The organism is Pelagibius sp. (assembly GCF_028281305.1).
Taxonomy (GTDB): Bacteria; Pseudomonadota; Alphaproteobacteria; order Kiloniellales; family Kiloniellaceae; genus Pelagibius.
In genome coordinates this window covers 1-56,790 of sequence record NZ_JANQKD010000016.1, presented here as the reverse complement: position 1 = coordinate 56,790, position 56,790 = coordinate 1, and the positions used below count along the sequence as shown (strand labels likewise).

The window sequence follows — 56,790 nt, the reverse complement described above, 5'->3', positions numbered from 1 at the left end:
ACTTCATTGTGCTGGACGGTTCGGGCCGTCCGCGCTGCACCATCAGAACCACCGAGACACGTCGCGGTCCCCTGATGTCGGTCGACGAGGCCTTTGCCTGGGACGAGGGCGAGGGCGACCGCACGCTTGCCTGGTGGCTTGATGGGCATCGGCGCTATTTCGCCCGGCGTTCGCAAGTCATCGGTCTGCCCTTTGACGAGAATGAAAGCGAACTGCTGTTTGAGCGCTTCGAGGTGGTCCATCGGGCGGTCTAGCGGGTGGGCCCAAGAGACGGGGCGGCAGGCCCGTTGCGCGCAACGGCCCGCCGCCATGCCGGTCCGTCAGTCCTCCAGCTTCGAGGCGTAGTCGTAGCTGCCTTCGCTCCAGCGATAGACCACGTAGCCGGGAACCGAGACGTCGCCCTTTCGGTCGAAGACAATCTCGCCGAGAACACTGGCGAAGTCGTGGGCTCGCAGCGCCGCTGCGACCGCCTCCGGATCGACGCTTCCGGCCTTCTCCGCAGCCTGCGCCCAGACTTGCACCGCCGCGTAGGCATAGAGGGTGTAGCCCGCCGGCTCGACGCCGTCGGCTTCGAAGCGCTCGACCACCGCACGGGCGGCCGTGTTCTTGCGCGGGTCTGCCGAGAATGTCATCAGCGTGCCTTCGGCCTCGCCGCCTGAGACGCCCCAGAAGTCGGGACTCATCAATCCGTCGCCCGCCATGAAGGTCGCCTCCAGGCCGGCTGTCTTGGCCTGGCGCAGCATGAGGCCGATCTCGGTGTGGTAGCCGCCGACGAAGACGAGATCGATGTCGGCCTGCTTCAGCTTGCTCACCACGGCTCTGTAGTCCTTCTCGCCGGCGGTGTAGGCCTCATCGAGCGCGATGGTCTGGCCGAGCGCGGCGAGCTTGCGGCGGGTCTCCGTGGCCAGACCCTTGCCGTAGGCGGACTTGTCGTGCAGCACCGCCACCCGCGCCTCGGGCATGGTGCGGTGGATGTAGTCCGCTGCTACCTCAGCCTGCTGATCGTCGCGGCCGCAGACGCGGAACACCAGGTCGCTGCCGTCCTCGGTCAGCTCCGGGGCGGTGGAGGCGGGGGAGATCATGAGGAGGCCTTCCTCCTCATAGACCTTCGAGGCCGCGATCGAACTGCCGGAACAGGCATGCCCGGCGACGAAGACGACACCCTTGCCCACCAGGCGGTTGGCCACCGCCACCGCCTGCTTGGGATCGCAGACATCGTCTTCGATTGTGAGTGTCAGTTCTTCCCCGAGGACGCCGCCGCGGGCGTTGATGTCGCGCACGGCCAAGGTGGCCCCATGGCGGAATTGTTCGCCGAAACCAGCCAGGGATCCGGTCATGGGACCGGCGGTGGCTATGGGGATGTCGGCCAGGGCCGGGCCGGCGGCTGCAATCAGCAGCCCCGCCGCGGCCAGAGTCCGGCAGAGAGCGCGGGGAAAGGGAGTTCGGGAAAGGGGAGATGACCACGTCATGGCACGTCGCTCCTATGGCAGGTTCACGAAATTGCGGCGCGGCACCCGTTCCCGGCGCCGGCCGCAATTCGGCCGGACGACGGAAAAGCGCGGTCACGGTGGCCGTGATTCGTTTCAGCGGAATGTCTGAACGGTAACGCCCGGGTCTTCGGCCGGCATGGCACCCAGACCCAGGCTGCATGGCTGCGGCTTGGCCGAGCACGGCGGATGCGCGCCGCGGCGCAAGCCGGTAAGCTGGCGGTTCAGTCGAATCCCTGCCGGCACCCCGGAGGCCCAATGCCATGGCTCTCGCCAGACTCGATCACGTCAATATCAGGACCGCAAACCTGGCGAAGATGGTCGCCTTTTATGAAGAGGTGCTCGGCTTTGTCAGCGGCGACAGGCCGCCTTTCGGCTTTCCCGGGGCCTGGCTTTATTGCGGCCAGGCCGCGGTGGTCCACCTGATCGGCGTGCCTGAGCAACCGGCGCCCGAAGGCGAGCTGCGCCTGGAGCATTTCGCCTTCTCGGCCAGCGGGCTCGCCGGCTTTCTGACGGTCCTGCGGGACCGCGGCGAGGACTACCGGATCAGCGTGGTGCCCGGCTTTCAGATCATCCAGGTCAACATCCATGATCCGGACGGCAATCACATCCACGTCGACTTCCAGCCGGCCGAGGCCGCGGCGGTGTCGGACGAGCCGGCCCTCGAAGCCGTTTGACAGAGGCTGTCTGAACGGGGCTGTCTGGAGGGGGGCTGGGCCCCTCATCAAAGGCATTGCGCCGGTTCGGGCAGAAGCTATCATGCGCCCGGTTTGCGGGCGGCTCGGCCGGTGCTGCCGCCCCTTCATGATCGAAAGCGCTTCGTCTATGCAGGTACGGATCTATCAGCCACCGAAGACGGCCATGCAGTCCGGCCGGGCTCGGACGAACGTCTGGATGATGGAGTTCGAGCCGACCGCGGCACGCCAGGTCGAGCCTCTGATGGGCTGGACCTCCTCGGCGGATACCCGGTCCCAGCTCCGTCTCAGCTTCGACAGCCTGGAGGAGGCGATTGCCTACGCCAAGGCCGAGGGCCTGATGTATAGCGTCGAGAAGCCGAGAGAAAGATCAATTAAACCAAAAGCTTATTCTGATAATTTCAAGTATGATCGCAAGGGTCGCTGGACCCACTAGCGCGGCACTCTGCTCCGGCACCCTGCTCCGGGGGCCGCGCAGGCCCACCTTTGAGCGCCCGTAGCTCAGCTGGATAGAGCAACGGACTTCTAATCCGTAGGTCGCAGGTTCGAATCCTGCCGGGCGCGCCATCCCTTCCGGAAGGGTCGCACCACAATCGGCGCGCCGCATCAGGCTAGCGGTCGCGCTGATCGTTGCGTTCCCAGAACGGGCCGGCGCGCAGGGAATCGGGGTGTCCGAAGGAAGATCCCGACGGCGCGCTGCAGGCCGCCAAGACTGCACACATCAATGCTGCCACGGTTACGGTCACCAGGCGTTTCCGGGGAGTGGGGGCGGCGGGCAGGCAGATCATTGCGGCAGGGTCTCCAGGCAGCGTTTCGGCGGTAGGGGCAGCGATGCGTCGCCTTCACCACCGCCGCCGATGTGTTCTCTTTCCTATATAGGACAGCTGGGCCGCCGACCCAAGGCACGCCTTCGCGAGCCCGGTGCGGGACTGATCTGCTCCCGCGCCGGAATCGATCCCCCGACCGGATTGGTGCCCCTGCAACTCCGCCTTAGGGCTGGCCCGGCTGGTCGAAGTCCCGGAGCGGCGCCAGGCCGCCGGTGATCTTCGTCATCACCTTGCGGGTCAGGCGATCTTTGAGGGAAAAGTGCAGAACCAGCTTTGCCGGCAGACGGAAGAGGCCGAGAAACTGACCCAGTTCCTCGTCGATGGCGATCCCGCCGAGGGCGGCGATGCGCTCGCGGACCTGCAGTTCGATCCGCTCCAGCGCGACGCGCTGCGGCTGTGGCCGGTCCTGCTCGGGGATCGGCTCCTCCTCCGCCAGCTCGGCGGTCATGGGAATGACGGGGAGGGCCGCATGGAGCTCTCCCTTGGAGTCCGGCACTCTGCGAACCTCGCCGTTGCGGTCGCGCACATGCCAGGCGGTCTTCTGCTCTGCCGTCATGGCATCGAACAGCCTGTTGGTCTGGGGCAGCGCCAGATAGCGCCGCAGAAAGGAGCGGCAGTTCTTGCGCCCCAGCAGGTAGTCATGGCGGCGGAACGACTCCTGGAAGAAGCCGCCGAACCCGCCCAGCGTCGAGGAGGCGATGGCATGACGGGTCTGGCGCCCGCCGGCGGTACGGCGCGACGGTGAGATGATGAAGCGGGAGTAGTTGTCCGAGCTTTCGGCAAGGGCGAGCTCTTCCGGCTTGAAGCGGGCCTGGTTGACGAGGGCATCGAACATCTTGAGAAGCACCGGCAGCAGAAGGTCGCTGTTCTCGGCGTCGGGGTCGAAGTCGATCCGGTTGGGAAAGGGGTCGATCATCACCACCGCGCGCTGGGCGCTTTCTCCACCGCTGTCATCGGGCAGTTCGTTGTCGCCGAAGAGATGGCGCCGCGCCAGCTCCAGGGGCTCATTGTTCATCAGGCCGCCGTCCACGGAGACGAATTCGTAGGGGTCCGGGCCCGCAGAGCCAAAGTCCGGGTCGCGCCGGTCCGGGCGGTCGAAGTAATCGGCGAGGGGGCGTGACAGCACCTGGGGACTGAGACCGACGGGAAAGGCGCCGGTCGCAAGCGCGGCCCGTGCCAGGTCCGGCCAGTGGCCGTTCGGACAGTCATCAGGCAGAAGGGGCCGGAAACCGTCCGGCGCCGCGGCATTCCATGTGACCGCAAAGCGCATGGCGTCCATGTGGTTGGTCATGCCATAGGAATCTGCGCTGCCGGTGCCGAACAGCTTGAAGCCGTAGGGGACGCCGCGCAGGTTGGCCACCGTCAGAAAGATGGCCAGAGGATCCGCGACCCAGGGTCTTTTGAAACGTTCGCCGGCCATGTCCAGAGAGCCGCTGGCGATCTCCCAGAGCGCAGTGGAATCGAGCGCCGAGACAAGCGCACGGCGCCGCGCGAGGTCCCGCCGTCCGAGCAGCTTGTCGATATCGATCTGGCGCACCCAGGAATCGTAAAGCCGGTTGCGCTCGGGGCTCGTCGCATCGCTCCCGGGGCGCTGATGATCCATCCTGTGCATGAAATGCACGGCGGAGATCGCCGAGGTCATGCCGCCGGCCGAAGCGCCCGCCAGGACCGGCACCTTCACGTTGTGACGGGGGCCGTTCCAGTCCGCGTGTTCGCGCGCGGCGTAATACCCATCCAGGGCTTCGATCAGAAAGTCCATCACGCCTGCCGTATAGGCGCCGGCGGAAATCGCCCCCGCCATGACAAGACCCAGCTGAAACTCAGCATTGTTTGCCATCGCTGTCTCTCCTGCGGTGAACGATGATGGACCCGAAAGCGCTGCGCACCGCGCAGCAGCGCGCTCTCCTGCGGCAACCGATCTTCGGGCCGGCTGCGGCTAGATCAAGGGCGCCGCAAACTTTACGGCCTTCTTCAGAAGCTTATCGAGCAATCCAAAGACCCTTGTCGCCTTTTCGACGATCTTGACCGCATCTTCCAGATCCTTGGTTGCCCGGCGCAGGTCTGTGACGGACTCCAGGATCTTCGTTTGCGCCGCTGAGATGCCGGCGGCTGCGTTGTTGAAGCGGGCGGCCTCGAGCTCGACCCACTGCGTCCGCAATTCCTGCGCGCGGTTCAGCAGCGCCTGGCGCTGCGGAATTGGAATGTCCGGCATCATGGCCTTCTGGACCATTTCCTCGAAGCACTTGTAGAGCCCGTCCCGCAGGGCCTTGTTCGCTTTCACATCCGGCATCGTTCTCTTCCCTCTGCGATGGCGGGTGGTATCAGGTGCCGGGCGCTCTCTCCTTCGCCCGGCCCCGGAACCCGCAAGGTCGCGGCGCCCTCTGTCAACTTCTTGCTTCAGCCACCTTTCTGAAGGACTCGAAGACTTCGTCGGCGGAGTCCGCATAGCTGCGCACGATAGAGATCAGGTCGGACAGCTCCTGCGGGCTCTTGTCAGACGTCGCATAGCGCACCAGCGCATCATGTGCGGCATCGAACTGGTCGAGGGTCTGCACGAGCCCCTGAAGGGTCGAGAGGCTTTGCGTGCGTGCCTGCAGGGCCTGGTCGATCTTGGTCAGGGTGTTCAAGCGCGCCGCGTTGTTGTTTGTCTCCTGCGCTTGCGCATAGCGGATCGTGAGCTCGGCAATCTCCAACTGCTTTACGGAGTCGCGCTGGCGGACCACGAAGGCCAAATCGTCGCGCAGCGTGGCCGAGATATCCTGTATTGCGGGCGCAGCCTTGCCGATAGCCGCGTCAAGTGCGGCCGCGCGCCGGGCGTTGATGATCTCGGTCGCAATCGTATCCGAGATGGTCTTCAGCGGACTCGTGACGTCGGCGATCGGCAGGTCGCCCAAGAGGCCGCTGTTGGCGTTGAGGTCTGTCAGCAGCGTATCCGCCGATGCCTTGGCGCGCTCGCTGGCCGCTTTCCAGCGCTCGCTGGCATCGCTGGCGGCAAGGGAAGCCAGCATCTGCGTGTATTGCTTGAGGACGCCGAAAACGCGGTCGCGCGCGGAGATCGCCTGCGGCGAAAGGATCGGCTCCGAGAGCTTCGAGATGATGAGCGGGCGTTCGGGGTCCTCGCGCAGCAGCTTCAGTTCGAAGCCGCGCTCGAAGGTGTTGATCCCCTTCACATAGTCCAGAGCGACCGATGCCGTTCTGTCGGTCGCGGTCTGAAACTCGCCGATGGTTTCCTGATAGATGGTGAAGTCGCGGGGCGCGCTGCAGGCGGCAAGAACGGCAGCAAGGGCGGCGGCGCTGAGACACTGAAAGAAACGTTTCATCGCAGCTCTCCCGCAGCCCCACATCCGCCGGCGCCAGAGACGCCATCGGACACATCAGAAGAAGAGCATTCGGCACAAGTCATCTGTCGCCCCCCGCGATCCTGCCCCGAGATAGAGTCTTTCGTTGGGACTCCGTAATCAATCTTTGGCCGAACGCCAAGCCGCCGCAACCGCGAATTCCGGACTAAGCCGGGAGGGTTAGGTGCGGGCCGCCCCAAGGAGCCGATCGGACCAGCGGCTTGGCGCCAGCGGCCTGGAGCCAGCGGACCGTGACCAATGGCGTGATCGCCGGAACCTGACCGGAAAGGGACGGGATAGAGAGAGGCAGGATTTCGCAGGGTGGTCGGGCGCAGCCTCGCGCGGCGGCGCCGCAGGCTGAAGGGGACGGGCTGACCCGGGAGCGGGTGAGGTCGGCGCTGTTTACCGCAGTCCGCGGACCACGGCCGGCTTGGAACGGGGCTTCAGGACCTTCGCCGACTCGCTGGGCCCGGACTGCCAGTTCAGATCGATGCCCTGTTCCTTCAGATAGGCTTCCGCCGCGGCGCGTGCTTCGGCGTGGGAGTCTGCAAAACCCTGTGCGTAGAAGCGTCCGTCCTTCTCATAGGAAACGGTCCAGCGGAACTCGGTCGTGCCGCGGCGCGCCTTCGATTCGGTGTCGCCGCGCCAGGGTTCGATCAGGATATCATGCTTTTTCATCGCCCTTACGTGGATTGCTTGAGAAGAGTCGTCAACCTTATTCTAGCGAATCACCGCGGGAAGTGTAGCCCCCGGTGGTGCTGCGGTGGTGCTGCGGTGGTGCTGCGGTGGTCTTGCAGGGGCTGCGCCGACTGTTGCCGGGCTGGTGGCGCCGGCGGCTCGTCGGGGACGCCTGGGGGAACTCCTGGCGGCCAGCCGGGCGGCGGCTCGACATCCGGCGGCTCGACATCCGGCGGCTCGACATCCGGTGGCTCTCCGGGGGTTGGACTTGGGGGATAGGGGCTGGGCGGTGGCGGCACCGGAGCCGGGGGGTCCGGTGGGGGTTTCGGAACCTGCAGGAAGAACACGACCACGCGCTGACTGTGGGCCTCGACCGCTCCCAGCTCGACCGTGGCGCCGGAATGCCTCCTGTTGCTTCGGGCCTCTTAGTGCCTGAGGACCTGCAGTGCGCCCTCGATCAGTTTCACGACATTGGGGCAGCCGTCGATCGCGGCGAGATCCCGTGCCAGTTCCAGCTTCGCGATCCCTTCGTCGGGCGTGTTGGCGGGGCGGGAGATGATCTCCTCGTCCAGCTCCGAAACGCTGGCCTCCGCCTCCGTACGGCTGAGCTGGTCCAACTCGCGAAGCACCCGCGCGCGATGGATCGTCAGTTCGTTCAATGTATGCATGGACATGATTAAAGCGTGCTCCCTGCCGTCGGAACTGTGACAAATGGCGGGCACCTGCAGATCGTGTTAACCATGTTAGCAAAATCCGCGAGGGTTGTCGCGCAAATCATTGGTCTTCGGCCAGGAAGCGCTCGGCCCTGTCGCGCCGTCCCAGGCTCTGGCGGTCGATCGCAACGCTCTTGATCAGGGCGAAGACCTTGAGGCCGGGGCGCAGGTCCAAGGCGCGGCAGGAGCGGGCCGTGATGCGGGCCCAGATCGCTGCACCACCGGCGTCGAGTTGCAGGTCGACCTGGGGGCTTCTTTCTTCGCCTATCGCCTGCACCGTGCACTCTATCATATTGAGAATGCTTGTATTTTCCGGCTTCGATAGGGCGATTGAGACATCCCGGGCGCGGATCCTGACGCGCAGGCTCTGGCCGAGGGGCAGGTTCAGGTGCGGCACCCGCAGGCGGCCCCCTGCAAAGCGCAGTTCGGTCAGTCCGAAGGCCTTGTCCTGCCCCGCTACCGCCGTCGTCAGCACGGCGCCTGCTTCGTAGCGCCCGGTCAATGGCCGCAGGTCCAGACGGCTTGTGAGATCCTCGACGGTCCCGACGGCCTCGACCTTGCCCTTCGATATGAGAACCAGGGTGTCGGCGAGGCGGACGATCTCCTGCATGGAGTGGCTGACATAGACGATCGGCATCGCCATCTCGTCGCGCAGCCGCTCGATGAAGGGCAGGATCTCGTCCTTGCGCGGCTGGTCGAGGGCCGCCAGCGGTTCATCCATCAGCAGCAGCTTGGGGTTAGCCAGAAGCGCACGGCCCAAAGCGACGCGCTGCTTCTCACCGCCCGAGAGAGCGCTGGGCCGGCGTTCGAGAAGGTCTTCGATGTCCATCAGCGCGACGACCTCGTCGAGCTGGATGCGGCGTTCGTTTTTCGGTACGCGCTTGAAGCCGTAGGCCAGGTTGCCGCGCACGGAGAGGTGCGGGAAGAGGCGTCCTTCCTGAAACACGTACCCCAGGCGTCGGCGCTCCATGGGCACATTGATACCGGCCTGGGAGTCGAAAAGGGTTTCACCGTTGAGGGTGATGCGGCCCCGCTCGGGCTTCAGCAGACCGGCGAGCATGTTGACCAGCGAGGTCTTGCCCGCGCCGGAACGCCCGAACACCGCGGTGATCCCCGCGGCGGCGCAGGAAAACCGGGCCTGGAGTTGCAACTCGCCCAGGCGGCGCTCGACATCGACATCAAGGCGCCTGGTTTCCGGGTGCTGGCTCTCCTTCTGTTGAGTCATCCTGCCGAGGCCCCTATCCGGCCAACCGGCTGCGCAGGCGCCGCGCGATGAGTTCCGAGGCGCCGAGGGCCGCCAGCGACAAGAGCACCGAGAGAAGGGCAAGCCGCAGCGCCCCGGCTTCGCCCTCGGGAGTCTGGATCAGACTGTAGAGGGCAAGGGGCAGCGTCCGCGTCTCGCCGGGAATGTTGGAGACGAAGGTGATGGTCGCGCCGAACTCGCCGAGGCTGCGCGCGAAGGCGAGAACGCAGCCGGTGAGAATACCCGGAGCGATCAGTGGCAGGGTGATTGTGAAGAATACCGCGCTGCGCGAGGCGCCCAGGGTGCGCCCGGCGGTCTCCAGGTTCTGGTCGACGCTCTCGATGGACAGGCGGATGGCCCGGACCATCAGCGGAAAGGCCATGACAGCGGCGGCCAGGGCTGCGCCTTCCCAGGTAAAGGGAAGGGTGAAGCCGAAGGTCTCATAGAGCCACGAGCCGAGCGGGCCACGCCGCCCGAGCAGGACAAGCAGCAGATAGCCGACCACCACCGGCGGCAGAACCAGCGGCAGGTGGACGAGGCCGTTGAGCAGGGTCTTGCCATAGAACTCATAGCGCTGCAGTAGCCACGCCACAGCCAACCCGAAGGGCAGGCTGACCAACACGGCCCAGAAGGCTACGCGCAGGCTCAGGCGGATGGCCTCGCTTTCCAGCGGCGTCAGTTCCAGCATGACCTCGGCAAACCAAAAAGGGGAACGATCCCCTGCCGTTTAGCTTCCCTGGGGCGCCACTGTAAAGCCGTGCCTGCGAAAGATCGCAGTCGCCGCCCCGCTTTGCAGGAAGTCATAGACCCGGCGGACCGCGGGACTGTCGCGCCCGGCGACGATGGCCAGCGGATAGCTTATCTCCGGCGTGACCGCCGCGGGAAAGACGTCGATCACCTTGACGCGCTCTGAGATGGCGGCATCGGTTTCGTAGACGATGCCGGCCAGCGCCTCGCCACGTTCCACCAGGGCGAGGGCGGCGCGGACGTTGGCGGCCTGGGCCAGCTTGCCGGAGATATCCTGCCACAGTCCAAGGGCTTCCAAGGCTCTCTGGGCATAGATGCCGGCGGGCACATGGGCCGGGTCGCCGATGGCAAGGCGCCCGTCGCCGAGTTTCGCGGCCAGTTCGGCGTCCGGCGAGAGGGTGACCTGGAGGTCGGAGTCGCTTGGCGCGGTCAGCACCAGCCGGTTGGACAGCAGAGTCATCCGGCTCCGCCGGTCAATCAGGGCTTCCTCGTCCAGATAGTCCATCCAGCGGACGTTGGCGGACAGATAGATGTCAGCCGGGGCGCCCTGGGCGATCTGGCGGGCCAGTGTGGAGGAGGCGGCGACCACCGGGCGGATCGACCCTCCGGTCGAAGCGGCGAAGGCCTCGGCGACCTCCTCGACCGCATCGGTCGTACTGGCCGCGGCGAAGAGGGTGACGGTTTCCGCCGGGGCCGATGCCGGGAGCGCCAGGACCGCAGAGAGCCAGGCCAGGGCGCCAAACAGGCGCCGAAGGCGAAGCGGGGCCCGGGCGATCACCGGGGCTTGGCCGATCATGGGCACCTAGCCTCCGTAGAGTGCCTTGGGGTCCACCTCGACCGGCAGCAGTTCCTTGAGGCCACCGCCTTCATCGACGGCGCGATAGAAGCAGGACCGGCGGCCGGTGTGGCAGGCCACCCCCTTTTGATCGACGCGCAAGAGCAGCGAGTCGCCGTCGCAGTCGACGCGCAGTTCGACCAGCCGCTGTGTCTGGCCGGAGGACTCACCCTTGCGCCAGAGGTTCTTCCGGGAGCGCGACCAGTAACAGACCTGTCCGCTTTCCAGGGTCTCCGCCAGCGCTTCCCTGTTCATCCAGGCCACCATCAGGACCTCGCCGCTGTCGTGCTGCTGGGCAACGGCCAGGACCAGACCCTGGTCGTTGAAGGTGACAGCCCCTTCGATCTCCGCTGTCAGTGGCGTCATCGTTTCTCATCCATTCTGCGTGTTCCGGCCGCGGCTGGCCTGCTCCGGTCAGCTAGTTCAGGTCAGCCGGCCCGGGCGGCCAAGGTATCCTCCGCCGCGTTCAACCGGTCAAGGCCGGCTTCGAGATCGGCAATCAGATCGTCGCTGTGCTCGAGCCCCGCATGAATGCGCACGACGGGGCCCGGGTCCGTCCAGGCCGTTGCCGTGCGGATCGGGCGCGGGTCGGTGAGCAGCATCAGGCTCTCATAGCCGCCCCAGCTCGCGCCGATGCCGAAATACTCCATCTCGTCGATCATCGCGACCGCGGAGCTGCGGGCGCAGGGCTTCAATACCATGGCGAACAGGCCAGAGGCGCCCTTGTAATCCCGCTTCCAGATCTCGTGGTCCGGGCTGTCGGGCAAGGCCGGATAGAGAATGCGGTCGACCTCCGGGCGCTGCTTGAGCCAGGCGGCGAGCCGCAGTGCGTTCTCCTGATGACGCTCGAGGCGCACCGCCAGCGTCCTGAGGCCGCGCAGTCCGAGATAGAGATCGTCGGGCGCTGCGGCGCAGCCCATGTGCTGGCTGGTGCGCCGCAGCCTTTCGTAATGCTCCTCCCGCGTGGCGATGACCCCCAGCATGGCGTCTGAGTGGCCGACCATGTACTTGGTCGCGGCGTGCAGGACGATATCGATGCCGTGATCGAGGGGCCGGAAGAAGAGGGGCGTGGCCCAGGTGTTGTCGATTGCCGTCACCACGCCGGCAGCACGGGCGGCCGCTGCGATCGCCGGGACGTCCTGCACCTCGAAGGTCAGCGAGCCCGGCGATTCCAGGTAGACCATTGCCGTGTTGTCACGGATCAGTGCGGCGATACCGCCGCCGATGCGCGGGTCGTAGAAGGTGGTTTCGACCCCGCTCTCCCGCAGCAATTCCTCGCAGATCTTGCGCCCCGGATAGTAGATGGAATCGGGCACCAGTACATGGCTCCCGGCCTTGGCGAAGGCCATCAGGGCGACCGCGATCGCCTGCAGACCGGAGGACAGGGCGATGGCGCCGTAGGCCCCTTCGAGCGCGGCAACCGTCTCCTCGAAGGCGAAGGTTGTGGGGGTGCCGCTGCGGCCATAGGAACTCTTTCCCTTGACCCAGCGGTTCCGGCCCGCCTCTTCGTAAGCCTCCACGTTCTCCCGGATCAGCGTCGAGGCGTGGTAGACGGGCGTATTCACGGTTCCGAAGTGGGCGCTTGGGTTCCGGCCCAGGTGGGCCAGGAGGGTCTCGGGACGGCGTTTCTCGCCTTTGCTCATTGGGTGCGGCCTTCCAGTCTTCCTCCGCCGGGACGGCGGTCCGGTGAGCGGGATGTTCGCGTAAAGGTCGCCGATTGGACCGCCGAAGCCAAGCACCAAGGACATCCCGGCCGGGACGGTTTCATGCTGCAAGCCGCGGTTTGTCAGCGGGCAAACAAGGGCCGGCAGACGGCTGGCTTTTGCGGTTTCCCGCGGCCCTGCAAATGGGCTTTGAGGAATTCGGGCGGGCGGTCACTTTTTTGCCTTTCGGCGTCCAGCAAGCTGTTGCCTTTCCTGGGCGAGTGAGACATGGTTCGCTCATGCGAGCGCTGACGCGTCCTGCAGGGAGCCTGAAAAGTTAACAATAACAGGCAGTCAGAGCCGGACCGATGCTCGCTATAAGACAATAAACGACGAACAGCAGGGAAGGTCTTTCCATGTCTACAATGAAGGTATTGCTCGCGGCTGGCGCACTCACTGCAGTCGGTGCCACTGGTGCTGCCGCTGGCACTCTGGACGATGTCCGCGCGAAGGGTTTTGTGCAGTGCGGTGTGTCGACCGGTGTCCCCGGCTTCTCCTTCACCGACGATGCCGGCAACTGGCGGGGATTCGACCCCTCGGTCTGCCAGGCTGTTGCCGCTGCCGTGTTTGGTGACTCCAGCAAGGTGAAGTACACGCCGACCACCGGCAAGACACGCTTCACGGCGCTGGCTTCGGGCGAGATCGACATGCTTGCCCGCAACACCACCTGGACGTTCAGCCGCGACGTCGATCTGGGCTTCACCTTTATCGGCGTGAACTACTACGACGGCCAGGGCTTCATGATTCCCAAGAACCTCGGCGTCGGCAGCGCCAAGGATCTTGACGGCGCCTCGGTCTGCATCCAGACCGGCACCACCACCGAGCTCAATCTGGCGGACTTCTTCCGCACCAACAACATGAACTACGAGCCGGTGCCCATCGAGACCAACGAAGAAGCGCGCACCAACTACCTGGCGGGCCGCTGCGACGTCTACACGACGGACGCCTCCGGTCTGGCAGCCAGCCGCGCCGCCTTCGACAATCCGGCCGACCACATCGTTCTGCCGGAGATCATCTCCAAAGAGCCGCTGGGGCCGCTGGTGCGCCAGGGTGACGAGCAGTGGGGCGACGTCGTCCGCTGGACCCTGAACGCCATGATCAACGCCGAAGAGTACGGCGTGACCTCTGCAAACGTCGACGAGATGGCCGGTGGCGCCAGCAACAATCCTGAAGTTGCGCGTCTGCTGGGCTCCGAGGGCGACCTCGGCGGCATGCTGGGCCTCGATGCGAAGTGGGCCTACAACGTCATCAGCCAGGTCGGCAACTACGGCGAGGTGTTCGAGCGTTACATCGGCTCGGAGACCCCGATTGGCCTGGAGCGCGGTATCAACGCGCTCTACACCGACGGTGGGTTGATCTACGCACCGCCGATGCGCTAAGCGCAAACGCATGAAGTGGGCTTGGGATACGCCGGCAGCCGTGCTGGCGTATCCCCTGCCCATTTCTTTTTGGCGCGGGAGCCTCGGGACTCCCTGACGCGCGCGGGCATCGCAGCGGGGTGAAGCCATGGCCGCAATCGAACAAGATTCACAACAGATGACGCTGGGTCGGCTTTGGTCCGACAAGCGCTACCGGGCTGTCATCACGCAGATCCTGGTGGTCGCCGGCATGTTCATGCTGTTGGCTTTCCTGGCCACCAACGCGGTGCAGAACCTTGAGGCCCTGGGCAAGACCTTCGGCTTCGAGTTCCTGCAGGCGCCGGCCGGCTACGACATCAACCAGACTCTGATCCCTTACGATTCGCGCGACACGCACTTCCGCGCCGGCGTGGTGGGGCTGCTGAACACCGGGCTGATTGCGGTCACCGGCTGTATCTTCGCAACCATCCTGGGGTTCATCCTGGGCGTGCTGCGTCTGTCCAGCAACTGGCTGATCAACCGCATCGTCTACTGCTACATCGAGTTCACGCGCAACGTTCCGGTGCTGGTGCAGATCCTGCTCTGGCATGCGGTGATCGTGCACACCCTGCCGGCAGTCCGGCAGGCGGTTTCGCCCGCTGAAGGCGTTTTCCTGACCAACCGCGGTTTCTACGTTCCGCAGCCGATATTCGAGGATGGTTTCTCTTTGGTGGTCGTGGCCTTCCTGGCGGCGGTCGCCGGTGTCATCGTCTTCAGCCGCTGGGCCAAGAAGCACCAGGAAGCCACGGGGCAGATCTATCCCGTGTTCTCCATCGGGGTCGCCGCCATCGTCGGCCTGCCGCTGCTCGCCTTTTTCGTCGCGGGCATGCCGGTGAGCCTGGAAATGCCGGAGCTGACCGGGTTCAACTTCCAGGGCGGCATGGTTCTGCGGCCGGAATTCATCGCGCTGTGGTTCGCCCTGTCGATCTACACGGCGGCCTTCATTGCCGAGATCGTCCGCGCCGGCATCCAGGCCGTCAGCCACGGCCAGACGGAGGCGGCCTTTGCCCTGGGCATCAAGCCCAACTGGACGATGCGCCTCATCATCATCCCGCAGGCGCTGCGGGTGATCGTGCCGCCGCTCACCAGCCAGTATCTGAACCTGACCAAGAACTCCTCCCTCGCCATCGCTATCGGTTACATGGATATCGTCGCCACCTTCGGCGGCATCACCCTGAACCAGACGGGCAAGGAGATGGAGGTGATGATCATCGTGCTGTCGATCTACCTGGTCATCTCCCTGCTGATTTCGGCATTCATGAACTGGTACAACCGGCGCATCGCGCTGGTTGAACGTTGAGGGAGGCGGTGCGATGACGGACACCACCGAACGCTACGAGCCGGGAACCCATCCCGACCTGCCGCCGCCCATGGCGACCCATGGGCCGATCGTCTGGATGCGCAAGAACCTGTTCAGCTCGCCCCTGAATGTTGCGCTCACCCTGCTCTCGATCTATTTCCTCTACCTGATCGTGCCGGGTGCGCTCCAATGGGCGTTCTTCGATGCGGTCTGGGATGCCGGCTCGCGGGCCGAGTGCCGGGAGCAGGGGCAGGGCGCCTGTTGGGCCCTCGTCGACGTCCGTTTCGGGCAGTTCATCTACGGCTTCTATCCCGAGCACCTGCGCTGGCGGGTGGACGTGCTGGCCGTCCTCTTCCTCATCGCGCTGGTGCCCATCCTCTGGGACAAGGCGCCCTTCCGGTCCCGCTGGCTGATCTACTCCGCTGTGTTCCCCTTCATCGGCTACTTCCTGCTGGTCGGCGGCCTGGGGCTGGAGCCGGTCGAGACCAGCAAGATCGGCGGCTTTACGCTGAATGTGGTGATCGGGGTGACCGGCATTGCCGCGTCGCTGCCGCTCGGCATCCTCTTGGCCCTGGGCCGAAGATCCAACATGCCGATCGTGCGCACGCTCTGCGTGATGTTCATCGAGTTCATCCGCGGGGTGCCCCTGATCACGCTGTTGTTCGTCGCTTCGACGATGCTCAACTATTTTCTGCCGCCGGGCACCACCTTCGATCTGGTGCTGCGGGTGCTGATCATGGTGACCATCTTCTCGGCGGCCTACATTGCCGAGGTGGTACGTGGCGGCCTGCAGGCAATCCCGAAAGGCCAGACCGAGGCGGCCGATGCCATGGGGCTGCGCTACTGGCAGTCCATGCGCCTGGTGGTTCTGCCCCAGGCCCTGAAGATCTCGATCCCGGGCATCGTCAACACCTTCGTCGGGCTTTTCAAGGACACCACGCTGGTCATCATCATCGGCCTGACCGACGCCTTGGGTGTCGGCCGTGCTGCGCTGTCCGATGCCAAGTGGCAGGGCCTCGCCTGGGAGGTCTACGTCTTCGCGGCGATCCTGTTCTTCGTCTGCTGCTTCGGCATGTCGCGCTATTCGATCTATCTGGAAAAGAAACTGCACACCGGTCACAAGCGCTAGCAACGGCGCCGGCTGAACGGGCGCCGCTGAATGGGGCGCCCGGCTGCGGACCGAACGAGGAGGTTAACTGGGATGTCAGATGCTGCTGCCACGCAAATGTCGATCTCCGATGAGGTGGCGATCCAAATTCTCGGCATGCACAAATGGTATGGCGATTTCCATGTCCTCAAGGACATCAACCTGACGGTCAACCGGGGCGAGCGCATCGTCATCTGCGGGCCCTCGGGCTCCGGCAAGTCGACCATGATCCGTTGCATCAACCGTCTGGAGGAACACCAGAGGGGCAAGATCATCGTCGACGAGATCGAGCTGACCAACGACCTGAAGAACATCGCCGAGATCCGTCGCGAGGTCGGCATGGTGTTTCAGCACTTCAATCTCTTTCCGCATCTGACGGTGATGGAGAACTGCACCCTGGCGCCGATCTGGGTGCGTAAGATGCCGAAGAAGGAAGCCGAAGAGATCGCCATGCAGTACCTGGAGCGGGTGAAGATTCCGGAGCAGGCCGCCAAGTACCCGGGCCAGCTCTCCGGTGGCCAGCAGCAGCGCGTGGCCATCGCCCGTTCGCTCTGCATGAACCCGCGCATCATGCTCTTCGACGAGCCGACCTCGGCGCTGGACCCGGAGATGATCTCCGAGGTTCTGGACGTGATGGTGAGCCTCGCCGAGAGCGGTATGACCATGCTCTGCGTGACTCACGAGATGGGCTTCGCGCGCAAGGTCGCCAACCGGGTGATCTTCATGGACGGCGGCGAGATCATCGAGGAGAACGAGCCGGAAGAGTTCTTCAACAATCCGCAGTCATCGCGGACCAAACTGTTCCTCAGCCAGATCTTGCATCACTGATTGGGACACCTTGGGGGGGAGAAGGGGCCGGTGCGGCAGAAGCCGCCCGGCCCCTTCTGTCTGCAGGAACGGACCACGGCGCTGCGGCAATCTGGTAGTCTGGCGTCCGTCATGAATTGATTCGGACAAGGCGATGGAAGAAACGGCTGAGCGCGAGGGGTCTGCCGCCGTGCGGGATGCACCGGGCAAGGTGGTCTTCGTGCAGGTGGAACCGACGACCCGCTGTAACTTCACCTGCGGCTTCTGCAGCGGCCGGCAGATGGATCAGAGCGACTTTGACACCGGCGACTTCGAACGTCTGCTGGACAGCCTGCCGGACCTCGAACACATCGAACTGCAGGGCGAGGGCGAGCCGCTGCTGCACAAGGGCTTTTTCGCAATGGCGCGCCAGGCGCGGGCGAGGGGCATCCATCTGTCCATGATCACCAACGGCAGCCTGCTCTCCGAGGAGCGGGTGGCATCGATCCTCGATGTCGGAATGGAGGCGATCTACGTTTCCATCGAATCGCCGGATGATGCCGCCTTTCAGGAGATCCGCGGCGGCATCCTGAAGAAGGTCAAGGACGGCATATCCAGGTTGCGCCAGGCGCGTAACGCCCGCGGCCTGCAGCGCCCCACCGTCGGCTTTGCCGTTACCGTGCTGAAGGACACCATCGATACCCTGCCGGATGTTGCTGCGCTCTACCGCCGGCTCGGGATGGACGGCGGGGCGACGCTCCAGCCCTTGAACCGGATGGAGAGCTACACCGGCGTTTACGACAAGGCTATGGAGGCCCGGCTGCTGGAACCGGAGGGCGCCCTGCGCATGCGGCGGCTTGTGCGCGGGACGCCGGAAATCGCCGCCATGCTGGCGGAGACGCGCCGGACGCGCCACTTTTACATCGAGATGGGAAGGCGCTTTGCTGCCGAGCACGGCTGTCCCTGGGTCAAGGGCGCCCTCTACGTGGACCGCCACGGCGCCATCGCGAGCTGCTGCATGGTCAAGGACACGGTGCGCTACGGTCTCGGGAAGATCGGCCTGACGCCCCTGGAGGCAGTGCTGGAGCAGCGCCGCCGGATCGATGCCGCACTGGAGGCCGGCCAGCCGCCGGAACAGTGCCGCGGCTGCGGCTACTACCGCAGTCCGGAGCAGCGCGAGGCGGCGCGCCTGAACCGTCTGGCCAGGCAACGCGCCAGAGAAGGTCAGGGCGGAGGCGATCCAGGCCAGCGCGGCTGATGGAAGACCGGCGGCGCGCTACTCCGGGATAACGCCGTTCAGCCGGGGGTCGGGCATGACCAGCCGTTCCTGTCGATACGGCTGAAAGCCGAACTTCTGATACAGCGGCAGGGCCTTGGGGTGATCCATGGTGTTGGTGTTCACCGTCAGCCGGTCGGGCTCGTAGCTCCAGGCCTGCTCGATCGCCTGATAGAGCAGATAGGGTCCCAGGCGCTGGCCGACAAACTGCGGCAGCATGCCGAAGTAGGCGAGGTCCACGTCAGGCGCGTCGCGCCGGTCCAGCTCGAAATAGCCGGCCGGCACGCCCTCGACGTAGAGCACAAAAACCTCGACGCGCTCGTCCTCCAGGATCGCCGCCAGTTCCTCATCCGCCATCTGGCGGCGGTACCACCAGTTCCAGTCGGCACCGACGCCGTGATAGAGGAAGCGGTAGAAGTCCACCGTCGGGCGGTGGGCCCGCATCAAGGCAACCTGGATGCGGGGCGGCGGCGGAACCGGAGTCAGCCGCGGGCGCTCCGTCATCTCCAGAAAGGTGATGACGAAGTTGACCTTCAGATCGCGGCCTGCGGCAACCGCGAGATCGGGTGGTAGCGGGCTCTCCTCGGGCGGGTCGGACGGCAGTTCCAGCCAGCGCGCCATCACGGCGCGGGGCGTACTGGCGTAGCCGAGCGCCGCATAGAAATCGAGCACGCCGCGGTTCGTCTCGCGGACCATCAACTGGATTTTCCGGATGCCCTGACCGCCCAGCCAGTCCTCGGCCTTGCGCACGAGTTGGCGCCCGAGGCCGCTGCCGCGGCGCTCAGGATCGACGGCGACATAGTAGAGCCAGCCCCGGTGTCCGTCGTGGCCGCAGCAGACGGTGCCGACGATGCGCCCGTCCGCCGGCGCAACGAAAATCCTTGCGCATTCGCTGCGTTGCCAGAGGGCGAGGTCCTCCGCCGGGTCGTTGTACCAGACCGTCAGTCCGCAGCGTTGCCAGAGATCGGTGCAGCCGGCGAGATCGGCATCTTCATAGGGGCGTAGCCCGTCCATTCCGGCGCCTCTATTTGGAAGCGGCGGCTGATCCCGCCGGGCCGGTTTCGACGGGTGTGTCGCCGGGCCGGCCCCAGTCCGACCAGGAGCCGTCGTAGACCGCCGTCTCCCGATGTCCCAGGCGATGCAGCCCCAGAGCCAGCACACCGGCGGTCACTCCGGACCCACAGGAGGTGACGACGGGGCGGGCAAGGTTCAGCCCTTCGGCCTCGAAACGCTGGCGCAACGCATCCGGCGCCAGCAGGGTCTGGCTGGTCTGGTCGACGATCTCGGTAAAGGGCAGATTCAGGCTGCCGGGAATATGGCCGGAGCGCATACCCTCCCGGGGTTCTGGCTCGCTGCCCTCGAAGCGGCTCCGCCGGCGGGCATCGATAACCTGTTCGCGGCCATCTCCCAGCCCGGCCAGGATCTGGTCGCGGTCGCGCACAAGGAAGCTGTTGGCCCGGGGTGTGAAGTGCCGCTCCTCGCTGACCGACGGGCCTTCTTCGACAGGGCGGTTCTCGTGCAGCCACTTCGGCAGGCCGCCGTCGAGGACCGCCACCTCGTGGTGGCCGAAGTAGCGAAAGGTCCACCAGACCCGCGGCGCGCTCCAGATGCCGCGCTGATCGTAGACGACGATACGCAGCCCATCGCCAAGCCCCAGGCGCCGCACCTTGGAAGAGAAGATGTGCGGCGGCGGCAGCATGTGGGGAAGGTCGCTGCCCGGGTCGCTGATCTCATCGATATCGAAGAACACCGCTCCCGGAATGTGCTGGACTTCGAACTCGCGGCGCGGGTCGAGGCCTTCGTTGGGCAGGTAGTAGCTGCCGTCGACAATCCTGAGGTCCGGCGCCTGCATGTTCGCGGCCAGCCATTCGGTGCTGACCAGAGCGTCCTTGTCGAAGTCCACCATCGTTTCCAGCCCTGTCTTGCTGCTTCAAGGTGTTCGGGGATGCCGTGACGGCGGTGTCACTGGTCGAAGAGGATGTTGACGCGGCGGTTCTGCCGCCCCTTGTTCTCGATCTTGCCGACCCGGACCCTGCCGATCTCTCCCGTACGCGCTACGTGGGTGCCGCCGCAGGGCTGCAGATCGACGCCGGGGATGTCCAGCAGCCGCACCTGGCCGCTGCCGCTCGGCGGCTTGACCGACATGGTGCGCACGAGATCCGGCTGCGCGGCCAGGTCGGCATCGCTGATCCAGCGGGGAGTGACAGCGTGATTCTCCTCCACCAGGCGGTTCAGCGCCGCGGTGATCGCTTCCTTGTCCAGCTGCGTGTCCGGAAGATTGAAGTCCAGCCGGCCCTTGCCGTCACCGATCTGGCCGCCGGTGACGTCGCCGGTGATGACGGAGCACAGCAGGTGCAGGCAGGTGTGCATGCGCATCAGGCGGTGGCGCCGCTCCCAGTCGATCTCCGCCGTGACGGCCGTGCCGGGGGCGGGAAGGGCGGCGCCGTCTTCCAGAACATGCACGACATCTTCGTGGGTCTCGCCCTTGCGGGTGTCGACGACCTTCAGCACGCTGCCGTCGGCGAGTTCCAGCCGGCCGGTATCGCCCGGCTGGCCACCGCCCATGGGATAGAAGACCGTCCGGTCCAGGCGCAGGCCCTCGGGGCCGGCGGACACCACGGTCGCCTCACAAGACTTCAGATAGGGGTCGTCGCGAAAAAGCAGATCCATCGTCCTCGTCGTTCCTTGCCTGACCTTCTCCGATCTTCCTTCACGGGGCCTCTTTACGGGCCGGTGCCGTCCGCGGAGGACTGGTGCAAGGATCGCGGTGGCTCAGCCGCGCCAGGACAGCCATTCCGGGACCGGCAGACCTTTTTCGCGCAAGAAGGCCGGGTTGAAAAGCTTGCTCTGATAGCGCAGCCCGCCGTCGCAGAGAATTGTAACGATTCGGTGGCCCGGGCCCAACTCCCTGGCGAGCCGAAGGGCGCCGGCCACGTTAATGCCACTGGAGGCGCCGAGGCAGAGCCCCTCGTGCTCCAGCAGGTCGAAGACCACGGGGATCGCCTCGCTGTCCGGGATCTGAAAGGGATGGTCGATCTCCGCCTCTTCAAGGTTGGCTGTGATGCGGCCCTGGCCGATGCCTTCGCTTATGGAACTGCCCTCGGCCTTCAGCTCGCCGTGGGCATAGTAGTGGTAAAGCGCCGCCCCCATGGGGTCGGCCAGGCCGATGGCGACGTTCTTGTTGCGCTCCTTCAGCGCCGCGGAGACCCCCGCCAGGGTCCCGCCGGTCCCGACGGCGCAGACAAAGCCGTCCACCGTGCCGTCGGTCTGGTCCCAGATTTCCGGCCCTGTCGTCTCGTAGTGGCCGCGCCGGTTGGCGGTGTTGTCGAACTGCTGGGCCCAGATTGCCCCGTTCGGGTCGCTTTCGGCCAGCTCCTTGGCCAGGCGCTCCGAGACATGGACGTAGTTCTCCGGGTCGCGGTAGGGCACGGCCGGCACCTCTCGGAGCTCGGCTCCCGAGATCCGCAGGATGTCCTTCTTCTCCTGGCTTTGGGTGTCTGGGATAACGATCACCGTGCGATAGCCCCGCGCGCGGGCCACCAGAGCCAGGCCGATCCCGGTGTTGCCGGCGGTGCCCTCGACGATGGTCCCGCCGGGACGCAAGACGCCGCGCTCCTCGGCGTCCTTGATGATGGCCCAGGCGGCGCGGTCCTTCACCGAGCCGCCTGGGTTCAGGAACTCGGCCTTGCCCAGGATCTCGCAGCCGGTCTCCTCTGAGAGCTTGCGCAGGCGAATGAGGGGCGTATTGCCGATGGCACCGACAAATCCGTCGCAGACATCCATGTCTCTGTTTTCCTTGTTGGCTTCCCCGACCTTGGGACTCCCCGCCCGGGAGAGGTTAACCGGCATGCAAAACCGCCCGCCGGCCCGGGAAAGCGCGGCGGCACGGCCCTATTCGCACTATAGCGCCGTAGATTACTTCCAAATACGCATAAGTTCAGTGTAATTCAAGGCCAGCCATTGCAGGGCCAGGACGGCGGTCATGTTGAGGATCGCTCCCTCGGCGAGCTTCTGTTCGGCCGCCGCGCGGCTCATGGGCAGCACGCGGATATCCTCGCCTTCATGGTCGAGGCCGTGGATACCCCCGGCCTTGGAGGCGTCGACCCGGCCGCAGAAGATCACAAGGCTTTCCGAGGAGCCGCCGGGCGTGGCCAGGAACTGGCCGATGGGGTGGAGCGCGGTGATTTCGCAGCCGGCCTCCTCGACCGCCTCGCGCCGCACCACCGCTTCGGCGGTTTCGCCGGGATCGATGATTCCCGCCACCACCTCGATGAGCCAGGGCTCCAGGCCTGCCGTATGGGCGCCGAGGCGGAACTGCTCGATCAAAACCACGTGATCCATCTTTGGATCGTAGAGCAGCACGGCTGCGGCATGGCCGCGTTCGAAGATCTCCCGCGCCATCTCGTCGGTCCAGCCGCCATCGAACTTGCGATGGCGCAGACGGTAACGGTCGACCTGGAAATAGCCTTTGAAGGGCGTGGTCCTTTCGATGATCTCGATGCGCTCGTCGGGCCGCAGGCGGGGGTTTGCGCGATCGCCGGCTTTGCTCATGCCTGTCTTCCTGAAACGTTGCGGACCGGTTCGTTTGCCTACCGCCATGTCAGGCAGTGAGAGCCAGCGGGACCATAGTCGAGCGGCGATGCTTGGCCAAACCGCTTTCACGGCTTCCCGCCGGCAGCCTTGCCAAAGACACAGGCATCATGGTCGGATCCGCAGGACTGCGGGTGATCGGGAACCCGCCAATCCGGCAGATCTGGGAGACGGGACGCATGGCGATGAAGAGTGAGAAACTGACCTTTCCGGGTGCGGGCGGAGAGATGCTGGCGGCACGCCTGGAACTCCCGGCCGGTCCGCCCCGAGCCTATGCCTTGTTTGCCCATTGCTTCACCTGCACCAAGGACATCTTTGCCGCGGCGCGCATTGCCGGGGCCCTGGCAGAGCAGGGCATCGCCGTCTTGCGCTTCGACTTTACCGGCCTCGGCGCCAGTGAAGGCGATTTCGCCAACACCAACTTTTCATCGAATGTCGGCGATCTGGTCCGGGCCGCCGATTATCTGCGGGAGACGCGGCAGGCGCCGAAGCTCATCATTGGCCACAGCCTGGGCGGCGCGGCGGTCTTGGCGGCGGCGGGCCAGGTGCCGGAGGCGGTGGCCGTGGCCACCATCGGCGCCCCTGCGGAGCCGGCCCATGTGGCGCATCATTTCACCGAAGCGCGCGAGGAGATCGAGGCCGCCGGAGAGGCGGAGGTCCTCTTGGTCGGCCGCCCTTTCCGCATCAAGAAGCAGTTCCTTGAGGACATCGAGGCGCAGCGCCTGGAAGCCGCCATCGCAGGCATGAAGAAAGCCCTCATCGTGTTTCATGCGCCCCGCGACCAGACTGTCGGCATCGACAACGCCGGGAAGATCTTCACCGCCGCCAAGCACCCGAAGAGCTTTGTCTCGCTGGACGATGCCGATCATCTGCTCAGCCGCAAGGAAGACGCCATTTACGTCGCCCAGGTCTTGGGTGCCTGGGCTGCACGCTACCTGGGTAACGATGGCAAGACTGCGCCGCCGCGGGCCAAGGATGGGACCGTTGTGGTCGAGGAGACCGGGGAGGGCCGCTTCACCCAGGCGATCGCCGCCGGGCCACACCAGTTGCGCGCCGACGAGCCGGAAAGCTATGGCGGCCTCGATTCCGGACCCTCGCCCTATGACCTGGTGCTGGCGGGACTGGGGGCCTGTACCTCCATGACCATCAGGATGTATGCAGAGCATAAGAAGCTGCCGCTCGAGACGGTGCGGGTCACGCTGACCCACGAGAAGATTCACGCGGTCGACTGCGAGGAATGCGAAACCAAGGACGGCAAGATCGACCGCATCGAGCGCACGATCGAGATCACCGGCGATCTGGATGAGAGCCAGCGTCAACGCATGCTGGCGATTGCGGACCGCTGCCCCGTTCACCGGACACTCGAGAGCGAAGTCCAGGTGGTCACGACCGAGAGCCGCTAGCAGGTGCGTTCCGGGAGGCCTCCACGGGGGAGGCGCCTGTGGGGCAGGGCGCGCACGGGGCCGCCCAGCGTCCCCGGAGGAGGGTCGCTTATGGCTCAGGGACTGTCGCAAACCTACAACTCGCGGGTTTCGGGCGACGATAAAGTTTGCTAGGCTTTTGGTTGAAAACGACAAAAACGAGCCAGCAAGCCGCCCAGGGAAGGTTTGTGGCGGCACAACTAAAGAGAAGCTTTTTTGAGGAACAGGGAAAACCCGGGGTTTGCGGACACCCGCTGACACAGTCAGTCCAGCGGTCAGAGCAAGGGCGTTAACGGTGGGCGCCGCAGGACTGCGGCAAACGGCGCAAACGGCAACGAAAACACCGTCATGCGGCGCAGCTGAACATCTCCAGCGCGGCGACAACCATGTCGTTTGTTCTGCCCGTCGGGTTGCACCAAGCCGATTGGGAGCACTTGAACACGGTTATGACAGGAATCCACCGATCCGGATTGTAGAATTCACCCGCGGCTTCCGCACGGGTAGACTACGCGGGGAGCGGTGGAGGATTATCTGGACCAGACTGGGCCACGGGCTGAACATGCGCGGCCGCCGGCAGGCTCCGACACAAGATCATCAGGGAGACATGCATATGACCAAAGAGTTAGAGACCATCAACGGTAAGCCGCTCCATCCGGGCGTCGAGACGCTCTGTGAGCAGTTCAAGAGCGGCAAGATGGACCGTCGCGAGTTCGTGCGTCTCAGCGCGTTCCTCGGCGTGTCGGCCGCCTCCGCCTATGCCTTCGCCGGCGACCCGACCGGCGGGATGTTCAAGGAAGCCGCTGCGGAAACACCGAAGAAGGGCGGCGTGCTGCGGGTTGCCATGCAGGTCCAGCAGATGGTCGATCCGGCCACCTACGACTGGACCGAGATGTCCAATCAGGCGCGCCACATCGTCGAGTACCTGACGATCACCGGCAACGACAACATCACGCGGCCCTATCTGGCCGAAAGCTGGGAAGCTTCGGACGATCTGAAGACCTGGACCTTCAACCTGCGCCGGGGCGTCAAGTGGAGCAACGGCGACGACTTCAACGCCGACGACGTGGTCTTCAATTTCACCCGCTGGCTCGATCCGGCGACGGGATCGTCGAACCTCGGCCTGTTCTCGGCCATGACCGAGGACTACGACACCGGCGAGAAAGACGACGCCGGCAACCCCAAGATGGGCAAGCGCATGACCGAAGGTGCGGTCGAGAAAGTCGATGACCACACCGTGCGCGTGCGTCTGAATTCGCCGGTGCTCTCGATGCCGGAGAACCTCTACAACTATCCGACCGCGATTGTGCACCGGAACTTCACGAAAGACGGCGGTGATCTGTCCAAGAACCCGGTGGGCACCGGCGCGTTCGAGCTGGCCGACTTTGCGGTCGGCGAGAAGTGCGTTCTGCGCAAGCGCAGCGAGCCCTACTGGGGTGGCGAGGTCTATCTCGACGAGATCCACTACATCGACACCGGCCAGGATGCTTCGGCGGGCATTGCCGCACTCGCTTCGGGTCAGGTCGATGCGCTTTACAACCTCGACATCTCCACGATCGAGATTGCGGAGCGTGTGCCCGGTGTCTTCATCTCCCAGGTCGTCACGGCCCAGACGGGCGTGATCCGCATGAAGGTGACGGAAGCGCCCTTCGACAATCCGCTGGTGCGCAAGGCCATGGTTGCCGCTGCCGACAACGATCAGATCCTGAAGCTGGCCTACCGCAGCCTCGGGGCGATGGGTGAGAACCACCATGTTTCCCAGGTGCACCCGGAGTATGCGGAACTGCCGCCACTGAAGCGGGACGTGGCCAAGGCCAAGGCCTTGCTGGCGGAAGCCGGCTATGCGGACGGCATTAAGGTCACCTGTAACGTCGGCAACACCGAAGGCACCTGGGAACAGGACTCCCTGCAGGTGCTGAAGGAACAGGTCGCCGAGGCCGGGATCGACATCAACATCAATGTGATGCCGGCGGCGCAGTACTGGGAGGTCTGGGACAAGGCTCCTTTCAGCATCACCTCCTGGACCCACCGTCCGCTCGGCACCATGGCGCTGGCCCTGGCCTACCGTTCGGGCGTGCCCTGGAACGAGTCGAGCTACAGCAATCCGGAGTTCGACGCGGCGCTTGAAGCGGCCGAGTCGATCCTGGATGTGGAGGAACGCCGCAAGGCCATGGTGAAGGTCGAGCAGATCCTCCAGGACGACGCCGTCATGGTGCAGCCCTTCTTCCGCTCGGTCTTCACTGCCGCGCGCGACAACGTCAAGGGCTACAGCACTCATCCGACACGCTATCACCAGTTCAACACGGTCTGGCTGGCGTGAGGTTTGTGGGGCCGCAACGGAGGGACGTTGCGGCCCCTTTCTTTTGTGGCGGGGCAGCGCCGCGCCACCGCTTCGTATGACCGGGACGGCCAGAGAGCGCAGACAACAGCCGGGGGGCCGCGTCGGGGGACGGGAAGGCTAGGAAGCGATGCTGATATTTATAGCGCGACGCATCGGGACCATGGTGTTGACCATGCTTGTCGTGTCGCTCCTTTTGTTCCTGCTGCTGGAGATCAACGTCGAAGGGGTCGCCGTCAAGGTGCTCGGCGCCTACAGCTCCGACCAGCAGCGGGAGATCTGGCTGGAGAACAACGGGTACTTCGACCCGCTGCCGGTGCGCTATGCGCGCTGGCTCGGCAACGCTGTGGTTGGCGATTTCGGGGATTCCGTTCGCTTCAAGGTTCCGGTGTCGGAAATCCTGCCGGAGCGCATCTGGAACACCGCAATCCTCGGTTTCTGGGCGCTCCTGATCGCCTCGCTCATCGGGCTGTTCCTGGGCGTCCTTGCCGGCATGCGCGAGGGCTCCGGCACGGACCGGACAGTCTCGGTCGGCTCCATTGTCACCACCTCGGTGCCGGAGTTCGCCTCCGCGCCTTTGCTCTCGGCGCTTTTCGTTTTCTACCTTCCCCAGGCTATCGGCTGGGGGCTTCCCGGCACCAGTTCCATGTCTTCCGGGTTCGACTGGACCCAGCTGATCCTGCCCATCATGGTGCTGGTGCTCTATGACTTCGGCTATATCGCGCGCATGACCCGCGCCTCCATGGCCGAGGTCATGATGACGCACTATATCCGCACGGCTGTCTTGAAGGGGCTGCCCTATGGCGCGGTGATCCGCAAGCACGCGCTGCGCAACGCGCTTATTGCACCTTTCACGGTCATCATGCTGCAGATCAACTGGCTGCTCTCGGGTGTGATCGTGGTCGAGGTTTTCTTCGCCTATAAGGGGTTCGGGTCGCTCCTGCTGGAGGCCTCGCTGAACCAGGACATCTTCCTGATCGAGGCCTGTGCCATGGTGGCGGTCTTCGTTGCCGTGGGCACGCAGACCCTGGCCGATATCGGCTACACCTACCTCAATCCCCGTATCCGGTTCAGCTAGGAGGGCGCAATGACGGATCAAGCCATATCGTCGATGCGCCGGGAACCGGCGATCCTGCGCCTGATCAAGGGCGCCGCGCTGATCCGTGAGAGCTGGGTCGGCATGGTGGGTCTTGGCATCATCGTGTTCTGGGCGGTCGTTGCTCTTCTTGCGGACGTCATCGCACCGTTCCCGCCCAACGCGACGGGGGCGCCGATGACCCTGCCGGGCGGACCCGCACTGGACGGCAGCGGGACTCACTGGCTGGGAACCGACCAGCTGGGCCGCGACATTCTCTCGCGCATCATTCACGGCTCGCGCCAGGTGCTGCTCTACGCGCCTCTGGCGACGCTCTGCGCCTATGCGGTGGGGATCCCGATGGGCCTGGCGGCGGGCTATCGCCGCGGGCTGACGGACGATGTCCTGTCGTTCATCGCCAACGTCATTCTCTCGTTCCCGGTGCTGGTGCTCTACATCATCATCATCGCCACCATCGGCGCCTCGGGGATCAACATCATCATCGCCGTTACCTTCGCCTCGGCGCCGGGCATCATGCGTATCGTTCGCGGGCTGGTGCTGGACCTGCGGAACCGGGAGTACGTCTTCGCGGCGGAAACCCGCGGTGAGTCGGCCTGGCGCATCATGCTGGTCGAAATCCTGCCGAACGCGCGGGGACCGCTCATTGTCGATGGCTGCCTGCGTCTGGGCTACGTGATCATCACCATCGGCACCCTGGGCTTTCTCGGTCTCGGCTTGCCGCCGCCCGATCCGGACTGGGGCAAGATGATCACCGAAGCCAGGGCCTTCATCCAGTTCATGCCGCACATGGCGATCTTCCCCTGTATCGCCATCTCGTCGCTGGTCCTGGGGTTCAACCTGCTGGCCGACGGCCTGCGCGAAGTCTCGCTGCGGGACTAGGGAGAAGGCATCATGGAGAACGGCAGCAACACCTACGACGGCCCGGTGCTGGAATGCAGGGATCTCTGCATTTCCTACTTCACCAGGGCCGGCGAGATCCCGGCGGTCATCGACTTCAACATGACCCTCCATCAGGGCGAGTCGATCGGCCTGGTCGGCGAGTCCGGCTGCGGCAAATCGACGGTCGCCATGGCGATCATGCAGTACCTGGGCAAGAACGGCGCCATCGTCGGCGGCCAGGTGCTCTACAAGGGCCGCGACCTCTCGACCCTCAGCCCGGAGGAATTGCGTCAGCTGCGCGGGAACGAGATCTCCATGGTCTATCAGGAGCCCATGGCCTCGTTGAACCCCAGCATGACCCTGGGGCGCCAGTTGATGGAGGTGCCGCTTTGCCACGAGAACATCAGCGAGAAGGAAGCTTACGAGCGCGCGCGGCAGATACTGGCCGACGTCAAGCTGCCGGACCCCGAACGCGTTATGGCCGCCTATCCGCACCAGATCTCGGGGGGCCAGCAGCAGCGTGTGGTCATCGCCATGGCGCTGCTGTCCAATCCCTCGCTGCTGCTGCTGGACGAGCCGACGACCGCGCTCGACGTGACGGTGGAGGCCGGCATCGTAGAACTCATCGGCGAGATCGCCGGCCGCTTTAACACCTCCATGGTCTACATCTCGCACAACCTCGGCCTGATCCTGGCGACCTGCAACCGAGTCAACGTCATGTATTCCGGTGTCGTGGTCGAACATGGATCGGTGAGTGAAGTTTTCGACCACATGCGCCACCCTTATACGAAGGGGCTGTTCGGCTGCATTCCCTTGCCCGGCGCCGACAAGACCGCGCGCCCACTGGTGCCGATCCGCGGCCAGCTGCCGCTGCCCCATCAGCGGCCCCAGGGCTGTTATTTCGGGCCGCGCTGCGATTTCTTCCAGGCCGGCACCTGCGACCAGGAGGGCCTCCACATGACGGAGGTCCCGAACGAGCCGGGCCACAGCGTCCGTTGCCGGCGCTGGCAGCAGATTGACTGGGACAGCTACAACCCCGAAGGCGTCGGGGCGAGCGAGATGGAGGCGGGCGAAGTCGTGCTCTCCATCGACAACATGAAGAAGTACTACGAGGTGACGGACAACTCGATCGCCGCGATGGTCAAAGGCAATCGGGTGCGTCACGTGAAGGCCAACGAGAGCATCTCCTTCGATGCCCGCGCCTGCGAAACGGTCGCGATCGTCGGCGAGTCGGGCTGCGGCAAGTCCACCTTCGCCAAAGTCCTGATGGGCCTGGAGACCGCCACCGAAGGGAAGGTGGTGTTCAACGGCAAGGACATCTCGCAGGAAGAGGTCCAGAACCGCTCGCCGGAGCAGATCGGCTCCATGCAGATGGTCTTTCAGAACCCCTTCGATACCTTGAACCCCAGCCACACGGTGGGCTCTCAGCTCGCCCGGGTGATCCGCAAGTTCGGCGTTCACACCGACAAGGACAAGGTCGAGGCGCGGGTTATGGAACTGCTCGACCTCGTGAAGCTGCCCCGTGAGTTTGCACGGCGGCGGCCGCGCCAGCTTTCCGGCGGCCAGAAGCAACGCGTCGGAATCGCGCGCGCCTTCGCCGGCAATCCCTCCACTGTGGTCGCCGACGAACCGGTCTCGGCTCTCGATGTCTCCGTGCAGGCGGCGGTGACGGGGCTGCTTATGGACATCCAGAAGACCTATCGGACGACCTTGCTGTTCATTAGCCACGATCTCAGCCTGGTGCGCTATCTGGCGGACCGCGTGGTGGTGATGTACCTGGGCAACATCGTCGAGCAGGGGACGACCGACGAGGTGTTTACGCCGCCTTATCACCCCTACACTGAGGCGCTGCTTTCGGCCGTGCCGATCGCGGATACCTCCATCGAGAAGAAGCGGATCATTCTTGAAGGCAACCTGCCGTCGGTCACCAATCCGCCGACGGGCTGCCCCTTCAACACCCGCTGCCCGCGGAAGATCGGGGACGTCTGCGAGACCCAGGCTCCGCCGGTCTACGAGCCGTCGCCCGGGCACCAGATCGCCTGCCATCTCTCGGTTGAGACCTTCCAGGAGATGCAGCCCGTGATCGTTCAGCCGGATGAGCCGGCCAGTCCCGCAGCGGAGTAGGGCGCCGGGTTCCGCGGCCCCGCAAGGTTAACGCTTTTGCCCCACTGACGCGCTGCTGCAAGCCCTTGTCGGCGCCCTCGCAGGGTCGTACCTTCCCCCTTATGGACAAGGGGGTTGCAAGGACATTTGGCGCAGATCCGGCTCGCCGGTCGAAGCGCCGTCGAAAGGGACTGATTCGCGGTCTGCTGACCACAGGCCTGACGGGCGGCCTGTGCGTGGCCGTTCTGGGCGCCTGCACCATAGAGATGGGCCCGCCGCCGGACTCCGACCCGGCGCTGGTTCCAGAGGCGCAGCGTCAAGCCCCGCCACCGCCGCAGCCCAGCGAGCCTCAAGCCTGGTCAAGAGATCTGGATTTCGACGGCGGCGAGCGGCAGTTCGAGCGTGAGCAGCTTGCCGAGGGGTTGGTCGCCGAGGATCAACCCCGAACCTACAGCGCCGAGCGTCTGACCTTCGAAAGCGCCCAGTCTTCCGAGCGCCCGCCGACCGAGGCTGAACTGATCCGTGAGCGCGCCCGCCAGCGCCTCCTGGAGGCTCAGGGGCGCTCCGGGGGAGCGCCTGCGGCGCCCTCCATCGCGCCGCCAAGAGTGGCGGCTGCGCCCGTCGAGACGGTCAGTGCTGAAGCCTTGCCGCCCCAGGGCGCGGGGGCGGCCCAAGAGGTGCCTGCGGCTGCCGCGCAGGCGGCGGATGACACGGCGGGCGGTGACGGCACAGCCGAGCCCGTCGAGGCTGCGGCCAAACCGGCGCGCCAGCGGCCCTCTCTGCCACCGCCGCCGACGATGCCGACGCAGGCACCAGCCACGCAGGTCGCCGCGGTGGAACCGGCGCCCGTGCCGGCGCCAGCCTCTCAGGAACAGGCTGCCGCGCCGGGGTCGGCACAGGAGGCAGCGCCTCAGCCGGCGCCCGGGCCCGCGTCTGGGCCCGCGTCTGGGCCCGTTTCTGGCATTGAGCCGGTGCCAGGACCACAGGCCAAGCTGTCGCCCGGCGCAGCGGGGCAGAATCCCACGCCGGTTGCGCCGGCCGCAACCTCCGCAGGGCCCGTTTCCGATGCTCCGGCGGACTTCTGGGACGCGCCACCGGGCACCATTCTGGTCCAGATCTCGGCGATCCAGGATCAGGCCAAAGTGGCCGGCGAGTGGGATCGTCTGAAACGCGGCTATCCCGAGGTCCTGGGGCCGCTGCGGCTGGTCGTGGAAGAGGCCAAGCTGGGCGACCGCGGGGTCTTCTTCCGGGTTCAGGCCGGTGGATTCGCCTCTCAGGTGCAGGCTGAGGACGCCTGTACGACCCTCACCGCGCGCGGCCAGCCGTGTTTTGTCGTGGAGCGGCCGTAGGGGCCAAGCTGCTGCCTGCTATGGTGTGACTCTGATCTCGCTGTCGGTCACCATCGCGAAGGGCACGCGCAGGGCGACGAACTTCCATTCCGGCCCGCGCGCCTCGGCCCAGTGGCGGAACTGCTGCTTTGCCCGGTGCACGACTTCTTCGTCGCTCTGCTCGTGGGCACTGACGACCTGCTGGTAAATCTCCAGGTGGATCTGATGCTCATCGTCGTCAAGCTGAAGCATTACGTCGTACTTCGGCATGGAAATACGTCCCGTCCTTGATATCATCGACCGCGTCAATCATCGCCCAGGACGCCTTGCGCTTTCGTTAAGCGGAAACCTGTGCCGCTTCAATATGGTTAACCGTTCCTTTATGGTTCTTGATGCTGGATGGATCATGCAGGAGCATTGCCGGCGGAATCAGCGCACGCCGGGGCAGAAGCGGGTGCCGCGGCAGTCTCTCATGAAGCAACATCCGCAGCGCAGAGACGCTTAAACGGGAAGATCGCTGAGCTAAGCCATGCAAGTGGGTGGACAGTCCCAAGTCCAGGATCAGTGGGTCCTGCCGGACTTCGCAGAGCGGGTCCTGGAACGCTTGCCGCTGCCGGTTGCCGTTGCGACCTGGCGGGAGGGCGACAACGAACCGCAGCTGATTTATGGCAACCAGGCCTTTATTGATCTGACCGGTCTGACGCCCTCTGCGGCGCAGCCGGCGGACCTGTCTTCGATCCTGGAGGCCGAAGTTGGTGATGACCCTGATTCTGACCGAGGGCAGGACCGCTTTGCCGGCTTCTCGCTCGGTTCCTCCTTCGTCCAGACAGCGAGGCTGGCGGGGCCCGATTGCGGTGCCGGCCTCTTTCGCCTGGAGTGGGCACCCCTTGGCATGCCCCTGGGCAGCGGTGCCGGATGGTCCGTCACATTGACACTCCAGGACAGCGTTGAGGACCTGAAGGCGGCCCTGACCCTCAGCGAAGCACAGTTCGGTGCCGTGCTCGAGCACTCGCCGATGGAAATGTGCTTTCGTGACATGCAGGGCCGCTATGTGGCGACCAGCCAGCGTTTTGCCGAGATCTACGGGAAAAAGCGGGAGGAGCTCCCCGGCAAGCGAGTCACCGACCTGGGTGTTGCGGATGAATGGGTGGAGCGCAACCTGCGCATTGATCGGGAGGTTCTGGGAGACCGCAAGCCGATTGTTTTTGAGGAGTCGATCCCGCTTCAGGACGGTGCCATTGAGGCTATCACCATCAAGTTCCCGGTGATCTCGCGCAACGGCGCCCTTTTGGGAATCGGCACGATCTCCTCCGACGTGACCCAGCGGCGCAAGGTGGAGCAGGCCCTGCGGGACAGCGAGGAGTGCCTGCGCATGATTTTCGAGCATGCGCCGCTCTATATGAACATCAAGGATTCCGAAGGCCGCTACATGGCGGTGAGCCGTCAGCTCTGCGAAGTCCACGGCCTTACGCCGCAAGAGATCTACGGACGCCTTCCGGCTGAGATATCCGCCAATTCCGAGTGGGCCGAGAAGGTCAGACGGGCCGATCAGGAGGTCCTGAAAAGCGGCCGTTTGTTGATCCAGGAAGAGGTGGTGCAGACCAAAGGCGGCAAGCGGACGGTGTTGACCATCAAGTTTCCCAGGCGCGATGCCAAAGGAGGCGTCATCGGTCTGGCTTCGCTCGGAAGCGACATGACGGAGCGCAAGCGTGCCGAACGGGCGCTCTTCCAGAGCGAGCTGGAAGCGGCGCGGACCAAGGCTTTGCTGTCCGAATCGATCGAGAGCATGACCGATGGCTTCGTCTGGTACGACACGGACGGAAAGCTGATCCTCTGCAACAGCAAGTATCGTGAGCTGTTTCCGCGACTGGCTGAGGAGATTTGTCCCGGTGCGGACTACAGCGATCTGATGAAGCTGGCCTTCGACCGGGACCAGTTCTCGGTTATGGCGGCGGACGAGGTGCCTCTGGGCCAGAAGGAGATGCCGCGCTACGTCATGAGCCATCCGACCTTCCGCACCAAAACCAGCGAGGGCCGATGGATCGAAGCGCGCAACCATCCTGTGGAGGCGGGCGGCTTCATCGGGATCCGGCTCGATATCACAGAGCGCGTGCAAGCCGAAGATGCCCTGAAGGACAGCGAACAACGGTTCAAGGACTTTGCCGAGTCGGGGCCGGGCGGATTCTGGGAAATGGACCAGGATCTGAGGATCTCCTCCTTTCTCGACATTCAGACGGCGAGCGGCCCGTCGCGGCCGAGCGCTGAAGAGGCGGTTGGCTGTACTCTTTGGGAACTTTTCGGCGCCGACATCCTCAAGGATCCCTACTGGCGCGGCTTCCATGAGGACTTCAGGGCGCGCCGCCCGATCCGCGACCTGCGCGCGGCCTTCACCGATGCCAAGGGAGACCGCTATCACTGGCGGATCAACGGGAAGCCGCACTATGACCGCAGCGGCCGCTTCAGCGGCTATCGGGGCGTGGCTGAGGACGAGACAGCGGAGATCGAGGCGCGGCGGCATGCAGAGGCGGCCGAAGCGCGCCTGATTGACGCAATCGAAAGTCTGTCAGAGGGCTTCGCCCTGTTCGACGCCGAGGACCGCCTCGTTCTCTGCAACCAAACCTACAGACATCCCTCTGAAAATCGGGGCACGCATATCGTTCCGGGCGCCACCTTTGAGGACATCATTCGCACCAACGTCAAGAATGGCTATGTCCCCGGTCTGGACGATCCGGAGGCTGCCGAGGCCTGGGTCCAGCAGCGCCTTGCCCATCATCGGGCGGCGGAGAGCTTTCTGCAGCAGGACTGGAATGACGGGCGCTCGCTTCTGATTACCGAACGGCGAACCCGCGACGGCGGCACCGCCTGTGTCATTTCGGATATCACCGAACTGCAAAGGGCACGCAAAGCAGCGGAGACGGCGAATGAGGCCAAGACCCGTTTCCTTGCGGCTGCCAGCCACGACCTGCGCCAACCCCTCCATGCCATTGAGCTGTTCGTGGCTGCTTTGGAAGCGACGGTCCAGGATGACGACGTAAGCGATATCGTTGCGGACATTCGCGAGGCGTCCGAGGCGGCAGGTCGTCTGCTGAATGCCCTACTGGACATCTCGGAACTGGAGACCGGTCAGCTTGAGGGGCACTTCCAGGCTGTTGCAGTTCAGCGGATGCTCGACGGCCTCCAAAGGGTTTACGCCCATCAGGCGGAAGACCGTGGACTGATGCTGCGGATGGTGCCCAGCAGCCAGATGGTCCACAGCGATCCGGACCTCCTGGAACGGATCCTCGGCAATCTGATGTCCAATGCGCTGCGCTATACACAGACGGGCAAGGTCCTGGTCGGCTGCCGGCGCCGGGCCGGGCGGATCCGCATCGAAGTCTGGGACACCGGGCCGGGCGTTCCGGCATCCAAGCGCGAAGCCATCTTCGAGGAGTTCCACCAGCTGGACAATCCGGCGCGTGACCGGCGTAAAGGCGTAGGTTTGGGCCTTTCCATCGTCCGGCGCCTGGCCGACATTCTCGGGCATGAGATTATCGTCGATTCCGTCGTTGGCCGGGGCAGCATGTTCGCGGTCGAATTGGAGGCCGCGGAGGGTCCGGCCAGGCCGCTGCCGGCGGTGCCAAAGAAGGTCGAGGAAGCGTTTCTGGCCGAGGGACTTCAGGTCCTTGTCGTTGAAGACGATGTGCAGAGCAAGAAGGGCATGGCCATGGTCCTGCAGTCCTGGGGCTGTGGCGTGCATGTTGCCACCGACTACGACGAGGCCTGCGTCCGGCTGCAGGCGGCCGAGGCGCCGATCGACCTGATCGTTGCGGATTACAGGCTTCCCAATCATGTCACCGGGGTTGAGGTGGCGGTCCGGCTGCGGCGCCTCTGCGGCCGAGAGGTCCCGGTGCTGATCGTCACCGCCGATCAGGGCGTGGAACCGCGGCGCGAGATCGCCGCAAACGGATTCAAGTCTTTGCGTAAGCCGGCCCGTACAGAGGATCTCCAGGCTGCGCTGCTGGAGGTTCGAGACAGCCGCGAAACCGCAGCCCAGGATCTCTAAGGTCGAGGAAGAGGCCTGACCGCACCGCTTTTTGCTGCGGTCGATGCGACGGCGCGGTAAAAGCATGCGTCGATGTGAACAGGTCCGGTGACGTCCTTGTCCGTGTTTCAGAGCGAGAATGCCTGGGTCATCCTGGCCCTTCTGGCGGGCCTTATCCACTTCTCCGGCCTGTTCTCTGCCTTGCATGCGGTCGTGCGGACGCGCACCGCCCAGGGGGCAGTGGCCTGGACGATCTCACTGATCACCTTTCCCTACCTTGCGCTGCCGCTGTACTGGATTTTCGGTCGCGGAAAGTTCCATGGCTACGTGGCTGCCAGGCGCAGCGGCGACCTGCAGATCCACCACATTGCTGCCGAGCTGCGTCAGCGCCTGTCGCAGGCGGTCGGGCATCGCGGGGGTGTCGGTGGGGCGCGCCTGGGGGTGCTGGAAGAACTGGCCGGCATGCCGGTGACCGCAGGCAACCGGATCGATCTGCTGCAGGACGGCTGCGCTGCCTACGGCGCCATGTTCGAGGCCATGGACCAAGCCGAGCGCTACGTCCTGCTGCAGTCATACCTGGTGCGTGACGACGATCTCGGCCGTGACCTCAAGGCCCGTCTGGCCCGCCTGTCCAGGCGTGGTGTGAACGTCTGTTTCCTCTATGACGAGATCGGCAGCCACGGCCTCCCGGCGCGCTACACCGCCGACCTGCGCAAGGAGGGCGTGAACGTTCGGGCCTTCTCGACGACCCAGGGCCCGGTGAACCGGTTTCAGTTGAACTTCCGCAACCACCGCAAGATCCTGGTGGTCGATGGATCCCTGGCGTTTCTCGGCGGCTTCAACTTCGGCGACGAGTATCTTGGGCGGGACAGGCAGTTCAGCCCCTGGCGCGACACCCATGTCCGCCTTTTCGGGCCATGCGTCCAGGCTTTGCAACTGGCTTTCGTCGAGGACTGGTACTGGGCGGCGCGCGAAGTTCCGGCGCTGAACTGGGACCCGGCGGAAGCCATGGGCGAGAGCGCGGCTCTCATCCTGCCGACCGGCCCTGCCGATTACTGGGACAGTTGCGCACTTTTTTTCCTGGAGGCCATCTCCACCGCGCGGCACCGGATCTGGATCGCCAGTCCGTACTTCGTGCCGGATGAGCAGACCTTGGCCGCTTTGCAGCTCGCACGGCTGCGTGGCGTTGAGGTCCGCTTGCTGCTGCCGGAGAAAGCGGATCACGTCTGGGTCGACTGGGCCAGCTATGCCCACTATCCGATGGCAGAACGTGCGGGCATCGAAATCTACCGCTATGAGGCCGGGTTTCTGCACCAGAAAGTGCTGTTGATCGATGACGATCTGGCAAGCGTCGGGACGGCAAACCTCGACAATCGCTCCTTCCGGCTGAACTTCGAGGTCTCACTGGTGGTGTTCGACCCGGCCTTTGCGAATCAGGTCAAGACCATGCTTCTGGCTGACTTTGCCGTCAGCCGCCGGGTCATAGCCGGCGAACTGGACGATAAATCGGTCTGGTTCCGCTTCGGGGTCAGCCTGTCGCGGCTTCTGGCGCCGGTGCTGTAGGCGCAGGCCGGAGCCGTTCAGCCGCCGTCCAGCCGCCGCTCGGCGCTGGCTACATGTTCGAGAGAGCGTCGATCGTCCGCAGTGCCGCGGGGCCGATCAGAACGATGAACAACGGCGGCAGGATGAAGATGATCATCGGGACGGTCAGGAGCGCCGGCAGGCGGGCCGCTTTCTCCTCAGCTTTCATGGCCCGCTCCTCGCGGGACTCTGCCGAGAGGACACGCAGGGAGTGAGCCAGCGGCGTACCGTAACGCTCGGCCTGCAGCAGTGTTCCGACCATGCCGCGGATCACCGTCAGGTCGGTGCGGAGGGCGAGGTTCTGAAGGGCAGTGCGGCGGTCGGGAAGGAAGCCTAGCTCAAGGCCGGTGAGGCTGAACTCATCGGCAAGCTCCGGGGCTGTCTTGTCCATTTCCTTGGCCACCCGCATCAGGGTGGCATCCAGACTGAGACCGGCCTCCGAGCAGATGACCATGAGGTCAAGGGCGTCCGGCAGCGCTTTACGGATTGCCGTCTGACGTTTCTGGGCCTGGTTCTTCACCAGGATGTCCGGCAGATAGGCGCCGAAGATCACGGCACCCAAGGCGGCGCCGGCTTTTCCGGCAGGGCTCATGTCGTAGGCTTCGATACCGTAGAGCATGAAGGTCGCCACACCGCCGAAGACGAAGGGCAGCGCCAGCTTGCAGAAGAAGAACTTCACCATGGCGTCTTTGTTGCGCCAACCCGCCTGCATCAGCTTGATGCCGACTTTCTTGGCCTGAGCACTGCGAAGCAGCTTCAGCCTGTCGACGGTCTTGTGCATCAGGGTGACGCTCGGCTGCTTGCCAGAGCCACGCCGCCGGGGCGTCATGATGCCAGAGCGCAGGTCGCGGCGCTGGTCGGCGATCATCTTCGCCCGCTTGCTGGAAACGTCGCGGTGCAGCAGCGTGAACCACACGGCGATGACGCTGATGAGGACCGAGATGCCGGACATGGTGACCAGCAGGTCCTCGAGCGTCATGCCCGGTGGGATGAGGTCCTCCAGCGTCATATCTCGAACTTCACCATCTTGTACATGACGCCGATACCCATGCCGAAGCTGAGGAAGCCGAGACAGACCAGGAAGATACCGCGGTCATCTGTGAAGAGATCGGAGATATAATCCGGGTTCACCAGGTAGATGAGCAAGGCCATGATGAAAGGCAGCGACCCGATGATGTAAGCGCTGGCTTTGGCCTCCGAGGAGAGCGCCTTGATCTTCAGCTTCAGCTGGCGCCGCCGCCGCAAAACGTCTGAGAGGTTGGACAGGGTTTCGGCCAGGTTGCCGCCGGTCTCGGATTGGATGGCCAGGGCGACGGTGAAAAAGTTGAACTCCTGAATGTCAAGGCGCTTCGATGCGTCCCAGAGCGCGTCTTCAAGCGATTCGCCCAGGCGGACCGTGTGGGTGATGCGCGAGAGCTCGGTGCCTACGGGATCCGGGATTTCCGTACCTGCGGCCTTGATGGACTCTGTAATCGGCAGGCCGGACTTCAGACCCCGGACCATGAGGTCGATGGCCTCCGGGAAATGGGCGATGAACCGGTTTCTTCGCCGCCGGATTAGGAAGCTGAGGCCGAGGTGAGGCAGCATGATTGCCGCGAAGAGGGCGGCCAGGACGGCAACCAGGATCGGGACGAGCTTGAAGAACTGAAGTCCGGAAAACGTGACCAGGCCGAAAATCAGGCAGATAAAGAGATAGCGGCCAAGCGAACTGCCGTAGCCGGCGCTTGCGAGGCGCAGCCGGAGGATCTCCGGCCGTGGTGTCAGCCGCTTGATCAGACTGTCGAGAACCGCGATGTCGCTGTCCGTGTCCGAGCGGCGGATAGAGACGATCTCCTCTGGCGTGATCGTCTTCATGTTGGCGGTGCGAACCCGGTCGATGCGCCGCCGGGTCTGCTTGCCTGTGCTGTCGCCGCCAAAGACCAGAGCGAAGACGATGAGGGCCGCCAGCGCGGGCAGGACGATCAGAAGCAACTCGGCCGATACGGATCCGAGGCCCATCGGCAATTCGATGATCATCCCATGACCTCCATCAACGGCTTGTCGAGGCCGAAATAGGCGGCGCGGGGTGTGAAGTGGGGGCGCAACCCGGAAGACTTGAAGCTGCCCAGAAGCAAGCCGTCCTTGCCTTCGCCCTCGAACTCGTAGGTGAAAAGCGTCTGGGTTGTGATGATCTCACCTTCCATGCCGACGATTTCCTCGACATGGGTGACGCGGCGCATTCCGTCGCGCATGCGCGAAACCTGGACAATCATATCGAGGGCGGATGCGATCTGAGTCCGGACGGCGCGGGCCGGCAGGTTGATGCCGGCCATGCCGATCATGTTTTCCAGACGCGTCAGAGCCTCGCGGGGGCGGTTGGCGTGGATCGTGCCCAGAGAGCCGTCATGGCCGGTGTTCATGGCCTGCAGCATGTCGACGGCCTCGGAGCCGCGCACCTCACCCAGGATGATGCGGTCCGGCCGCATACGCAGAGCATTCTTGACGAGGTCACGCATGGTGATCTCGCCGCTGCCCTCCAGGTTGGGCGGCCGTGTTTCCAGGCGCACCACATGGGGCTGCTGAAGCTGCAGCTCGGCGGCATCTTCGATGGTCACGATTCGCTCACCGGGGTCGATCATCTGGGACATCGCATTGAGCAGCGTTGTCTTACCGGAACCCGTACCGCCGGAGATCAGGATGTTGAGCTGGCTACGCGACGCGATCTTCAAGACCGTTCCCATGGCCGGCGAGATGTTATTCTGATTCTGCATCACATCCAGAGTGATGCCCTTCTTGGCAAACTTTCGGATCGAGATCGAGGGACCGTCGATGGCCAAGGGAGGGATGATGATGTTGACGCGGCTGCCGTCGAGAAGACGGGCGTCGACAAGCGGCGTTGTCTCATCAACACGCCGGCCGATCTGCGACACGATCCTGCGCGCGATGTTCAGAACATGCTCGTCGTTCTGGAAGCGCACGCCTGAAAGCTCCAGCTTCCCGCGCCGCTCCACGTAAATCTGGTATGGCCCGTTCACCATGATATCGGTGACGCTCTCGTCGGCCAGCAGGGGTTCGAGGGGACCGAGACCCAGCATGTCGTCGAGCATCAGGTCGACGATCGACTGCTGTTCGGGGGCGTTGAGGTTCAGCTTCTCGTCAATTGTGATCTCACGCACGATCTCGCCGATCTGGCGCGTGAGATCGTCCCGCGGCAACTGGGAGGCAGCCGAAACGTCCAGCCGGTCCATGACCAGCGGATGTACCTTGTTCCTGGCGGCCTCGATGGTCGGCGTGTGTGTCGTCGCCTTGTCTTTGGGATGTCCTTCGGGGGGCGTAACCGCTCCGGACTGGGCCTCCGGAATCGTGCCGATGATTTCCTGACGCTCCTCGGGCTGCAAGGCCTCGCACTGCAGAAGCCAGTCGATCAAGCCCGTGACCAGCTTGCGTCTTTGTAGGAGCGTAAGCTTGGTGCCGCTGCGCTCGACTTCGTTGGTGAGGAGGTTGCCGATCCGCAGCGCCAGCTCAGGCCGCGGGATCATCGAGATGTCGTCATCCCCGAAGAGGCCGAGCACCGCAGGCTGCAACTGGCGGCGGACGGCATCGAGGTTGGCGTCCTCGATTTCCTCCGCGCCCGGCTTGGCTGTCTGATCGCTGTCTGCCACCCCCGTCACGGTCTGTTAGCTCCTGCGGAAAAACCCGCCAAATCCCCGTTTTTTCTTGGCGCCTTTCTGGGCCTTTGGCTGCTTTGGCTCGGGCAGCTTGATCTCACCGGCCAGCTTGCGGATGACCTTGCTGACCTTGGCTTTCGCATGCGACTGAGCCAGCGGTTTGCCGGTGTTCGCAGCGGCGTTGAAAACTTTGGGCTCGTCCGGCAGCAGCAGATCCACCTTGTGGTCCAGCGCCCGCTGAAAGTCTTTCAACTGCATTGCCTGCTTCGGGCCGGCAGAGCGGTTGGCGATGACCCGGACCTTGGTGTCCGGCGCTACTTCCTTGATGCCTGCGAGGATCCGAAGCGAGTCGCGCAGGCCGCAGAGGTTGAGCTCCGTGACCAGCATGACCTCGGTCGCCGTCTCGAAGATACGACGGCGCACAGCATAGGCCGAGCGGGGCACGTCGATGACGATGGCGTCGTTCGTGCGGCCCAAGGCTTCGAAGAGGGCATCGACGGCATTGGGGTTGTATTTGATCTCCGCGGTCAGGTTCTCTTCTGTGGCCATGACCGAGAGCTTCTCGGTGAGTTTGGCCGTGGCGCTCGAGATGAACAGGCCGTCGACGCGCGCAGGGTTCTCCAGGGCTTCGCGCAGGCCGCGGGTGGGCTCCAGATCCAGCGACAATGCAATCGTCCCGAATTCGAGATCGAGGTCGATCAGGGCGGTCTTGTGCTTGCGTTCCTCGCTCAGGATCCACGCCAGATTGACGGCGAGCGTGCTCGAGCCGACACCGCCGCGCGACCCGATGACGGCGATCCGCGCCTTTTCTTCCGGCGTTACCTCGGGCACGGCGGACTCGTGCGACTCCTCGGTTCGGTTGAGCGCGGATGCCAGGGCCTTTTCTGTAACTGGCTTCACCAGGTAGTCGGTCGCGCCGGAATCGACAATTTCGCGGTAGACCGAGATGTCGTTGACGGTTCCGATACCGATGATCTTCGTTGACTCGGGGATTGCCGCGCGCAGCGACATCATGGCCGTCTGGGGCGACGTCGCCTCGGAAACGTCGACGATGATGACACTGGGCGGAACCGTGGAACTCAGAAACTCGATCGCCTGATTGGGACCGCCATCCTTCAGCAAAGGCTCGGCGAAATACTCCCGCAAGACCGAGTCTACGACGGAGTGGGTCTGGTTATCCCCCACGAAGGCGACGCATTCGGCGGCGGTCGCATCGGACGGCTTGTGCTCCAAGATACGTTCAGCCACGCTCATTGTGATTTGGAGTCCTCTGCCTTGAGGGGCTCAATCTCACCGAGGCGATAACGCCGCACCGAACCGGCCGCGAACTCTCCGTCCGCGGGCTCCAGTGTGCGCCCGCGCTCCAGATCGCCAGGGTTGGCGACCATAACGCCCAGGTTGTGAGCATTGGAGCAGCCGAAAGCCGTATCGAAGGCAGGCCGATCGGGTTCCAGCGGCTGGGGCTGGTCACAGTCCGGTAGGATGGGCATGAACTTGGTCAGGCTCATACGAACTTCGTTGCTCTGCGATCCTGGTGCAGGGACGGCAGGCGCATCTCCCAGCACGGCTTCGTAACCGCGGTCGGCCAGCGCAACGCGCACCGCTTCCAGGCGCTGCAGTGTCAGGCGGTCGTACCGTGGGGCATCACCGCTGCCGGCTGAGAGGGAGACGACGGTGCCGGGGTCGGGTTCGGCTTCCCAGAGAAGGGCATCGATCGCCTGTTGAGCATCCTCGTCAAGCAGCGCGGAACTGCCAATGAAGAAGACCGACTGCTGGAACAGGATCGCGTCCGCCTGGTTCGCCGGAGAGGCCGGGATCTGCTGCCACTTGGCATGGTGGAAGACCACGTTGATGGCATCGGCGACCGCCTGCGCATCCGGCGAACGGTCCGGGTCGCCGGCGCAGCCTGTCGCCAGCAGGCAGAGAGCAAGGGCCGTGGTCAGGCGGATCTGTTTGCGTCCCGTCATCGCCATGCTCCTAATCCAGAATGAAACCGGTTTTGGGGGCGCCGCCAAGACGTCGGGCCTGATTTGCCTCCAAAGGCACCGTGCGACCGCCCTGGTCACCTGCAGTGGCAGGGGCGCTGCCTGCGGGCGGCGGCGGGGCGCGGTAGGGGTCGAGAGGCGTCTTCAACTCGTCCGCGTCGACCGGCTGGACGATGTAGGGCGTGACGATGATCACCAGTTCCGTCTCGTCGCGCTCGAAGCGGTCGCTCTGAAACAGTGGGCCAAGGATGGGAAGATCGCCCAGTCCGGGGATCTTGCGGTTCTCCTGACGGCTGTTGTCGAGGATCAGTCCGGCAATCGCAAAGCTTTGCCCGGAAGCCAGTTCAACGGTGGTCTCCGCCCGGCGGGTTGTCAGCGAGGGGACCGAGAGACCGCCGGCGAGGATCTGGACCGCATTCGAAAGCTGACTGACCTCGGGACGGACGCGCATCGAAATGCGGCTGCGGCCGAGGATCGTCGGCGTGAAAGCAAGGCTGACGCCGAACTGCTTGAACAGAACGGTTACCGTGTCTTCGTCCTGCGAGACGGGAATGGGGAACTCGCCGCCGGCCAGAAAGCTCGCCGTCTCGCCGGAGAGGGCGGTCAGGTTGGGCTCGGCCAGGATCGCGACCAGATTGTCTTCCGCGAGGGCGTCGATCAGGGTGTCGATTGATACGTCGCCGATGTCGCCGCCGGCAAAGATGGTGTTGATGCCGGCCACCGGCGGCAGGGACTGCAGGCCAAACTGGAAGTCGCCTTCGACGAAGATATCCCAGTTGAAGCCGAACTGGTTGATGACCTCACGGGAAACCTCGGCAATCCGTACGCGCAGGTTCACCTGGTTCGGAGCCGTGACGGCCAGGCGGTTGATGATCTCCTCGCCCTCTCCGATGAAGCGGCTCGCGACCCTCCGGGCGTCCTCCGACTCAGTGGCTGTCCCGACGGTGCCGGAGAGGATAATGGCGCCGTTGACCGAGTTGACGTTGATCCGGCCACTGGGCACCAGTTCCTTCAGCGCGGCACGCAGCTGGGAGAGATTGTGGTTCACCTCCACGGTGACGCTGGCAATGATGTTTTCGTTGGCATCCAGCGCAAAAAGGGTGGTCGTGCCGACGGCCTTGCCGAAGAGGTAGAGCAGGCGCTCGGACTTTGCGCTGATGTCCGCGATGGCGGGGTTGGCAATGAAGACCGACGACATTGCGCGGTCGAGGCGCAGCAACTGACCCTCGCTGAGCTCGATGACAATGGGATCGCCATTGGTCGGTACGGCACGGCCCTGCAGCCCGGCACTTGCCGGACCGGTCCAGACCACTGCCGCGACCATCAGGGCGACAGCCAGCCAAAGCCTTGAAAACACGCGCATAAAGCACCTCACTTAGAAGCGCAGCTCCTGCACTTCATTACCACGTGTAACGTTAACAACCTTCTTATTGCCGTTGTCCCCGCGCAGGCCGACCAGCCGGCTGACCTCGGAATCCCAGGTGTGGGTGTCGCCGCGCTCCGGGTCGGACTCTTCCTTGGTCTCGTTAAGGACCGCCAGCCGCTCCAACTCTTCCTCATCCTTGGCCAGGCTGCGCAGGCTGATCGAGAGGGCGCCCAGCTCCCGCACCACGGAAAGCATCTCCGTCTGCTTCGGTGTGACCTCAAGGGTGAAGTTCTTGGCGTACTTCGGCTCGGACCCGCTATCATCTACCAACTGGTCGATAGCCAACACCCGGACGTTGCGAAGAACGGTTTCACTCGCGCGTCGCTGGATCACCTCCTCACCGGAGGAATCCGCAATGGTATGTGTCAAAATGATGTCAATCCGGTCGCCGGGGAACACCAGTCCACTGACGCCGGAGGTGGCGTTGACACGAATGGCCATGGCCCGGAAACCGGGGCGCAGGACAGCAGCGAGGAATCCGCGCTCGCCCGGACGGATGACGCGCTTGGGCGTGATCGGCTCGCCGGTGGTAAAGCCGCGGCGCACCACGGCGCCATAGAGCTCCGAGGGGTCGATCTCCTCTTCGGTGTAGTAGTTGTCCGGGATGTCGTCGTCCGGCCAGATCTGCCAGCGCAGCTGCTCTTCCTGGATGAAAACGCCGGTCGGCAGTTCGGTCTTCGCGACCAGCACCTTGATGCCTTCTGGCTCGGGCGCAGGGGCGGTGACGGTGGCGGGTTGGGCACGCTGGTTGGCCAGCCAACTGCGCGCCACGAAAGTCGTGCCGAGCGTGATCAGCAAAGCGGCGGCGATCAGCAGTATGTTCCTGAGTGACATGGGTCAGACCTCCTAGGCGCCGGCACGATGGGATGCGCGACGGCGCAAGGCCACGGCTGTCATGGCGCCAAAGATGGAGTGGGGGAGCATCTCTCTAGATCCTCGCAAACAGCTGGGCAAGCAGCTGGAAAGCAACGTAGAAGCCGCCCGCTGCAATGGCGACGCCGTAGGGCATCGGCTGCTTGATGAAGTCCGGGTCGGCTTTGACGAAGAAGACGGCCGTCGGTGTTGCCGCGCGCAGAAGACGATGCCGGAACCACATCGCGAGGGCGAGCAGGCCGCCGGCCATGGTGGTGTAGATCAGCATCGGCACGATGAGTGCGGGGCCGGCCCAGAGGGTGACGGCGGCGAACAGCTTGACGTCCGCCCCACCGCAAAGCCTCAGTGCGAACAGGACGAAGCCGATAGCAAAAGCGGCTGAAGCACAGATGAGGCCCCCCAGCCAGTCGACAGTCCCGCCCGCAGCGATCACAAAAGAGGGATAGAGCGCCACCAGCGCCAGGCTGAAACGGTTCGGCACCGTCAGGTTACGGCAGTCGCTTGCGGCGGCCATGATCAGAAGGCCGGCGAACGCCAGGACCGTAAACTGTGAAGTTGCGAGACTTAAATCCATGATCTGGTCAGCCGCTCATCGATAAACGGAGCATCCCGACTTGCGCCGGTGGCGCTCAAGTCCAAGGTGCCCGCTACCGAAAAGACAGATAGGGCCACGAGGACGCAGCCCCGGGCCCTATCGTCTTTGCGAGAGGCCGGCGGGCCCGGGGGCTCGCCGGGTCAAGCATTACGGCGTCGCCGGAGGCGTGGCCGGGCTGCTAGCGTTTGCCGCCGCGTCGCCGAGCTCATTGGACACAACGCCGAAGATATCTCGCAGCGAGTTACCCAGAGAGCCAAGGGCCGCGATGGCGGCAACCGAAACCAGGGCGGCGATCAGGCCATACTCGATAGCCGTGGCGCCGGAATCGTCCTTCAGAAAGGACTTGATCGTGTTCAACATGATTGCGACCTCCTATGCACGCATATCCGAGCGAATAATCCGCTCATCGCATTAAGAAAGAGTAAAAAACAAAGGCTGTCTCAAGCCAAAAATCAAAATAATCCAGTCACTTAATCTCTATATTTGAATAAACGCCTAGCGAATGATTCCGGTAATTAAATGGTGTTTTAAGTAATCGTCAGAAAATCGGCAGTTTTTGGTAGAGATGGCTGATCCTGCCGGACTGTGCTCCTAAGCACTGAACCGGTCCGTGTCTTGACCGTTCGCCGCTGAGCCCGCCTTTTCGGCGCTCCAGGGGAACGGCATGGTCGGTGGGGCAGGTAGGCGCAGATAGTGCAGGCGTTTCATTTCCCGTCGCCCCAGAGAGACGGAGTCCAGGATCAGGCCGCAGGCGGTGCTGAGCGAAGCCAACAGCATCAGCGCGCAGACCAGGACCGCGGTGGGCAAACGGGGAACCAGGCCGGTTTCGAAGTAGGTGATGAACAGAGGGATAGCCAGGCCTATGGCCGAGACACTCAGCAGAGCCGCGGCAACCGAGAAGAAGGCCAGCGGCCGCTCGTCCTTCGCAAGGCGGACGATTGTCTTGAGAATGCGGAGTCCGTCCCGGAAGGTATTGAGTTTGCTCTCGGAGCCCTCCGGTCGCTCCTTGTAGGCCGTTACGACCTCCGCAACGGGCATGCGCAGCTCCAAGGCGTGAACCGTCAGTTCTGTCTCGATTTCGAAGCCCTGCGCGAGAGCCGGGAAGGACTTCACGAAGCGCCGCGAGAAGACACGATAACCGGAAAGAATGTCACCGAAGCGTTCGCCGAAGATGTAGCCGACCAACGTGGTAAACAGACGGTTACCGAACCGGTGACCCGGGCGATAGGCCTGCTCGCTGGTGTTCCGGCGCGCCGCGTTGACCATGTCCAGTTGCTCGCGGCAGAGATGCTCGATGAGTTGAGGTGCGGCGACGGCGTCATAGGTATCGTCACCATCGGCCAGCACGTAGATATCCGCCTCAACATCGGAAAACATACGGCGGACCACGTTGCCTTTACCTCTCAAAGCCTCGCTGATCACGGTCGCGCCCGCTTCGCGAGCCAACTCTGCGGTCTTGTCGCTGGAAGCGTTGTCGTAGACGAAGATCCGGGCCATCGGCAGGGCGCTGCGAAAGTCCCTAACCACCTGACCGATGGCGGCTTCCTCGTTGTAGCAGGGCAGGAGAACGGCCACTGTCGGCCCCTCATTGGGCCAAGAAGCCGCCAAGGCCGCTTGCTGCTGGTGTACGGGAATGCCTTGGGTCATGGGCTCGCTGCCGGTTCGCCGCGGATCTGCCTGATTCCGAACCGGCAGTCTTGTCGAAGAGGCTCAAGATTTCCCTAACGGCCAAGGCCGGCCGATGGACCTGGGGCCGATCGGATCAGCGCTGGACGCTGAAGAGCCTGGCTTGCCGGGACAGCGGCGCGGGCAGGTCAATCTCGGTCAACCAGGCCGGAGGCCGGCCTTCTGAGAGACGCTGATAGAGCCCGTCCTCAACGCTTGCGCCCGTGTTATGCGCGGTAAAGAAGATGCGCTCGGCGGAGCCAAGGCAGAGGAGCACGAGGTCGATACCGCGCTGCGCCATCATCCCGCGGGCTTCCGCCGGGTCGCTTGTTGCCAGCATGCGGTGGCTGTCGTAGATGCCGTCGCCGTTGCGGTGGTAGGGGGTGCCAATGACTGCATGGCGCGTGCGATAGAGGAGTTCCGGCCCGATATCGAGGAACGTCAGGATCGTCTGCTGGGAACCGGCCCAGCGCGGGTCGGTCTCGAGGAACGTAGCCACCTCTCGGACGCTGCAGGCAGACAGCGACTGACCCGCAGCATCCTTGTCCGCGAGCGGCTTCGCCATCAGGTTCATTCCGACCGTTAGCGGGCCGAGAAGCAGGACGGTGATTGCGGAGCCACGCAGCAGGCCCCGGACCAGATCGTTGCCGACCCCGTGGGTCCACTGCAGGAAACGGTCGAAGACCACCGCCAGAGCCATGACAAAGGCGATCTCCGCGTAGCCGGAAAAGCGTATGTGCTTGACCGCCACGGGCCAGAGCAGGAGGCAGGCAAGGGCGACCAGCGACATGGTCCAGAATCCGCCGGAGCGGCGCTCCTGAACAAGGACGGCGGCAAAGACCGGCACTGCCAGGATGCCAGTGCCAAAATAGAAGATGAAGCGGCCCAGGCTATCCATGTCGCTGGGCACAAGCGGACGCATCTCCAGAACACGGTCCAGCCAGATCGGCAAAATCCGCGGGTCGACCTCCGCCATCGGCCCGACAAAGAAAAGCGGGTAGGCAGAGTTCACCAGCAGGACGGCGGAGGCGGCGCCGAAGAGGCCCAAAAGCAGGCGGCCGAAGGGCCGGCTGCTGGTTCCAGCGCGATTCTCATAGCTTTCCGCTACGCGCCAAAACAGCAGGATGCAGACGCAGACCAGGAACTGCACAACGGAGACCCGGTCGTAGCTGGCTTCCAGAAAGCGCTCCAGGGGCCGCTCGACGAAGAGTGCGATCAGGAGGATACAGCTTACCGTGAGGGCAAACCACTTGCTCTGAGCGGCCCTTTCCCGCTCGCCGGCCAGCCACGGCAAGCCGAGGGCGGTCACGCAGATCAGTAGGACCAGGAGGAACTCGGTCGAGAGCCAGACGCCGAAGCCGGCAAAGGCGCCGGCATAGGCCGCAGGCCGGGCGTCGAGCGGGTTCTGCAAGGCCCGCAGGGCAAAGCCTGCCGTAAGCACGAAAACAAGCATCAGCAAGGTGTGATGGTCGGCGCGGCCGACCACCGAGTAGGCAAGGGCTCCGGGCTGCAGGAAGAACGCCACCGCCGGCAGGAACCATGCTTCGGGGCGAATGAGCGGCCGCATGGCCCAGACCAACGCAAAGGCGGTCGTCAGCTGCAGCAAAGGGGAAACGATGATCCCGGACAGATAGATCGCCGTTTCAAAGTCCATTCCGAAGGATGCGGGGAGGGCGACCAGCAGAATCAGCAGATCGAAGGGCCGGGTCCAGTGCAGAGTGTCGCCATAGGGCGCGTTGGCCCGGTCAATGGTGATGTCGAACCAGTTCCAATGCTGGTACAGCTCCGTAACGCGGAGCATGCGCATGTAGCTGTCGGGGCCGGCAAGGCCGGACTCAAGAACAGGGAGCTCGCGGAAGACGATCAGGCTGGCGTGGACCATGGCCCAGGTGATGAGTAGGGCAACGTAGGGCAGCAGCTGTCCAGCCCCAAGACGCCTCGCAGAATATGATTGCATCGACCTGCCGCTTGTTGTGCCGCCCGCGCGAGCGCAATCCTGGATACAAAGCGCTAAGGAACGATTAAGTCTGTGGGCTAGCGCACAGCGGTGAGACGAACTAGGCGGCGGCTGTCTGGGTCAGGCTGCTCGGGCGTTCCCGGCAGATACGGTTGGTGAGCCAGACTACGACGACGGCGATGAGCAGCCCGAATGGCAGGTCGATCAGATAGTGCCAGCGCGAAGCGACCGATTCGACGATCACCCAGCAGCAGATGACCAGGAAGATGGGCGTGAGGGCCGAGCGCGCCACAAAGGCAAAGTACGTCATGACGGCGGCATGGGCGATGTGAAGCGACGGCATCGCCGCCAGGGCACCGGTGAAATAGTACGGGCCGGCTGCCTCGATCCATGCCATCCCGTGCTGCAGGACCTCCTCATGGGCGCGCAGCATGCCCGCCTGAGCGCCGGTGGCGTCGGCGTTCACGCCCTGCTCATAGATAAAGGGGCCAAGCGCCGGGGCAATCAGGTAGGAGAGGGCGCCAAGGCTCATCGTCAGCAGCACACCGATGCAGAAACGCGGATAGATCGGATGCCTCGAGACCGCGTAGCTGCAGAAGCTGGAACTGAACATCAGGATGAAGGCCGCCTGATACCAGCGGTCGGTACCGGGGACCAGGGTGAAGTACTCCTGGCGGATCCAGTAGAAGACCTCGATGACCGGCCGGAAAGCGTTGTCGACAGCGAAGTAGGCCTCGTCATAGAGGTTCGGGTTGATCACCTGCACCCAGGTCTTCAGGCTGAAGTGGAAGTACGTTACCGCTACGAAAAGTATCATCAGCGTCAGATCGATCGCGATGATCCTCAGCAGCGGTGGGTCGCTGGGTTCGGCCTTGCGCAGCAGCGCCTTGCAGATGCGCAGCGACAGGTAGAGAAAGACCGTCAGGGCGACCGGGAGCACCGCATTAACACCCAAAGCGGCGCTGGTGCGCTCGCGCGGAACGGAGAACGGAGCGCCGTAGATGACGGCGATCAGCGTCACCGTGGCAGCAAAGGCGCCGACAATGATGATGGCCGCACCCAGGTGATTGGGCAGTGCAAGCAGGCGGCCGACCGCGCTCTGGGCCGCTGCCGACAGGCTGCGGCCCGGTTTTGAGGGCGCGCGCTCCAACCGCTGGACATCGGTGTAGCTGTCCATTGATTCCGATCCATCTACCTGAGGGTCAAGACAACGGCAGCCGTATCATCCCGCTTAGGCGTTTAGCCGAGGTTAACAGGCAGAGCGCTGATGAAGGTCTTCACCGAAAGGTCACGTTAGGCGGCCTCGACAAGCCGTTGCAGCAGTTTGGGGTCGGGAGCCAGGAGAGCCGTCGGGTTCGGATAGGGCAGGCAGGCTGTGAGACCGCCGGTGGCCAGCTTGGGTATCGAGCAGCTTTCCAGTGCCGCGCGGTAGCGCCGGCGCGCCGCATCGTTGAAGACGATGAGTCCGTCCGGTTTGACGCGTCTGAGGGCCGCCTTCAGGCAATGCGCCCGGCAGCGGCCGTCGATGACGATCAGATCGAACTGCCCCTCGAAGCGGTCGATCGCATGGACATAGTCCAGGAAATCCCGCCCGCTCCAGCCAGGGTGGGCGGACCAATGGCTGCAGTCCGGCTCTGCGGGCCCGGGTTCGACCAGGGTGGCAAGCACGTTAGGGTGCGGGGCGATCAGGCGGCTGACCACTCCATGCCAGGTGGGATCGTGCTCCGCGCTGATGACGATCTCGGCGCGCTTGGCGAGAAAAACCGTGGCGGCGCCGGCGCCGTACTCGAAGACTTTCGCGCCGGGGCGTTGCTGGAGGAAACGATCAGTCAGCGCGGCAGCGCGCAACGTCCAGCGCGGCAGGTCCAGGCCTATGAGAGCGTCGATATCATGGATGGCGAAGAGGCTGTGGAGCCAGCGATGCCAGTCACTTGATGGCGGCGCATCCTCGCGCCGCAGCACGCCGCTGCTGTAGAGACCGCTGCCAAGGCCTTGCATGGCATGAGCGTAGGTGCGTTTGAACGTCTGCATGACGGGCCGTGACCGAGACTCTGTTCGCCTTCGACAAGAGAAGGCGATTCTCGCCGCTGCCCGTTAAACTGGGGTTAAGCCGGCGTCAGGCGCGCCCAACCGAGTCTGTGGAAAAGCCCAGAAAGGGGTGGGCGGCCAGGCAGGCCCTAGACGTGAAAAGACTCACCGCAGCCGCAGCGGCCCTTTTCATTGGGATTGGAGAACACGAAGCCGGTCTGGAACTTGTCCTCGACATAGTCCATCTCGCTGCCCAGCAGGAACATCACGGCGGTCGGATCGATGAAGATCTTGACCCCCTTGTCCTCGACCACGTCCTCCAGCTTGCGCTGCTCCTTGGCGTATTCAACAACGTAGCTCATGCCAGAGCAGCCCTTGGTGCTGACACCGACCCGGAGGCCGAGCACCGGCTCCTCGCTCTTGGCGATCAGCAGCTTCACCCGCTCGGCGGCGGCGTCGGTCAAGGTGATGAGGTTCGCTATAGCCATGGATCTCTGTTCCGTGTTCTCAGTCCCTAATATAGGGATTCGGGGCGCCAAGCGGAAGAGGCATTAAGTATCTGTTTTTTCTAAAACATTCCTAACGCCAGTTTGGCGTCTTCCGACATTTTCTCCGGTGTCCAGGGCGGATCCCAGGTAAGGGTCACCTGGACTTCGCCGACGCCCTCGGCGCCGGCGACGGCCTCGGCCACCTGCTGCGGCATCTCGCCGGCCACCGGGCAGGCGGGGGCCGTCAGGGTCATCTGGATCGCCACAGAGCCGTCCTTGTGGATGTCGAGGTCGTAGATCAGCCCGAGGTCATAGATGTTCACCGGGATCTCCGGGTCATGGACCTCGCGGATCGCATTCTCCACGGTCAGGCGCTCGGCGACCGGCATGCCCGGCTGAAGGGGGGAGCCCGCCCGCGCCGTCAGGCCCTCAGGCGCGGCGCCAAAGCCGAAGCTCTCCATACCGAGAGGGTGATCGTTCATCGTCCCAACCCCTATTCCGTCGTCGCGTCTTCGCCGCCGTTGAGGGCGGAGGCCATGGCATGCCAGGCGAGGGTCGCGCACTTGACCCGGACCGGGAACTCGCGCACGCCGGCCAGGACCTGGAGGCGGTCCAAGGCGTCTTTGTCTGCCGTTGCCGCAGCCTCGAGTGAAAAGTCCGCCTCGGTGCACAGCCGGTGAAAGTCGTCGAAGAGCTGGCGGGCTTCGGCCTGCGTCTTGCCCAGCAGGATCTCGGTCATCATGGATGCCGAGGCGATGGAGATCGCGCAGCCATGCCCCTCGAAGGCGGCATCGGTGATCTTGCCCGCTTCGTCGGTAGAGAGATAGACCGTCACCTGATCGCCGCAGAGCGGGTTGTAGCCGCGCGCTTCATGGTTCGCATCCGGCGGGTGGCGATGGTTCCGCGGATGCTTGCCGTGATCCAGGATGACCTCCTGGTAGAGTTCGCGCAGGTCCTGCTCCATGGGGGTTTATCCGAAGAGCTCCTTCACCTTCTCCAGCGCGCGGGCCAGGGCGTCCACCTCCGCCCGGGTGTTGTAGAGCCCGAAAGAAGCGCGCGCCGTCGCCGGCAGGCCGAAACGTTCCATCAGCGGCTGGGCACAGTGGTGGCCGACCCGGATCGCCACGCCCTCGCGGTCGATGATCGTGCCGATGTCGTGGGGATGGATGCCGTCCAGAGCAAAGGAAACGATCGCCGCCTTTTCCTTGGCGGTGCCGTAGATGGTCAGCCCCTCGATCTGCTGCAGCCGCTCGGTGGCGTAGGCAAGCAGCCCCGCCTCGTGGGCAGCGATCGCTTCGTGGCCGATGGCCTGCACGTAGTCGATGGCCGCGCCCAGACCGATGGCTTCGACGATGGGCGGCGTGCCGGCCTCGAAGCGGTGCGGCGGATCGGCATAGACCGTTTCCTCGAAACTGACGGAGCGGATCATGTCGCCGCCGCCCATGAAAGGCGGCATGTCCTTCAGCAACTCGGCCTTCCCATAAAGCACGCCGATGGCGGTCGGCCCGTAGAGCTTGTGGCCGGTGAAGCCGTAGAAGTCGGCATCAAGGTCGCGCACGTCGACCTTGCCGTGCACGGCGGCCTGGGCGCCGTCCACCAGCACCAGGGCACCGGCCGCATGGGCGAGACGGATGATCTCCTTCATCGGCAAGACCGTGCCCAGCACGTTGGAGATATGGGTCATCGCCACCAGCTTCGTCCGCGGGCCCAGCATCGCCTCGTAGGCATCCATGCGGAAACTGCCGTCGTCGGCAACCGGCACGACCTTCAGGGTGATGCCGATACGCTCGCGCAGAAGCTGCCAGGGCACGATGTTGGCGTGGTGCTCCATCTCGGTGATGATCACCTCGTCGCCCGCCGACAGCCTGTTCCCGAAGCTGTGGGCCACCAGATTGATGGCCTCGGTGACGTTGCGGGTAAAGACGATCTCGCTCTCAGAGCCGGCGTTCAGGAAGCGGGCAACGGTTTCGCGCACGCCCTCGTAGCGCTCGGTCAGATGCTGACTGAAATAGTAGGCGCCGCGGTGGACGTTGGCGTAGCAGGTCTCCTGGATCTCGCGCATGGTGTCGATAACCACCTGCGGCTTCTGCGCCGAAGCGCCGCTGTCCAGGTAGACCAGAGGCTTGCCGTAGACCTCCTGCTTGAGGATCGGAAAGTCCTCGCGCACCCGATCAACATCGAAGGCGAGGGTCGAGTTGCTGCCGGCGGCGATTTCCGCCAGGGTGCTTGCAGCCGTCATCTCAAGCGTCTCCCCGCGTGTCCGCCAGCCAGTGGCCGATGGAGGTCATCAGGGCCGGGCAAAGGCCTTCCGCGGCGATCTGGTCGATGCTTTCGCCCAGAAAGGCCTCGATCAGCATGGAGCGGGCGAGGGCCTCCGGAATGCCCCGGGCGCGCAGGTAAAACAGCGCGTCATGGTCCAGGTCGCCCGCAGTGGCGCCATGACTGCAGACCACGTCGTCGGCGTAGATCTCCAGCTCCGGCTTGGCGTCAATCTCCGCCTTATCAGACAAAAGAAGGGCCTTGCTGAGCTGGTGACCATTGGTCTGCTGGGCGTCGCGGTGGACCTTTAGCTTGCCCTGGAAGACGGCGCGGGCGCGGTCGTCGATCACGCCCTTGAAGACCTCGCGGCAGGTGGTGTTGGGCACCAGGTGGTCGACCACGGTGGTGTTGTCGCAGTGCTGTTCGCCGCGCACCAGATAGGCGCCGTTCAGATGGCAGTTGGCACCTTCGCCGGCCAGCCGCACGCTGGCCTCGTTGCGCGACAGGCGCGCGCCAGTGGTCATGACGAAGGAGTCATAGCTGGCATCGCGGCCGAGCTCTGCCTTCACGGTCGCCAGGTGGAAGGCGTTCAGGGCATCGGCCTGCAGCTTGTAATGGCGCAGGATGGCGCCCTGGCCGATGCTCACCTCAGTGAAAGCATTGTTGAGATAGGCCTGCTCGCCGATGTGGCTGAAGTGCTCGATCAGCGTGGCCTGGCTGCCTTCGTCCAGGATCACCAGGTTGCGCGGATGATAGGCGAGGGGCGCGGCCCCGGCCCCGCCAAGGTGAATGACCTCAACCGGGTGCGGCAGGATCGTGCCGCGCTCCAGATGCAGCACGAAGCCGTTCATCATCATCGCCGTGTTGAGGGCGAGCATCGGCTGCGCCGCGGCGTCGTTCAGATGATCCAGATGGCCTGCCAGCCAATCCGGGTCGTTCGCCAACTGCTCGCTGAGCGGCAGCAGGCTGGCGCCCTTCGGCAGGGTACCGAGGCTGGAGAGGTCGCTGCGGAAGTGACCGTCCACGAAGACCAAGCGATGGCTCTCGGTGGCGTCGGGCAGCAGGCTGGGCGCCCGGTCGATAGACACGCAGGCGCGCGGCACGCCCTCCGCTGCAAAGTCGACCTTCTCGATGGGCCTCAGGCTGGTGTACTTCCAGCTTTCCCAGCGCGGGGTGGGCAGCCCACTGTCGGTGAAGCGCTTGAGGCCGCGGGCGCGCAGGTCCGTCAGCCAGGGCAGGTCCTGACCCGGAAGGTGGTCCTGCAGGGCGCCGAAATGCTCACTGAATGCTTGCGTCATGGTGTTCTCTTCGTCCTGCCTGCCGCCTAGGCCGCCGCACCGGTGAACTCGGCGTAGCCCTTTTCTTCCAGCTCGTGCGCCAGTTCCTTACCGCCGCTGCGTTGAATGCGGCCCCCGGCCAGCACGTGCACCCGGTCCGGAACGATGTATTCGAGCAGCCGCTGATAGTGCGTGATGACGAGCATGGCGTTTTCGGGCCCGCGCAGCAGGTTGACGGAGTTCGCGACCGTCTTCAGGGCGTCGATGTCGAGGCCGGAGTCGGTCTCGTCGAGCACCGCAAGGCAGGGCTCCAGGACCGCCATCTGCAGGGCCTCGTTGCGCTTCTTCTCGCCACCGGAAAAGCCGACATTGACGGCGCGCTTCAGCATCTCGTCGCTGATGCCCAGCAGCTTGGTCTTCTCGCGCACCATCTTCACGAACTGCATGGCGTCCAGCTCGTCCTCGCCGCGATAGCGGCGCACGGCGTTCAGCGCCTCCTTCAGGAAGGTGGTGTTGGGGACACCGGGAATCTCCACCGGGTACTGGAAGGCCAGGAAGACGCCTTCGCCGGCCCGCTCGTCCGGTTCCATATCGAGGAGGTTCTTGCCTTTGAAAAGGACCTCGCCCTCGCTCGCCTCATAGCCCTCACGGCCCGTCAGCACGTAGGAGAGAGTCGACTTGCCCGAGCCGTTGGGCCCCATGATGGCGTGCACCTCGCCGGGCGCAATCGTCAGGTCGATGCCCTTCAGGATTTCCTTGCCGTCGACGGTGGCGTGCAGGTTCTTGATCTCAAGCATGTTTCGCCGTGATCCTTGCTTATCCGGTTGTTTTATTGTTCAGCCTACGCTGCCTTCCAAGGAGATGCCGACCAGCTTCTGTGCTTCCACGGCAAACTCCATGGGAAGCTGCTGCAGCACCTCGCGGCAGAAGCCGTTCACCACCAGGGCGACGGCGTCTTCCTCGGAGATGCCGCGCTGGCGGCAGTAGAAGAGCTGGTCCTCGCTGATGCGCGAGGTGGTGGCCTCGTGCTCCAGGATGGCGTTGCGGTTCTTGCTCTCGATGTA

At 64.4% G+C, this 56,790-nt stretch carries 53 protein-coding genes and 1 tRNA gene (1 of these 54 only partly in view); 17 read left to right on the top strand and 37 right to left on the bottom strand.

The window, feature by feature from the left end; all coding sequences use genetic code 11:
* Nucleotides 1–254 carry the 3' portion of an ASCH domain-containing protein gene (locus Q0982_RS04235; protein WP_299392073.1) on the top strand. The gene continues 217 nt to the left of window position 1, outside the view, so 254 of the gene's 471 nt are visible here — the last part of the coding sequence; its start codon lies off the left edge, out of view; the stop codon is at nt 252–254.
* Between the two features lie 66 nt (nt 255–320).
* Here the strand turns inward: Q0982_RS04235 and Q0982_RS04230 are convergent, their stop codons facing one another.
* A complete protein-coding gene (locus tag Q0982_RS04230) occupies nt 321–1,469 on the bottom strand; it encodes a branched-chain amino acid ABC transporter substrate-binding protein (RefSeq protein WP_299392071.1) in 1,149 nt (382 codons plus the stop codon).
* A gap of 281 nt (nt 1,470–1,750) precedes the next feature.
* Between Q0982_RS04230 and Q0982_RS04225 the strand changes: the two genes are divergently transcribed.
* The 3 genes from Q0982_RS04225 to Q0982_RS04215 all read left to right on the top strand — a co-directional run bounded on the left by Q0982_RS04225 (nt 1,751) and on the right by Q0982_RS04215 (nt 2,749).
* Nucleotides 1,751–2,164, top strand: a complete 414-nt coding sequence (locus Q0982_RS04225) for a VOC family protein (RefSeq protein WP_299392069.1) — start codon at nt 1,751–1,753, stop codon at nt 2,162–2,164.
* Nucleotides 2,076–2,618: an ETC complex I subunit gene (locus tag Q0982_RS23785; RefSeq protein ID WP_322096945.1), complete on the top strand. Its 543-nt coding sequence runs from the start codon at nt 2,076–2,078 to the stop codon at nt 2,616–2,618. Before Q0982_RS04225 ends, Q0982_RS23785 begins: the two co-directional genes overlap by 89 nt.
* Nucleotides 2,619–2,672: 54 nt before the next feature.
* Nucleotides 2,673–2,749: transfer RNA gene (locus Q0982_RS04215), tRNA-Arg, on the top strand.
* Nucleotides 2,750–3,172: 423 nt separating this feature from the next.
* Here the strand turns inward: Q0982_RS04215 and Q0982_RS04210 are convergent.
* From Q0982_RS04210 to metC, 10 genes are all read right to left on the bottom strand, one after another.
* Entirely contained in the window at nt 3,173–4,846 is a 1,674-nt protein-coding gene (locus Q0982_RS04210; RefSeq protein ID WP_299392066.1) for a patatin-like phospholipase family protein, read from the bottom strand.
* Between the two features lie 99 nt (nt 4,847–4,945).
* Nucleotides 4,946–5,299, bottom strand: a complete 354-nt coding sequence (locus tag Q0982_RS04205; RefSeq protein ID WP_299392065.1) for a hypothetical protein — start codon at nt 5,297–5,299, stop codon at nt 4,946–4,948.
* Between the two features lie 94 nt (nt 5,300–5,393).
* On the bottom strand, nt 5,394–6,329 hold the full coding sequence (locus Q0982_RS04200) for a hypothetical protein (protein WP_299392062.1): 936 nt from the start codon (nt 6,327–6,329) through the stop codon (nt 5,394–5,396).
* Between the two features lie 420 nt (nt 6,330–6,749).
* The gene (locus Q0982_RS04195; protein ID WP_299392061.1) at nt 6,750–7,025 is read right to left on the bottom strand and encodes a hypothetical protein; all 276 of its coding nucleotides are present in this window, start codon (nt 7,023–7,025) and stop codon (nt 6,750–6,752) included.
* A gap of 425 nt (nt 7,026–7,450) precedes the next feature.
* Nucleotides 7,451–7,699, bottom strand: a complete 249-nt coding sequence (locus Q0982_RS04190; RefSeq protein ID WP_299392059.1) for a hypothetical protein — start codon at nt 7,697–7,699, stop codon at nt 7,451–7,453.
* Between the two features lie 100 nt (nt 7,700–7,799).
* On the bottom strand, nt 7,800–8,963 hold the full coding sequence (modC, locus tag Q0982_RS04185; RefSeq protein ID WP_299392057.1) for a molybdenum ABC transporter ATP-binding protein: 1,164 nt from the start codon (nt 8,961–8,963) through the stop codon (nt 7,800–7,802).
* 13 nt (nt 8,964–8,976) lie between these two features.
* Nucleotides 8,977–9,669: a molybdate ABC transporter permease subunit gene (gene modB, locus Q0982_RS04180; protein ID WP_299392055.1), complete on the bottom strand. Its 693-nt coding sequence runs from the start codon at nt 9,667–9,669 to the stop codon at nt 8,977–8,979.
* 39 nt (nt 9,670–9,708) lie between these two features.
* A complete protein-coding gene (modA, locus tag Q0982_RS04175) occupies nt 9,709–10,524 on the bottom strand; it encodes a molybdate ABC transporter substrate-binding protein (protein WP_299392052.1) in 816 nt (271 codons plus the stop codon).
* A gap of 6 nt (nt 10,525–10,530) precedes the next feature.
* Complete coding sequence (hisI, locus tag Q0982_RS04170) at nt 10,531–10,929, bottom strand: phosphoribosyl-AMP cyclohydrolase (RefSeq protein WP_299392051.1); 399 nt, start codon at nt 10,927–10,929, stop codon at nt 10,531–10,533.
* A 62-nt stretch (nt 10,930–10,991) separates the two neighbouring features.
* Nucleotides 10,992–12,206 (bottom strand): cystathionine beta-lyase, encoded by a 1,215-nt coding sequence (gene metC, locus Q0982_RS04165; protein WP_299392048.1) that lies wholly within the window; start codon nt 12,204–12,206, stop codon nt 10,992–10,994.
* A 425-nt stretch (nt 12,207–12,631) separates the two neighbouring features.
* Between metC and Q0982_RS04160 the strand changes: the two genes are divergently transcribed.
* The 5 genes from Q0982_RS04160 to Q0982_RS04140 all read left to right on the top strand — a co-directional run bounded on the left by Q0982_RS04160 (nt 12,632) and on the right by Q0982_RS04140 (nt 18,154).
* Nucleotides 12,632–13,645, top strand: a complete 1,014-nt coding sequence (locus tag Q0982_RS04160) for an amino acid ABC transporter substrate-binding protein (protein ID WP_322096951.1) — start codon at nt 12,632–12,634, stop codon at nt 13,643–13,645.
* Nucleotides 13,646–13,802: 157 nt separating this feature from the next.
* Complete coding sequence (locus tag Q0982_RS04155; RefSeq protein ID WP_299392044.1) at nt 13,803–14,963, top strand: amino acid ABC transporter permease; 1,161 nt, start codon at nt 13,803–13,805, stop codon at nt 14,961–14,963.
* Nucleotides 14,964–14,976: 13 nt separating this feature from the next.
* Nucleotides 14,977–16,092, top strand: a complete 1,116-nt coding sequence (locus Q0982_RS04150) for an amino acid ABC transporter permease (RefSeq protein ID WP_299392042.1) — start codon at nt 14,977–14,979, stop codon at nt 16,090–16,092.
* A gap of 72 nt (nt 16,093–16,164) precedes the next feature.
* Nucleotides 16,165–16,938 carry an amino acid ABC transporter ATP-binding protein gene (locus Q0982_RS04145; RefSeq protein ID WP_299392039.1) on the top strand — a complete coding sequence of 258 codons (774 nt, stop codon included), beginning with the start codon at nt 16,165–16,167 and terminating at the stop codon, nt 16,936–16,938.
* Nucleotides 16,939–17,071: 133 nt separating this feature from the next.
* Complete coding sequence (locus tag Q0982_RS04140) at nt 17,072–18,154, top strand: radical SAM protein (protein ID WP_299392036.1); 1,083 nt, start codon at nt 17,072–17,074, stop codon at nt 18,152–18,154.
* 18 nt (nt 18,155–18,172) lie between these two features.
* On the opposite strand, the gene Q0982_RS04135 is transcribed toward Q0982_RS04140, so the two are convergent.
* The 5 genes from Q0982_RS04135 to Q0982_RS04115 all read right to left on the bottom strand — a co-directional run bounded on the left by Q0982_RS04135 (nt 18,173) and on the right by Q0982_RS04115 (nt 22,723).
* Nucleotides 18,173–19,186 carry a GNAT family acetyltransferase gene (locus Q0982_RS04135; protein WP_299392034.1) on the bottom strand — a complete coding sequence of 338 codons (1,014 nt, stop codon included), beginning with the start codon at nt 19,184–19,186 and terminating at the stop codon, nt 18,173–18,175.
* 10 nt (nt 19,187–19,196) lie between these two features.
* Nucleotides 19,197–20,078, bottom strand: coding sequence for a 3-mercaptopyruvate sulfurtransferase (sseA, locus tag Q0982_RS04130; protein WP_299392032.1), 882 nt, complete (start codon nt 20,076–20,078; stop codon nt 19,197–19,199).
* A 56-nt stretch (nt 20,079–20,134) separates the two neighbouring features.
* Nucleotides 20,135–20,842: an alanyl-tRNA editing protein gene (locus Q0982_RS04125; protein WP_299392029.1), complete on the bottom strand. Its 708-nt coding sequence runs from the start codon at nt 20,840–20,842 to the stop codon at nt 20,135–20,137.
* Between the two features lie 102 nt (nt 20,843–20,944).
* Nucleotides 20,945–21,955 carry a cysteine synthase A gene (locus tag Q0982_RS04120; RefSeq protein WP_299392025.1) on the bottom strand — a complete coding sequence of 337 codons (1,011 nt, stop codon included), beginning with the start codon at nt 21,953–21,955 and terminating at the stop codon, nt 20,945–20,947.
* A gap of 132 nt (nt 21,956–22,087) precedes the next feature.
* A complete protein-coding gene (locus Q0982_RS04115; protein ID WP_299392023.1) occupies nt 22,088–22,723 on the bottom strand; it encodes an NUDIX domain-containing protein in 636 nt (211 codons plus the stop codon).
* A 218-nt stretch (nt 22,724–22,941) separates the two neighbouring features.
* On the opposite strand from Q0982_RS04115, the gene Q0982_RS04110 reads away from it, so the two are divergent.
* The 6 genes from Q0982_RS04110 (at nt 22,942) to Q0982_RS04085 (ending at nt 31,945) form a co-directional block, all read left to right on the top strand.
* Entirely contained in the window at nt 22,942–24,165 is a 1,224-nt protein-coding gene (locus Q0982_RS04110; protein WP_322096944.1) for an alpha/beta fold hydrolase, read from the top strand.
* 628 nt (nt 24,166–24,793) lie between these two features.
* Nucleotides 24,794–26,500 carry an ABC transporter substrate-binding protein gene (locus tag Q0982_RS04105; RefSeq protein ID WP_299392020.1) on the top strand — a complete coding sequence of 569 codons (1,707 nt, stop codon included), beginning with the start codon at nt 24,794–24,796 and terminating at the stop codon, nt 26,498–26,500.
* Nucleotides 26,501–26,648: 148 nt separating this feature from the next.
* On the top strand, nt 26,649–27,596 hold the full coding sequence (locus Q0982_RS04100) for an ABC transporter permease (RefSeq protein ID WP_299392018.1): 948 nt from the start codon (nt 26,649–26,651) through the stop codon (nt 27,594–27,596).
* Nucleotides 27,597–27,605: 9 nt separating this feature from the next.
* Complete coding sequence (locus Q0982_RS04095; RefSeq protein ID WP_299392016.1) at nt 27,606–28,493, top strand: ABC transporter permease; 888 nt, start codon at nt 27,606–27,608, stop codon at nt 28,491–28,493.
* A gap of 12 nt (nt 28,494–28,505) precedes the next feature.
* Nucleotides 28,506–30,617 (top strand): ABC transporter ATP-binding protein, encoded by a 2,112-nt coding sequence (locus Q0982_RS04090; protein WP_299392015.1) that lies wholly within the window; start codon nt 28,506–28,508, stop codon nt 30,615–30,617.
* A 215-nt stretch (nt 30,618–30,832) separates the two neighbouring features.
* Entirely contained in the window at nt 30,833–31,945 is a 1,113-nt protein-coding gene (locus Q0982_RS04085) for an SPOR domain-containing protein (RefSeq protein ID WP_299392013.1), read from the top strand.
* Between the two features lie 18 nt (nt 31,946–31,963).
* Here Q0982_RS04085 and Q0982_RS04080 read toward each other — a convergent pair whose 3' ends face one another.
* Nucleotides 31,964–32,194 (bottom strand): hypothetical protein, encoded by a 231-nt coding sequence (locus Q0982_RS04080; protein WP_299392011.1) that lies wholly within the window; start codon nt 32,192–32,194, stop codon nt 31,964–31,966.
* Between the two features lie 259 nt (nt 32,195–32,453).
* On the opposite strand from Q0982_RS04080, the gene Q0982_RS04075 reads away from it, so the two are divergent.
* Together Q0982_RS04075 and cls are read left to right on the top strand one after the other, a co-directional pair.
* Entirely contained in the window at nt 32,454–35,966 is a 3,513-nt protein-coding gene (locus tag Q0982_RS04075; RefSeq protein WP_299392009.1) for a PAS domain S-box protein, read from the top strand.
* 87 nt (nt 35,967–36,053) lie between these two features.
* Nucleotides 36,054–37,508, top strand: a complete 1,455-nt coding sequence (cls, locus tag Q0982_RS04070) for a cardiolipin synthase (RefSeq protein WP_299392006.1) — start codon at nt 36,054–36,056, stop codon at nt 37,506–37,508.
* 49 nt (nt 37,509–37,557) lie between these two features.
* Here the strand turns inward: cls and Q0982_RS04065 are convergent, their stop codons facing one another.
* The 20 genes from Q0982_RS04065 to Q0982_RS03970 all read right to left on the bottom strand — a co-directional run.
* Entirely contained in the window at nt 37,558–38,535 is a 978-nt protein-coding gene (locus Q0982_RS04065; RefSeq protein WP_299392005.1) for a type II secretion system F family protein, read from the bottom strand.
* Nucleotides 38,532–39,542 carry a type II secretion system F family protein gene (locus Q0982_RS04060; protein ID WP_299392002.1) on the bottom strand — a complete coding sequence of 337 codons (1,011 nt, stop codon included), beginning with the start codon at nt 39,540–39,542 and terminating at the stop codon, nt 38,532–38,534. The genes Q0982_RS04065 and Q0982_RS04060 overlap by 4 nt, the downstream gene beginning before the upstream one ends.
* The gene (locus Q0982_RS04055) at nt 39,539–41,176 is read right to left on the bottom strand and encodes a CpaF family protein (RefSeq protein WP_299392000.1); all 1,638 of its coding nucleotides are present in this window, start codon (nt 41,174–41,176) and stop codon (nt 39,539–39,541) included. The genes Q0982_RS04060 and Q0982_RS04055 overlap by 4 nt, the downstream gene beginning before the upstream one ends.
* Before the next feature lie 6 nt (nt 41,177–41,182).
* Nucleotides 41,183–42,421, bottom strand: a complete 1,239-nt coding sequence (locus Q0982_RS04050; RefSeq protein WP_299391997.1) for a CpaE family protein — start codon at nt 42,419–42,421, stop codon at nt 41,183–41,185.
* Between the two features lie 2 nt (nt 42,422–42,423).
* On the bottom strand, nt 42,424–43,140 hold the full coding sequence (locus Q0982_RS04045; protein ID WP_299391995.1) for a CpaD family pilus assembly lipoprotein: 717 nt from the start codon (nt 43,138–43,140) through the stop codon (nt 42,424–42,426).
* A 10-nt stretch (nt 43,141–43,150) separates the two neighbouring features.
* Nucleotides 43,151–44,521: a type II and III secretion system protein family protein gene (locus Q0982_RS04040; protein ID WP_299391992.1), complete on the bottom strand. Its 1,371-nt coding sequence runs from the start codon at nt 44,519–44,521 to the stop codon at nt 43,151–43,153.
* Nucleotides 44,522–44,533: 12 nt separating this feature from the next.
* Complete coding sequence (gene cpaB / locus Q0982_RS04035; protein ID WP_299391991.1) at nt 44,534–45,418, bottom strand: Flp pilus assembly protein CpaB; 885 nt, start codon at nt 45,416–45,418, stop codon at nt 44,534–44,536.
* Nucleotides 45,419–45,512: 94 nt separating this feature from the next.
* Nucleotides 45,513–46,031: a prepilin peptidase gene (locus Q0982_RS04030; protein WP_299391988.1), complete on the bottom strand. Its 519-nt coding sequence runs from the start codon at nt 46,029–46,031 to the stop codon at nt 45,513–45,515.
* Between the two features lie 168 nt (nt 46,032–46,199).
* On the bottom strand, nt 46,200–46,412 hold the full coding sequence (locus tag Q0982_RS04025; RefSeq protein WP_299391986.1) for a Flp family type IVb pilin: 213 nt from the start codon (nt 46,410–46,412) through the stop codon (nt 46,200–46,202).
* Between the two features lie 231 nt (nt 46,413–46,643).
* The gene (locus Q0982_RS04020) at nt 46,644–47,699 is read right to left on the bottom strand and encodes a glycosyltransferase family 2 protein (RefSeq protein WP_322096943.1); all 1,056 of its coding nucleotides are present in this window, start codon (nt 47,697–47,699) and stop codon (nt 46,644–46,646) included.
* Nucleotides 47,700–47,814: 115 nt separating this feature from the next.
* Nucleotides 47,815–49,674 (bottom strand): hypothetical protein, encoded by a 1,860-nt coding sequence (locus tag Q0982_RS04015; RefSeq protein ID WP_299391981.1) that lies wholly within the window; start codon nt 49,672–49,674, stop codon nt 47,815–47,817.
* A 100-nt stretch (nt 49,675–49,774) separates the two neighbouring features.
* Nucleotides 49,775–50,851, bottom strand: a complete 1,077-nt coding sequence (locus tag Q0982_RS04010; RefSeq protein WP_299391978.1) for a phosphatase PAP2 family protein — start codon at nt 50,849–50,851, stop codon at nt 49,775–49,777.
* Between the two features lie 116 nt (nt 50,852–50,967).
* The gene (locus Q0982_RS04005; RefSeq protein ID WP_299391976.1) at nt 50,968–51,705 is read right to left on the bottom strand and encodes a class I SAM-dependent methyltransferase; all 738 of its coding nucleotides are present in this window, start codon (nt 51,703–51,705) and stop codon (nt 50,968–50,970) included.
* 146 nt (nt 51,706–51,851) lie between these two features.
* Entirely contained in the window at nt 51,852–52,190 is a 339-nt protein-coding gene (locus Q0982_RS04000; RefSeq protein WP_299391973.1) for an iron-sulfur cluster assembly accessory protein, read from the bottom strand.
* An 80-nt stretch (nt 52,191–52,270) separates the two neighbouring features.
* Nucleotides 52,271–52,672 (bottom strand): SUF system Fe-S cluster assembly protein, encoded by a 402-nt coding sequence (locus Q0982_RS03995; protein ID WP_322096942.1) that lies wholly within the window; start codon nt 52,670–52,672, stop codon nt 52,271–52,273.
* 11 nt (nt 52,673–52,683) lie between these two features.
* Nucleotides 52,684–53,154, bottom strand: a complete 471-nt coding sequence (sufU, locus tag Q0982_RS03990; protein WP_299391971.1) for a Fe-S cluster assembly sulfur transfer protein SufU — start codon at nt 53,152–53,154, stop codon at nt 52,684–52,686.
* A 6-nt stretch (nt 53,155–53,160) separates the two neighbouring features.
* Complete coding sequence (locus Q0982_RS03985) at nt 53,161–54,429, bottom strand: aminotransferase class V-fold PLP-dependent enzyme (protein WP_299391969.1); 1,269 nt, start codon at nt 54,427–54,429, stop codon at nt 53,161–53,163.
* Nucleotide 54,430: 1 nt separating this feature from the next.
* Nucleotides 54,431–55,747 (bottom strand): Fe-S cluster assembly protein SufD, encoded by a 1,317-nt coding sequence (gene sufD / locus Q0982_RS03980; RefSeq protein ID WP_299391968.1) that lies wholly within the window; start codon nt 55,745–55,747, stop codon nt 54,431–54,433.
* 26 nt (nt 55,748–55,773) lie between these two features.
* Entirely contained in the window at nt 55,774–56,523 is a 750-nt protein-coding gene (gene sufC, locus Q0982_RS03975) for a Fe-S cluster assembly ATPase SufC (RefSeq protein ID WP_299391965.1), read from the bottom strand.
* Nucleotides 56,524–56,562: 39 nt separating this feature from the next.
* The coding region (locus Q0982_RS03970; RefSeq protein WP_299391963.1) for a SufD family Fe-S cluster assembly protein at nt 56,563–56,790 on the bottom strand (228 nt) is incomplete at its 5' end.

Coding starts and splice junctions, on each gene's coding strand:
- Q0982_RS04025 (WP_299391986.1), bottom strand. CDS start 46,412: ATGTTGAACACGATCAAGTCCTTTCTGAAGGACGATTCCGGCGCCACG.
- Q0982_RS04075 (WP_299392009.1), top strand. CDS start 32,454: ATGCAAGTGGGTGGACAGTCCCAAGTCCAGGATCAGTGGGTCCTGCCG.
- Q0982_RS04065 (WP_299392005.1), bottom strand. CDS start 38,535: ATGACGCTGGAGGACCTCATCCCACCGGGCATGACGCTCGAGGACCTG.
- Q0982_RS04225 (WP_299392069.1), top strand. CDS start 1,751: ATGGCTCTCGCCAGACTCGATCACGTCAATATCAGGACCGCAAACCTG.
- Q0982_RS04205 (WP_299392065.1), bottom strand. CDS start 5,299: ATGCCGGATGTGAAAGCGAACAAGGCCCTGCGGGACGGGCTCTACAAG.
- Q0982_RS04095 (WP_299392016.1), top strand. CDS start 27,606: ATGACGGATCAAGCCATATCGTCGATGCGCCGGGAACCGGCGATCCTG.
- Q0982_RS04080 (WP_299392011.1), bottom strand. CDS start 32,194: ATGCCGAAGTACGACGTAATGCTTCAGCTTGACGACGATGAGCATCAG.
- Q0982_RS04100 (WP_299392018.1), top strand. CDS start 26,649: ATGCTGATATTTATAGCGCGACGCATCGGGACCATGGTGTTGACCATG.
- modC (WP_299392057.1), bottom strand. CDS start 8,963: ATGACTCAACAGAAGGAGAGCCAGCACCCGGAAACCAGGCGCCTTGAT.
- cpaB (WP_299391991.1), bottom strand. CDS start 45,418: ATGTCACTCAGGAACATACTGCTGATCGCCGCCGCTTTGCTGATCACG.
- Q0982_RS04195 (WP_299392061.1), bottom strand. CDS start 7,025: ATGAAAAAGCATGATATCCTGATCGAACCCTGGCGCGGCGACACCGAA.
- Q0982_RS04160 (WP_322096951.1), top strand. CDS start 12,632: ATGAAGGTATTGCTCGCGGCTGGCGCACTCACTGCAGTCGGTGCCACT.
- Q0982_RS04125 (WP_299392029.1), bottom strand. CDS start 20,842: ATGGATCTGCTTTTTCGCGACGACCCCTATCTGAAGTCTTGTGAGGCG.
- hisI (WP_299392051.1), bottom strand. CDS start 10,929: ATGACGCCACTGACAGCGGAGATCGAAGGGGCTGTCACCTTCAACGAC.
- Q0982_RS04030 (WP_299391988.1), bottom strand. CDS start 46,031: ATGGATTTAAGTCTCGCAACTTCACAGTTTACGGTCCTGGCGTTCGCC.
- Q0982_RS03995 (WP_322096942.1), bottom strand. CDS start 52,672: ATGAACGATCACCCTCTCGGTATGGAGAGCTTCGGCTTTGGCGCCGCG.
- Q0982_RS04010 (WP_299391978.1), bottom strand. CDS start 50,851: ATGGACAGCTACACCGATGTCCAGCGGTTGGAGCGCGCGCCCTCAAAA.
- Q0982_RS04040 (WP_299391992.1), bottom strand. CDS start 44,521: ATGCGCGTGTTTTCAAGGCTTTGGCTGGCTGTCGCCCTGATGGTCGCG.
- Q0982_RS04060 (WP_299392002.1), bottom strand. CDS start 39,542: ATGATCATCGAATTGCCGATGGGCCTCGGATCCGTATCGGCCGAGTTG.
- Q0982_RS04135 (WP_299392034.1), bottom strand. CDS start 19,186: ATGGACGGGCTACGCCCCTATGAAGATGCCGATCTCGCCGGCTGCACC.
- Q0982_RS04105 (WP_299392020.1), top strand. CDS start 24,794: ATGACCAAAGAGTTAGAGACCATCAACGGTAAGCCGCTCCATCCGGGC.
- Q0982_RS04140 (WP_299392036.1), top strand. CDS start 17,072: ATGGAAGAAACGGCTGAGCGCGAGGGGTCTGCCGCCGTGCGGGATGCA.
- Q0982_RS04155 (WP_299392044.1), top strand. CDS start 13,803: ATGACGCTGGGTCGGCTTTGGTCCGACAAGCGCTACCGGGCTGTCATC.
- Q0982_RS04090 (WP_299392015.1), top strand. CDS start 28,506: ATGGAGAACGGCAGCAACACCTACGACGGCCCGGTGCTGGAATGCAGG.
- Q0982_RS04000 (WP_299391973.1), bottom strand. CDS start 52,190: ATGGCTATAGCGAACCTCATCACCTTGACCGACGCCGCCGCCGAGCGG.
- Q0982_RS04200 (WP_299392062.1), bottom strand. CDS start 6,329: ATGAAACGTTTCTTTCAGTGTCTCAGCGCCGCCGCCCTTGCTGCCGTT.
- modB (WP_299392055.1), bottom strand. CDS start 9,669: ATGCTGGAACTGACGCCGCTGGAAAGCGAGGCCATCCGCCTGAGCCTG.
- Q0982_RS04110 (WP_322096944.1), top strand. CDS start 22,942: ATGGCGATGAAGAGTGAGAAACTGACCTTTCCGGGTGCGGGCGGAGAG.
- Q0982_RS04230 (WP_299392071.1), bottom strand. CDS start 1,469: ATGACGTGGTCATCTCCCCTTTCCCGAACTCCCTTTCCCCGCGCTCTC.
- sufD (WP_299391968.1), bottom strand. CDS start 55,747: ATGACGCAAGCATTCAGTGAGCATTTCGGCGCCCTGCAGGACCACCTT.
- Q0982_RS04190 (WP_299392059.1), bottom strand. CDS start 7,699: ATGTCCATGCATACATTGAACGAACTGACGATCCATCGCGCGCGGGTG.
- sseA (WP_299392032.1), bottom strand. CDS start 20,078: ATGGTGGACTTCGACAAGGACGCTCTGGTCAGCACCGAATGGCTGGCC.
- Q0982_RS04045 (WP_299391995.1), bottom strand. CDS start 43,140: ATGACGGGACGCAAACAGATCCGCCTGACCACGGCCCTTGCTCTCTGC.
- sufC (WP_299391965.1), bottom strand. CDS start 56,523: ATGCTTGAGATCAAGAACCTGCACGCCACCGTCGACGGCAAGGAAATC.
- metC (WP_299392048.1), bottom strand. CDS start 12,206: ATGAGCAAAGGCGAGAAACGCCGTCCCGAGACCCTCCTGGCCCACCTG.
- Q0982_RS04115 (WP_299392023.1), bottom strand. CDS start 22,723: ATGAGCAAAGCCGGCGATCGCGCAAACCCCCGCCTGCGGCCCGACGAG.
- Q0982_RS03985 (WP_299391969.1), bottom strand. CDS start 54,429: ATGACGGCTGCAAGCACCCTGGCGGAAATCGCCGCCGGCAGCAACTCG.
- Q0982_RS04020 (WP_322096943.1), bottom strand. CDS start 47,699: ATGACCCAAGGCATTCCCGTACACCAGCAGCAAGCGGCCTTGGCGGCT.
- Q0982_RS04005 (WP_299391976.1), bottom strand. CDS start 51,705: ATGCAGACGTTCAAACGCACCTACGCTCATGCCATGCAAGGCCTTGGC.
- Q0982_RS23785 (WP_322096945.1), top strand. CDS start 2,076: ATGATCCGGACGGCAATCACATCCACGTCGACTTCCAGCCGGCCGAGG.
- Q0982_RS04145 (WP_299392039.1), top strand. CDS start 16,165: ATGTCAGATGCTGCTGCCACGCAAATGTCGATCTCCGATGAGGTGGCG.
- Q0982_RS04210 (WP_299392066.1), bottom strand. CDS start 4,846: ATGGCAAACAATGCTGAGTTTCAGCTGGGTCTTGTCATGGCGGGGGCG.
- Q0982_RS04120 (WP_299392025.1), bottom strand. CDS start 21,955: ATGGATGTCTGCGACGGATTTGTCGGTGCCATCGGCAATACGCCCCTC.
- Q0982_RS04015 (WP_299391981.1), bottom strand. CDS start 49,674: ATGCAATCATATTCTGCGAGGCGTCTTGGGGCTGGACAGCTGCTGCCC.
- sufU (WP_299391971.1), bottom strand. CDS start 53,154: ATGGAGCAGGACCTGCGCGAACTCTACCAGGAGGTCATCCTGGATCAC.
- modA (WP_299392052.1), bottom strand. CDS start 10,524: ATGATCGGCCAAGCCCCGGTGATCGCCCGGGCCCCGCTTCGCCTTCGG.
- Q0982_RS04150 (WP_299392042.1), top strand. CDS start 14,977: ATGACGGACACCACCGAACGCTACGAGCCGGGAACCCATCCCGACCTG.